Here is a 54,548-nt window from a genome sequence, read left to right as displayed (position 1 = left end):
GGTCGAGCTGCTGGCCGTCGTCGCCGACGGGCACGTCTCCATCGAGGACGTCCGCGCCCAGCCGGCCCTCTCCCTGATCGACCTGACGGAGCTGGCGGACTGGATCGAGGGACCGCTGTTCGAGTGGTGCGGCGGGGGTGTGCCCGCGGCGGTGGAAGCCCAGGTGGCCCTTCCGGCGGCCGGTGAGGCCGGCGGGCCCGAGGGGTACGGCGGAGTCGGCGGGGGCGGGGGATACGGCGCCGGTGACGCCGTCGACGGGTGCGGCCTGCCGGCTGAGCCCGGTGGCACCCCTGAGCCCGGCGGCACCCCCGAGCCCGGTGGCATCGCCGGTCTCGGCGCCGCCGTCGAACCCGCCGTGCCGGCCGAGGAGCCCGTACCCGTCGGCCCTGCCGAGGACGCCGTGAGCGCTGTGCCCGCCGAGCGCTCCGAGCCGCCTGGACCCCCCGGACCCCCCGGACCCCGTCGGGCCCGGGCCGCGTGGCCCCGTGGGGCTCAGGGGCGGTGGCTGGTCGCGCAGGAGTACCGCGCCGCCCAGGAGGACGGCTTCGACCCCGTCCTCGCGGTGATGTGCGCGACCGGGCACAGCCGTCGCAGGTCGCTGCGGCTGATCGCCCAGGCGCGGGACGCCGGGTACCTGGCGCCGCGGCACGCGCGACGGTGAGACGGTGGCCGGAGCGGGTCACAGCATCCGGCGCATCCGGTTGATCTCGCTCGTCTGCTGGGCCACCACGTCGTCCGCCATCTCCTCGATCAGCAGGTTGTTGCCCTGTGCCTTGACGTCGGTGGCCATGGTGATCGCGCCCTCGTGATGGGCGATCATCAGGGTCAGGAAGAGGTCGTCGAACGCCTTGCCGTCCGCCGCGCGCAGCTTCTCGAGCTGCGCCGCGGTGGCCATGCCGGGCATCGTGTCATGGGTGTGGGTGTCGGCGGTCTCCGACTTGCCGTGGGTCTTCAGCCAGCCCCGCATGGTCTCGATCTCCGGCTGCTGCGAGGCGGAGATGCGCAGGGCGAGGCGCTTCACGTCCCCCGACCGGGCCCGGTCCGGGACGAGCCGGGTCATCTCCAGCGCCTGGGCGTGGTGCTCGATCATCTTGCGGGCATAGGCCACGTCGGCCGAGTTCGGGGTGTCGTCCTCGGCGCGCCGGTCCGCCGCCTCCTCGGCCGAGAGGGTGCTGTTCGCCTCGCCCGGCAGGCCCGGAGCGATCACCGAAGGGCCGTCCGCCGCACCCGACTTGGCCTCCGTGTCCGAGTCGCAGGCGGCCAGCGCCAGGACGAGCGACGCGACCGCGGTGACCAGGGCTACCCGGCGGTTGAGCACAACGACCTCCAGTGACAAGGGAATTGGGGAACGGGACCGTCCACTCGGGGATCTTTGCCCTACTGATCAAAATCATTCATGACGAATGCGTTGCCGACCTTTGATCTGTGCATGATGAAGACGATACTTCGGAGCACCGTGAACCGTTCCCCCACGAACGGCAACTAGGGAGGATGCAGTGACCCTGTTGAACGATCCCCGAACGCGGCGCAGACGCATGGGTGTCGTAGCCGCCTGTACCGGACTTCTGGCCGCACTGCTCACCGCGGTACCGGCCGCCGCGACCCCCGACCCCGGGGACGCACCGGCCGCGGAGCAAGGGATCTCCCGCAGTGCTCAGGCCGAGGCCGCCGAGGCGATAGCCTCCGGCGAGATACCCGGGCAGGACGAGATCGTCCACTCCGACAACATCGAGCACCTCGTCAACATCCCCAAGGACGCCTTGCCGGGCACCAATTCGGACCTGGCGTTCCAGGGCAAGTACGCCTTCGCCGGCAACTACGACGGCTTCCGCATCTTCGACATCAGCAAGCCGAAGGCGCCGAAGACCGTCGCCCAGGTGCTCTGCCCGGGCTCGCAGAACGACATCTCGGTCTCCGGCGATCTGCTCTTCCTCTCCACCGACTCCTCGCGCAGCGACAGCAGTTGCAACAGCACCACGCAGCCCGCGACGGAGAAGTCCTCCTGGGAGGGCATGAAGGTCTTCGACATCAGCGACAAGCGCAACCCGAAGTACGTCGCCGCCGTCGAGACCGCCTGCGGTTCGCACACCCACACCCTGGTGCCCGAGCGCAAGAACGTCTACGTGTACGTCTCCTCGTACTCGCCCAGCGCCACCTACCCGGACTGCCAGCCCCCGCACGACGGCATCTCCGTCATCAAGGTGCCGCGCAAGGCGCCCGAGCGGGCGGCGGTCGTGAGCTTCCCCGTCCTCTTCCCGGGCGAGGGCCCCGACGGCGGCGGCAACCCGGGCTCGCCCACCAACCCGGGCGTGTCCAAGACCACCGGCTGCCACGACATCACCGTCCTGCCGGACAAGGACCTGGCGGCCGGTGCCTGCATGGGTGACGGCATCCTGTTCTCCATCAAGGACCCGGAGAACCCGAAGGTCATCGACCAGGTCCAGGACAACGTCAACTTCGCGTTCTGGCACTCGGCGACCTTCAACCAGAAGGCCGACAAGGTCGTCTTCACCGACGAGCTGGGCGGCGGCGGCGCGGCCACCTGCAACGCGGAGATCGGCCCGGACCGCGGCGCGGACGGCATCTACGACATCGTCGGCAAGGGCGACAAGCGCAAGCTCGTCTTCCGCAGCTACTTCAAGATCCCGCGTCACCAGGCGGACACCGAGAACTGCGTGGCCCACAACGGCTCGCTGATCCCGGTCAAGGGCAAGGACCTCATGGTCCAGGCGTGGTACCAGGGCGGCGTCTCGGTCTGGGACTTCACCAACTCCTCGAAGCCGAAGGAGATCGCGTACTTCGAGCGCGGCCCGATCTCCACCACCACGCTCGTCGGCGGGGGAGCCTGGTCGGCGTACTACTACAACGGCTACATCTACTCGAACGACATCGCCAAGGGCTTCGACGTGCTGAAGCTCAGCGACCGGCGCACGGATCCGGCGAAGCGGATCCGCCTGGACGAGCTGAACGTCCAGACCCAGCCGGACTACTTCGACTGACCCTCGCGCTTCGTCCCGGTCGACTCCGTGGCGAAGAACCGCGACAGGTCCGTGTCACATCTCCCGCCGGGCGCCTCGGCGTCCGGCGGGACCCCCAGCTCCCGGTCCAGCCCGTACCGCTCGAACAGCTCCTCGCGCATCGCGGCGACCGGCATGCCGACGGTGGGCAGCACGATCGCGAAGACGGCGCCCATCAGCACCGAGCGCAGCATCGGGTAGTCGGCGTCCACGTTCTGTGACCCGTACCGGGCCAGGGTGTCCCGCAGCAGTTCGGCCAGCCGCTGCTGTTCCGGGCAGCGCACGAACCCCTCGGCCTGGAGCAACCCCGCCATGTGCTGGCGCATCAGCACCGTGCGGTTCCCGGCCAGGCCCAGGATCGCGTCGATGGCCCGTGCCATCCGCTCCCGGCCGTCCTCCGTGCGCGGCTCGCGCTCCAGGGCCTCTTCCAGCGTGCGGTGCATCAGCCGGTGCACGGCCGACTGCACGAGCTGGCGCTTGCCCGGGAAGTAGTACGACACCAGTCCGCGGGCCGAACCCGCGCGGTCCGCGATGTCGCCGAGCGTCGTCGCCTCGTAGCCGTGCTCGCTCACCGCCTCGACGGCCGCCTGAAGCAGCCGCTCCCGGGAACGCCGTCGCAATTCTTCATTGACCGAGGCGCTGCGCGGGGACATCCTGTAACTCCTGCGTTGACTGGCTGCCAGCCAACTATACTCAACGCAACCCGGACGGCTCCGAACGGAATCGGTCCGGGCTGCCGCCTGCTCTGGGCGACGCGGGGGATCGCCCAGAGTGGGCGCGCTTTTTCCCTGATGGTGGCCTGGGGCTACCGACCTGGGGCGGGTTCCTGGCGACGTGGGTTGGATCCCTGCGTGAACCGGTCGGGCCGGCCGACGTCGGCCCGGTCCAGGGCGGCGGCCACGGCGGGCCAGCAGTCGGGATCCGGGCAGTACCCCGTCGACTGGTTGCTGATCTCCTGCACCTCCCAACCCTGCGGCCCGCGCCGGAGCGAGATTTCCCCCGCCCCGAGGACGTCACCGCCGTCGGCGCAGGCCACGTGTTCGCTGCGGCGGGGTGCCAGTCGCGGCAGCCCGTCCAGCCCGCCGTACCGGCGGGGCGCACCCCGGGTGTTCATGGTCGCCACCGCAGATGCGCGGCGATCGCCGACGTGGTCAGGAAGGCGCCCAGGAGCCAGCCGCCGAGGACGTCCGTGGGCCAGTGGACGCCCAGCCAGATGCGGGTCAGGCCGACGCCCACCACCGAGACGGCGGCCGCCGCCACCGCCGTACGCCACACTGCGGGGCCGACGCCGTGGCGGTGCAGCAGCCACAGCAGGACGCCGCACACCAGCGTGGCGGTCAGGGCATGGCCCGAAGGGTAGGCCGCGTACTGCGCGGAGTCGACGGGATCGGGCCAGACCGGGCGTTCCCGGCCGACGGAGGCCTTCAGCCCCTGCTGGACGAGGGTCCCCACCGTCAACGTCACGACCAGCCACGCCGCCGTCCACCAGTCCGCGTACCGCCACATCAGCCAGACGGCCACCGCCGCTGCCAGCAGCCGCATGGTCAGCGGATCCCAGACCCAGTCCGTCAGGACGCGGCACACCTGGGTGAACCCCGGGTCGGCGACCGCCCAGCGGTGGGTGGTGCGCGAGATGTCCTCGTCGGCGGAGAGCAGCGGGCGCCACTCGGCCCCCACCAGGACGAGCAGCAGCAGCGAACACAGGCCCAGGAGACCGGAGACGGTGAGTGCCGTGCGCAGGGCGGGGGGACGGTGGGGGGAGTCGACAGACAGGTTGGGCATGGTGTGATCCTCCCCGACTTGTGGGGGTACAGGCCAACCTGTGACGTTTGAGCCGGTCGCCGTCACCGCGCGGGGTCCGACCGGTGTGCGCTCAGCCCAGGGCCCGCAGACCCGGTACCAGGGTCACCAGCACCGGGATCACCGGCACCAGCGACGCCGCCGCCGTCAGGCGCAGCCGCCGGGCGGCAGACAGCCGGTCCGGCGGGGTGAGCAGCCGGTTCACCCGCTGGGGGACGTTCGCCTGCGGGGTGGGTGCGGGGCCGAACACCCCCCGCTCCTCGTTGAGTTCGACCAGCGCCAGCGCGGTCGTGAGCCGGCCGAAGCGGCGCGACGCCACGTCGTCCGCGGCCAGCTCCACCAGCCGGTGCATCTCGTCCTGGAACGCGGCGAACACCGGGACCTGCGGAAACCCCGTGGCCAGCGCGGACGAGGAGTGCAGCAGCCAGTCGTGCCGCGCCTGCGCGTGCCCCTGCTCGTGCGCCAGTACGGCGTCCAGTTGACGCCCTTTCAGGCGGCGCAACGCGGCTGTGGTGACGACCAGTCGAGGTGCCGCACCCGGCAGCCACCAGGCGTCGGGACGCTTGCCCTCCAGGACCACCAGCCGCCCGCCCGTCGCCTCCTCGCCCGGCAACAGCGGCGCCCGCACCAGCAGTTCGGCCTGCCGCGACCGGCGCCGGACTCTGGCCCGTACGATCTCCCTGACCAGCATCGCCCCGCTCCACAGCCCACCGCACGCCAGCGCCACCGCGGTCGCCGCCGCCCAGGGGCCGGTCGGGCCCAGCCCGTACGCCTCCACCACCGCCTGCGGAGCCGGTGCGAAGACATGGCCCCGCACCGCCTGCCAGGCCGCCGCCGCGCTGAGCGTCATCGACAGGGCGCAGCACAGCAGGACGGCGACCACCACGCACTGCCACGCCCACAGGGCCACCACCGGTTCGCGGTCCGGCCAGTCGGCCCGGGCTATCAGCCGGGGCGCGGCCACGGCGGTCAGGGCTCCGAGCAACAGCAGGACCGCGGGGACCATCATGGGCAGAACCCTATGAGCGGCGCGCCGCTCAGGGGTACGCGTTGTCCCGGCAAAGTGACGCAGACCACGCCGGTGCGGTGCCGACTGCCGCCACGGGGAGGGGAGTTGAGCGCCTGCGACGCGTGTCGTGCCTGAGCCGTCGACGGGTCACATGGTCAGCAGCATCGCCAGCATCCCGATGCCCATGGACAGCCGGCACGCCCGTGCCAGCTCGGGCCGGTCGCCCCACGCGACGCCGGACCCGGACCCGGACCCGGCCCCGGACCCGACGGTCCCCGCGGGGACCGCCACCGGCACGTGCACGGGCAGCAGGCGCGCGCCCGCCACCAGGACGTATCCGGTGAAGTACAGCAGCAGCACACCGGTCAGCAGCGGGACCCCGGCACCGGCGTGCCCATGGGCGTGGCCGGAAGCCGGCGCGGGGGAGCCGGCCATCACCGCGGCCATGTAGACCATGGCGGAGGCGCCGACCAGGTGATGCAGATGGTGCGGCCGGGTGCGGGACGCCCACAGCGCCCGCAGTGCCGCCGCGCCGAACACTCCCGCGTAGAGCGGCCAGGCCCACGCGGGCGGGGTGAACACCGCGGCGGGTATCGCCATCGCGGCCATGCCGAACCCCATGAGCGCCTCCCCGCCCGCGGCCCGGCGCTGTTCCTCGACGGCGCTGCGCATCCGCAGCAGACAGTAGGCGCCGGTCGCCGCACACAGCGCGACCAGCAGCCAGCCGGGCGAAGCCGGTCCGTGCACACGCACCTCCCCGCTCGACATCACGACGTCTCGTCATGGCGTCGCGTCATCACGTCGCGTCATCGCGTCGAGGGATGCGATGCCCACGCCACGCGGCGCGCACGCGAGCGCAAGGGTGTACACGGGGAGCATTCGACGGAGCGCACAGTTGTTTCACGAGTAAAACACATGCTAAATTGATAAGCATGCCCCGACCCCGCCTCCCCCTCGCCGACGTGCTGCGCCTCGATCGTCCCTCCGACATCTGGTTCAAGCCGGCCCTCAGCGTGGTCGTCGCCGTCGCCCTGCCGAACCTGCTCCTGCTGGCCCTCGGCCGGCTGGACCTGGCGGTGTACACGATGGCCGGGTCCCTGTGCGCCCTGTACGCCCATAACCGTCCCTACGAGGCGCGCGCCCGGGTCCTCGCCTGGGTGGTGCTCGGCATGGTCGGCGGTCTGGCCGTCGCGCTGGTCGCGGCCTCCCTCACCGACAGCGCCGTCGTCCTCGTCACCGTCGGCGCGCTGCTGGCGGCGGCGCAGAAGGTGCTGTGCGACGCGACCCGGCTCGGCCCGCCGGCCAATGTCATCCTCGCCTTCATCAGCTCCGCCTCGCTCTTCCTGCCGCAGACCCTCGGGCAGGTCCCCGGCCATGTGGCGCTCGCCCTCGGCGCGGGCGCCTGGGCCTGGCTCGTCTGCATGGCGCCGGGCCTGCTGCGGCCGCACGGCCCGGAGCGCCGCGCCACCGCCCACGCGCTCACCCTGGCGGCGGCGCACGCCGAGCAGACCCGCTCGGACTCACACACCCACTCCCACTCCCGCACCTCCGCGGCCGCCGCCGTCCACGCCGCCTGGCAGACGGTGATGTCGGCCCACGGCGACACCACGCGCCGTGCCCTCGAACGGCTCCTGATCCGTGCCGAGGTCGCGCTCGCCGCGCCCGCCGACAGCGACCCCGCCCGGCTCCGCGCCTGGGCCCGCGACCTGCGCGGCACCGCTCCGCTCCCGCGTCCCGACGATCACCTGGACGACGACGAGCTGACCGGCGCCGAAGCCGAACGGGCCGTCGGCGGGGCCCCGCTCCGGCGCCGTCTCGGCCCGCTCGCCCCCATCGCCGTACGCACCGCCCTCGGCTGCGCCCTCGCCGGGTACGCCTCCCTCGCGCTGGGCGTCGGCCGCCCGTACTGGGCCCTGGTCACCGCCGCCTCCCTCTACCAGGCGAACGTCACCCTCACCTGGAACCGCGCCGTCCAGCGGGTCGTCGGCAACCTCGCGGGCGTCCTCGTCTTCGCGGCGCTCGTCCCGCTCACCCGTGTCCACCAGGTGGCGCTCGTGCTGGTCTGCCTCGCGCTGAACTTCGGCGCGGAGGCGTTGATCAGCCGCAACTACTGGCTCGGCAGCGTCTGCGTGACCCCGATGGCACTGCTCATCACGGAGTTCGCCCAGTACCAGGACTCGGGCCGGCTGATCACGGAACGGGTCGTGGACACCCTGGTGGGCGCGGCGGTCGGTTTCGTCGCCGCGATCGCCGTCACCAACCGCCGCGCCGGGGACCGTCTCGGACACGCCCTGACGGCCGTCGAGGAGGCCCGGGACCGGGCGGCGCGCCTCCTGGCGGCACCGCACCCCGCCCCCGCCGCGCTGGAACAGGCCCGCCGCGGCCTCGCCGCCGCCCTGGTCGACCTGCGCGCCACCGCCGAGGCCGCCGCCGGTGAATGGTGGCAGCGCGCACTCCCCGAGGAGCGGGTGGTGACGGCCGAGCAGTCGGCACACCGTACGCTCGCGGCGACGGTACGACGCCAGGGACTCCACCTGGCCTACACCCACGCGCGAGCGGAGGACGTACGGCGATGACGGCGACGCAGGGACGACCGGCGGCCGGAGACGAGACGAACGGCGACCTCGCCGCGGAACCCCGGGGAGCCGGAGGAGGCTCAGCCGGCCGGAGCGACACGGTCGCCGGTGTCGTAGGGCAGTGGCGGGCCGTCCGGCCCGAGCTGGACACCGGGCCCATGGAGATCGTCGGGCGGGTGAACCGCTGCGCCGCCCTGCTGCAACAGGCCGAGTCGGCGCCGCTGCGGCGGGCGGGGCTGAGCCGGCCCGAGTTCGACCTGCTGGGCGCGCTCATGCGCACCGGACACGAACTGACCCCCGGGGAACTGGCCCGCGAGACCTTCTCCTCCGGGGCCGCGGTCACCAAACGCCTCAAGGTGCTCACCGAACGCGGGCTGGTGGAGCGCCGCGGCGACACCCGCGACCGGCGCGTCTCCCACCTCCGGCTCACGGACGCGGGCCGGGACCTGGTCGACGCCGTCATGCCCGAGCAACTGGCCTACGAGGGCGCCGTACTTTCTCCCTTGGACGACGACCGGCAGAACGAACTCGCCGATCTGCTGGGGGAGTTGCTGAGCCGCCTGGAGGGGCATCTGCGGACGAGGCAGCCCTGAGGGGCCCGTTGGCGCGAGCGAACGGGACCGGCTACCCGCCCGCGCCGTTCTTCCCGTTCTCCCCGTCCTCCTCGCACGGTTCGTACAGGCCGAAGACCGCCCCCTGCGGATCGCGCAGCACCGCGAACCGGGGGCCGTCCGCCGCCTTCGTGGGCTCCGTGAGCGCCGCCGCGCCCGCGTCCAGGGCGGTCGGTACGGAGGTGTCCAGTTCGGCCACCACGAAGTACGGCAGCCAGTGCGGCGGGACCTCCGGGGGGTACTTCTCGTCCATCCTGACCATGCCGCCGAAGTCCACGCCGCCGACGCCCCAGTGCACGTAGTCCTCCGAGGAGCGGACGGTCCAGCCGAACACCGTCGAGTAGAACGACTCCGCCGGTGCCGGATCGCGGGTCAGCAGCTCCACCCAGCCCAGCGAGCCCGGTTCGTCGAACAGCCCGGCGCCGGGGAAGGAGACCGCCTGCCAGAGCTGGAACGCGGCGCCGCCCGGATCGAGGGCGACGACGAAACGGCCCAGGTCGAACACGTCCATCGGGCCCACCAGGACGGTGCCGCCGGCCTCGGTCAGCAGCCGGGCGCTCACGTCGGCGTCCGACACCGCGAAGGAGACGTTCCAGGCGCACGGCTGGCTCTCCTGGTACAGCGGGGCCAGCGCGGCGACGGCCTCCTCGCCCAGGTGCGCCACGGTGTAGCCGCCGGCCTTCTGCCGTGGATCACGTTCCGGGCGCCAGCCGAACAGCTCCGTGTAGAACCGCTTCGCCGCGTCCAGATCGGGGGTTCCCAGCTCCACCCAGCAGGGCCGGCCGGGCACGGGCGCGTCGAGCTTCATGGCGTTCCTTCCGGTCCAGCGTCTGGTGCTCCGGAGAAAGAACCCCCTTTCAGCACGCTATGCCCCGCCCCGCCCGGCGGCATCCTCGGCGTGACCGCGTCAGATTCCCGGCCGGTACCGGATCGGATGGTCCGCCGGCACCTCCACCAGCACGATCGGGATGCCGTCCGGATCCTCGATCCACATCTCGACCAGCCCCCACGGCTCCTTCACCGGCGGCCGCACGACGGTGACCCCGGCCGCCCGCAGTTCCTCGTGGGCCGCGGTGACGTCCGCGACCTGGAGCCACAGCCGTACGGCGGGACCGGCGTCCGCCGGGGCCTGCGAACGCCCCGAGACCTCCAGGAAGCCGCCGCCGAGGAAGTAGACGACCCCGCGATCCGGGCCCGTACCGAACTCGCGGTACACGGCCAGGCCGAGCTGCTCACCGTAGAAACGCCGGGAACGCTCGGGGTCGGTGGGGCGGAGCAGGGTCCTGCTGCTCAGTACATGCACCATGCGTCCCGAGCTTAGGGCGGGCCGGGAGGGGAGTTACGCTCGTCCGTGCCCGAGCCGCGCCCGAGAATCGGAGAGCCACTCCATGGAGACCGCCGCCACCGCCGTGTCCGGACTCACCTTCCGCGATGCCACCGACGCCGATGTGGACGTCCTGGTCGCGCTCGTGGAGTCGGCGTACCGGGGGGACAGCAGCCGGGCCGGCTGGACCACGGAGGCGGACATCCTGGAGGGCCAGCGCACCGACCCCGAGGGCGTCCTGGAGGTCATCAAGTCGCCCGACAGCCGTCTGCTGGTCGTCGAGCGGGACGGCCGGACCGTCGCCTGCTGCCAGCTCGAACACCGCGGCGACCACGCCTACTTCGGCATGTTCGCCGTCAGCCCCACCCTCCAGGGCGCGGGCCTCGGCAAGGTCGTCATCGCGGAGGCCGAACGGCAGGCCCGCGCGACCTGGGGCGTCGCCGAGATGCACATGACGGTGATCGACGTACGCGAGGACCTCATCGCCTGGTACGAACGCCGCGGCTACCACCGCACGGGCCGCACCAGCCCCTTCCCCTACGGCGACGACCGCTTCGGCATCCCCCAGCGCACGGACCTCCGCTTCGAGCTGTTGGTCAAGCCGCTGGTGTAGCCGCGCCGCCACCCGCGTCCGGCGGCCGGGCGGGCGGCAGGCACCACCGTCGTCAGGGCCGCCCGCCCAGCCCCGGATAGTCCGTCGTCACCCCGTCCAGCTCCAGTGTGTGGACCAGGCGGAGTTGTTCCTGTGTGTTCACCACCCACGCGATGATCCGCAGGTCCCGCTTGCGGGCCTCCTCGACGATCTCCAGGGTGAGGCGGCGGAGGTTCAGGCAGACCGTGGCCGCGCCCGCATCGACGGCGCGGTCCACGATGTCGAGGCCGTAGCGGCTGCCGATCAGGGCCGTGCGGATGCCGGGCACCAGGCGGGACATCTCGGTGACGGCCGCGTCGTGGAAGGAGGACACCTCGACCCGGTCCGCCAGATCCCGTTCCCTGATCACCTCGGCGAGCACCCGCGCCGCCTGGATGTCCTTGATCTCGGCCTGGAGCGGCAGCGTCACCGCGTCCAGGACCTCCTCGAAGACCGGCACCCGCTCGCCGCGCCCCGCGTCCAGCGCGCGCAGTTCCGCGAGCGTGAGATCCGCGATGGTACCGCTCCCATCGGTCGTCCGATCGACATCCGGATCGTGCATGACCACCAGTGCGCCGTCTCTGCTCACATGCAGATCGAGTTCGATCGCGTCGAGGCCGGCCCGCTCGGCGGCGACGAAGGATCGCAGGGTGTTCTCGGGCTCGACACCCATGACTCCGCGGTGACCGATGGTGAGGAACTTCAAGACGGGACTCGCTTCCGTCGTCGACGGTGGGGGGAGAAGCTCGCAGCCTAACGGCCACCGGTTGGTCATGGACACGTGTAGGTCGCCGCGCCCTGGGCAGCCGGTAGCGGAAGCGCTCGCTCCTGCGATGTCCAACAGGAAAAAGTGCGGTGAAGTTGCGGGCGTGCAGGATAATTTCCCGGACCTCCACTTGCTGAAGGAAACCCCGTATGTATACGGTCTCCATACGTGAGGTTCTCCCGTGGAGGATGGGACATGACGGAAATTCTTGTGCAGGCGGCTATGGGGGACAGCGTTCCTCCGGTGACCAGGGTGGTGGAGCACCCGGCCTGGCCCGTGCTCAAGGATGCCGTGGAGCGGATCCGCCCCTGGCAGTCCAAGGACGGGTCGATCGACTTCACGGCTGACGGCGCGCCCGAGCGCGCGGACGCCGAGAAGGCCGTCCGTGCGGTGATCGAGGCCGTCGAGGAGCTGTCCCCGCTGCTCCCGCACGACGACGCCTACCACCGCGCCCTGGTCGCGGACCTGCGCACCTGGGCCGAGGGCGGCTTCGAGGTGCCGGACTTCCTGGACTCGCTGCTGGCCTTCCAGCCCGCCGCCGACCGCCGTGACGGCCTTCAGCACCTGGTCGTCTTCCCGATGTACACGCAGAACGGCAACCCCGACCGCAACCTCGAGGCCGTCGTGCTGCGCATGGTGTGGCCGGAGTGGCTCGCCGAGCTGGAGCGCACCCGCTACGACAACCCGCTGTTCTGCGGGATCACTTTCGAGGACTTCACGGCCGGGTACGACACCAACTCCGCCGTGCTCTTCCCGGAGACCATCGCCGTCCGCGAGGCGCCGGAACGTTTCTCCTGGGGTGGCATCTTCTGCGACCGCGAAGCCGCCCGCTTCCGCCGGGTCACCGACGCCGCCGTCGGCATCCTGGGCATGCAGCTCCCCGAGGACATCGCCGCCATGGTCCACGACCAGAAGCGCTGCGAGGAGGCGTTCGTCCTGTGGGACATGGTCCACGACCGCACTCACAGCCACGGCGACCTGCCGTTCGACCCCTTCATGATCAAGCAGCGCCAGCCGTTCTGGATGTACGGCCTGGAGGAGCTGCGCTGCGACCTCACCGCCTTCAAGGAGGCCGTGAAGCTGGAGGCCGACGGCGTCCCGCAGGCCCGTGACGTCCAGTACGCGGTCCTCTTCGACCGCATGTTCCGCTTCCCGCTCACCGGCGAGCGTGTGCGCAACTACGACGGTCTCGGCGGCCAGCTCCTCTTCGCCTACCTGCACAAGCACGACGTCGTCCGCTGGACCGACAACAAGCTGTTCATCGACTGGCAGCGCGCCCCGCAGGTCACCAACCAGCTCTGCGCCGAGATCGAGACGCTCTACCGCGACGGCATCGACCGCCCGAAGCTCGTCCACTGGTTCGCCGGCTACGAGCTGGTCTCCACCTACCTCTCCCCGCACCCGGGCTCCAAGTGGGCCAAGGGTCCCGACGCCCTCGACCTGTCCCTGCCGCCGCGCAAACTCGTCGATGACGTGCTTCCGGACGAGTTTCCGCTGAGCATGTTCTATGAGGCCCTGTCCAAGAAGCTCAAGAACGTGATCGCCTCCACGAAGGGCATCACGGCGGACAGCGCCGACCGGGTCGCCGCGTGAGCGACCGTACGAACACCGCTCAGCAGGAGGCAAGGATGGGGAACGGGGCTCTCAACGGTGCGGTGATCGCGGTGGCCGGCGCGGGCGGACCCGCCGGCCGGGCGGCACTGCTCAGGCTCGCCGAGGCGGGCGCCACCGTCGTCGGCGCGGACAACGACCCCGAGCGCCTGGCGGAGGCCGTCGACGCGGCCCGCTACGGCGCCGGCGGCGCCACCGTCACCGGCGAACCGGTCGACCTGCTCGACCTGGACTCCACCCGGGACTGGGCGCACCGCGTCGAGAAGGAGTACGGCCGGGTCGACGGCGTCGTCCATCTCGTCGGCGGCTGGCGGGGCAGCGAGACGTTCATCAAGACCAGCCTGGACGACTGGGACTTCCTTGAGCTGCTGCTCGTCAAGACCGTGCAGCACACGTCGCTCGCCTTCTTCGAGGCCCTCCAGCGCAGCGACCGCGGCCGGTACGTGCTGATCAGCGCCGCCGGTGCCACCAATCCCAGCGCGGGCAACGCCGCGTACGCCGCCGCCAAGGCCGCCGCCGAGGCGTGGACCCTCGCGCTCGCCGACGCCTTCCGCAAGGCCGGGGGCGCCGAGGGGCCGACCTCCGCGGCTGCGATCCTGGTGGTGAAGGCGTTGGTGCACGAGGCGATGCGCGCCGACCGGCCCAACGCGAAGTTCGCGGGCTTCACGGACGTCAAGGACCTGGCCGAGGCCATCACCGGTGTCTGGGACAAGCCCGCATCCGAAGTGAACGGACAGCGTCTGTGGCTCACCGAGAAGCCGTGAATCCTCCGAAGACCGACGCGCGTCGCCACCACGACCCGCAGGTCCGCGGTTTCGCCAGCGACAACTACGCCGGGGCCCACCCGGAGGTGATGGCCGCCCTGGCCCTGGCCAACGGCGGCCATCAGGTGGCGTACGGCGAGGACGACTACACCGAGCATCTCCAGGGGATCATCCGCAGCCACTTCGGCCCCACGGCGGAGGCGTTCCCGGTCTTCAACGGCACCGGCGCCAATGTCGTCGCGCTCCAGGCGGTCACCGACCGCTGGGGCGCGGTGATCTGCGCCGAGAGCGCCCACATCAACGTGGACGAGGGCGGCGCGCCCGAGCGCATGGGCGGGCTGAAGCTGCTCACCGTGCCGACCCCGGACGGCAAGCTCACGCCCGAGCTGATCGACCGGCAGGCGTGGGGCTTCGACGACGAGCACCGGGCGATGCCGCAGGTCGTGTCGATCACCCAGAGCACCGAGCTGGGCACCCTCTACACGCCCGACGAGATCCGCGCGATCTGCGACCACGCGCACGCGCACGGTCTGAAGGTCCATCTCGACGGCTCCCGGATAGCCAACGCGGCGGCCTCGCTGAACGTCCCGATGCGGACGTTCACCAACGCGGTCGGCGTCGACATCCTCTCGCTGGGCGGCACGAAGAACGGCGCCCTGTTCGGCGAGGCGGTCGTCGTCATCAACCAGGACGCGGTACGGCGGATGAAGCATCTGCGCAAGCTGTCCATGCAGCTCGCCTCCAAGATGCGGTTCGTCTCCGTGCAGTTGGAGGCGCTGCTCGCCAAGGACCTGTGGCTGCGCAACGCCCGGCACGCCAACGAGATGGCCCAGCGGCTCGCCGAGGGCGCCCGCGCGGTGCACGGCGTGGAGATCCTCCACCCGGTGCAGGCGAACGGCGTCTTCGCCCGCCTGCCGCACGAGGTGAGCCTGCGGCTCCAGAAGCGGTTCCGCTTCTACTTCTGGGACGAGGCGGCGGGTGACGTGCGCTGGATGTGCGCGTACGACACGACCGAGGAGGACGTGGACCTGTTCGTCGCGGCGCTGAAGGAGGAGATGGCGCGCTAGCGGGCCCTCCGCCTCTGCATAGATATGCGATCACCCGGAAATTCATTGACTATCGGGTGATCGCATTCCTATGCTCTGAGCCCATGGAGCTGATCCAGCAGAACCCCGACCTGTCCGCCTACCTGGCCGCTGACGAGGTCATAGACCATCACCACCCGGTCGTCCGCGCCACGGCCGCCCGCCTCGCCTCGAACGCCGCCGACTCGTATGCCTATGCACGGCTCGCCTTCGAGTACGTCCGCGACGTCATCCCCCATTCCCAGGACGCCGGCGATCCGCGCGTGACCTGGCGGGCCTCCGACGTCCTGGAGCAGGCCACGGGCATCTGCTACGCCAAGGCCCACGCGCTGGCCGCGCTGCTGCGGGCCGAGGACATCCCCACGGCGCTCTGCTACCAGCGCTTCGACGTCCTCCACGGCCTGATCGCCGTCCGCTTCAACGGCGCCTGGCACCGCCAGGACCCCCGAGGCAACAAGCCCGGCGTGAACGCCCAGTTCTCCCTGACGGGCGAACAACTGGCCTTCGTACCAGACCCGGACGCGGGCGAAGAGGACGACCCGGTCCTCTACGCGACCCCACCCCCGACGATCCTGAACGCCCTCAAGTCGGCTTCCGATCGAGATCAGTTGTGGAGCAACCTGCCGACGGCACTGACGTGACCTTGGCGGCCGGCGGGGGCCGGGGGCCGGGGTGGACAACGGGCCTCCGTCACGCGGCCGGCGGCGCGTGAGCCGTTCTGCCTGCCGCGCTCCATGACGGGGACGTGGTGTCCGCGCACCCTGTCCTGTGGCCCGCCGCTCGGCGCGGCACCTCTTCCTGGGACCCGTCGGCCGCGCGCACGCGACGGGGGCCGGTGCTGTGGCACCCACGTCGTCCGACGGCCCGTGGCGGCAAGGCACTGCCGGAAGCGGCGCACCGGCGCGGGAGCCCGGGCTGTCCGGTCGCGGCGGCACCCTGCCCCGGGCTCGCCGCACGGCGGTCGTCGGTGGGCCGCGGCCGGGCGGGTACCGGTGGCACGCCGATCAGCCGGCCGGTGGACCCCGGTGCGGAGGTGGAGGCGCTGTGTGCCTCCGCGGCTCTCGTGCGGGCCGGGGGCACCATCGACGGCAGTGCGCGGCGCCCTGCGCCGGTGGCGCGCCGTTTCGCGTCAGCTCGCTCCGGGTCGCGTCCTGGCGCAGATGGAGAGGAGCGGTCTGTTGGCCACTGTCCTCGGCAAGGGGCGTACGGTGCGCGCTCTCCCGGCTCTCGCCGGAAAAAAGGGAGCCTGTGCCCACACCGCCAGGTCCGCCGGATGGCAGGTTCGTCAGCGGGGGCGGGCCTGGGCCGCGCGTACCCGACCGGGTTCGGCCCCGTGTCGCTCACGTGGCCGGAGGCCGTCGGTGGCGCCCGGCCTTTCGGGCGGCGGGCCGGTCCGGCGACGCTGTCGGCCGAGGTTGCCCTCATGCAGACAGTCACCGACGGAGGCGTCGGGGGACGTGTCGCCCCGACGCGCCCCGCCCCGACGCACCCCGCGCCGGGGCGTGCGGCCTGCCATGGGCCTCGCCGGGCGGCACGGCATCGAGCCGCCGGTGGCGTCGGCCGGCCCGGTCGCCGTCCTGCCCGCCCGGCCGGGGGAGCCTCACGCCGTCAGGGCGCGCCCCCTGCAAACAACCTCAGCGTGCCTCCGCCGCCCGTACCTGTTCCGGGGTCGGGGCCGTGCCGCCGAGGTGGGCCGGCATCCACCAGGTGTCGGTGGCGTCCTTGGGGCGGACCGGGTAGGCGCGCTGGGCGGCCTCCAGGAGTTCCTGGACGCGTTCGCGGAGCTGGCGGGTCAGCGCGCCCGCGTACTTGTCGCGGGACGCTTCCAACGCCTCGCCGACCCGGATGGTGATCGGGGTGTGGCTGCGCTTGAAGTTGCGCGGGTGGCCCTTGGTCCACAGCCGCTGCGTGCCCCACACGGCCATCGGGATCAGCGGGACGCCCGCCTCCTGGGCCATGCGGGCCGCGCCCGACTTGAAGCTCTTCAGCGTGAAGGACTGCGAGATCGTCGCCTCGGGGAAGACGCCCACGATCTCGCCGGACCGCAGGGAGTCCAGCGCGTGCTGGTAGGCGGTCTCGCCCTGCTCGCGGTCGACCGGGATGTGCTTCATCCCGCGCATCAGCGGACCGGAGATGCGGTGGCGGAAGACGGACTCCTTCGCCATGAACCGAACGAGACGTTTCTGCGGGAGGGCCGCGAGACCGTTGAAGATGAAGTCGAGGTAGCTGATGTGATTGCTCACCAGCACGGCTCCACCCGAGCGCGGGATGTTCTCCGACCCCTTGCAGTCGATCTTGAGGTCCCAGGCCTTGAACAAGGTCTGGGCGAGGCCGACGACGGGACGGTAGACAAGCTCTGCCATGGGCGGGGCGAACCCTTCCTCTTGCCCGCAAGGGAATACCCCCTCGGGCAAAGTTACGCAGCCGTAGGTTTACGGCATGTCGCAGATCGTGCCCGAAGAACGGCCGGGGGGCCAGCCCTGGTGCCCCGCGGCGACGAGATCCTCGTCACGTGACCCCCCTTGATCCACCTCGGGCTTTTAAGCCGCCTTTACTCCGCGCGTACCGTCACCCGGCGTACGAGCAGGTACAACTCGCAGCCCAGGCAGTACCCGAACGCGGCATTGAGGAAGGCGGCCGCGAGCGCCGCCCCGGTCGCGGCGAGCCCCAGCCACTCCGGTCCCAGCACGAACCCGACCAGACCGACCACCGCGAAGGCGAGCCCCACCGCCTGTGCGAACCGCGGCGGCTCCGGCGCCTCGAAGACCGTCGGCGGCCCGAGCCGCGGCCGTACCGCCCTGCGGAACACCCAGCCGTACGGCGAGCGCCCCACCCCGCCCGCCGCGCCGAGCGCGAACGCCAGCGTCTGCCAGGCCAGCAGCCAGGCACTGCCCGTGACCAGGACGACCGCGAGCACTACGGTCGTCACGGCGGCCCCGAACCGGGGGCCTCTCGCATCGATGTCCATGAATCAAGCATTCCGCAGCGGAAACGATTCCTGGGGTCGGGAATCTTTGCAGTCTCATGAACGCTGGAGCGGTAGATGACCGGACTGGTGGTGTGTGTGGTGGTGCTCGCCGCCGCGAGCGCCTTCGGAGTGCTGCATCGGTGGCGGAGCGGGAGGGTCCGGGTGCGCGGGCGTGACGACGGAAAGCGGCTCGACGCCGGGAGGCTCGGCGGCGAACTGGGGGAGCGGGCCACGCTCGTGCAGTTCTCCAGCGCCTTCTGCGCGCCCTGCCGCGCCACCCGCCGGATCCTCGGCGAGGTGGCCGTGATGGTCCCCGGCGTCGCGCACATCGAGATCGACGCCGAGGAACACCTCGACCTGGTGCGCGAACTGGACATCCTCAAGACCCCCACCGTCCTGGTGCTGGACGCCGGCGGCCGGGTGGTCCGGCGGGCCACCGGCCAGCCCCGCAGGGCGGACGTCATCGCGGCGCTGGGCGAGGCGGTGTGACGGCCCGTCGGGGCACGGTGACGATGCTCCCGGATTCCGGGACGTACTTGACTGCGCCCGCCATCTATCGTCAGCCTGACCGTATGCCTGAGGAACTCCTTCTCCACGGACGGGTCCACATCGACCTGGCCCGTACCGCGAGCGCGCGCTGTCCGGGCGGTTGAGCACCCACGGACCGGCACCCCGTTTCCCGCAGAAGGACAACTCCATGACGGCCACGCCCGATCTCCGCACCGCTCAGCTCGCCTCCCCCGATCTCCTGCGCTCCGTCTTCCGGCGGCACGCGGCCGGTGTGGCCGTGATCACCGCGTCCGGCGCGGGCGGACCGGCCGGCTTCACCGCCACCTCCCTCACCTCGGTCTCCGCCGAACCCCCGATGCTCTCCTTCGGTATCGGCACGGGCGCCTCCAGTTGGCCCGCGATATCCCGCGCCGAGCATGTGGGCGTCCACCTGCTCGGCGAGCACCAGCGCGACCTCGCCGCCACGTTCGCCCGCAGCGGGGCGGACCGCTTCGGCGCCCCCACCGTGTGGCGGGAGGGACCGCACGGCGTGCCGGTCCTCGACGACGTCCTGGCCTGGCTGGTCTGCCGGGTCGTGGCCCGGGTCCCGGCCGGTGACCACCGCATCGTGCTGGCCGAAGTCGTCCTCGGCGACCCGGCGGGCGCGGGCCGTCCGCTGCTCTACCACCAAGGCCGGTTCACCGCGCTGCGGGATTGATCACTGCCCCGTGCGCCTGCGAGGACGTCGAGTTCCGATTACGCTGCGTTGCAGAGGTCACAGTTCAAAGCGCTTGCTTAGCGGGCAGGAACTGGGTGTACTGACGAGTAATATTTCGTTCGGAGCGCGGGTCGCCCCGATCGGGATCGGCCGCTTGTGGCGCCTATGCTGCCTGGAGAAAGGCAGCCGAGAACTGACGATGCAGTAGGAGAGCCGGCGTGAGCTTGAGGATCGTTGTCACTGTGAAGTACGTGCCCGACGCCACTGGCGACCGGCACTTCGCCGATGACCTGACCGTCGACCGGGACGACGTGGACGGTCTGCTCTCCGAGCTCGACGAATACGCCGTCGAGCAGGCGTTGCAGATCTCCGAGAACTCCGACGACGACGTGGAGATCACCGTTCTGACGGTGGGCCCCGAGGACGCCAAGGACGCCCTGCGCAAGGCGCTGTCCATGGGCGCCGACAAGGCGATCCACGTCGAGGACGACGACCTGCACGGCACCGACGTCATCGGCACCTCCCTGGTGCTGGCCAAGGCCATCGAGAAGGCGGGCTACGACCTGGTCATCTCCGGCATGGCCTCCACCGACGGCACCGCCGGTGTGGTCCCCGCCCTGCTGGCCGAGCGCCTGGGCGTCCCGCAGGTCACCCTGCTGTCCGAGGTCTCCGTCGAGGACGGCACGGTCAAGGGCCGCCGGGACGGCGACGCCGCCTCCGAGCAGCTCGAGGCCGCCCTGCCGGCCGTCGTGTCGGTCACCGACCAGTCGGGCGAGGCGCGTTACCCGTCCTTCAAGGGCATCATGGCCGCCAAGAAGAAGCCGGTGGAGTCCTGGGACCTGTCCGACCTCGACATCGAGGCGGAGCAGGTCGGCCTGGAGGGCTCCTGGACCGCGGTCGACGTCGCGAACGAGCGCCCGGCCCGCACCGCCGGCACGATCGTCAAGGACGAGGGCGAGGGCGGCAAGCAGCTCGCCGAGTACCTCGCGAGCCAGAAGTTCATCTAAGGCTCGACACGCCCACCGCCGCCCCTCAACTTCGTTTCGCAGGAGAGCAATCCCATGGCTGAAGTCCTCGTCTACGTCGACCACGTGGACGGTGCCGTCCGCAAGCCGACCCTCGAGCTGCTGACCCTCGCCCGCCGCATCGGCGAGCCCGTCGCCGTCGCGCTCGGCGCCGGTGCCGAGAACACCGCCGCCACGCTCGCCGAGCACGGCGCCGTGAAGGTCCTCACCCACGACGCGTCCGAGTACGCCGACTACCTCGTCGTACCGAAGGTGGACGCGCTCCAGGCCGCCGTCGAGGCCGTCTCCCCGGCCGCCGTCCTCGTGCCGTCCTCCGCGGAGGGCAAGGAGGTCGCCGCCCGCCTGGCGCTGCGCATCGGCTCCGGCATCATCACCGACGCCGTCGACCTCGAGGCCGGCGACGAGGGCCCGGTGGCCACCCAGTCGGTGTTCGCCGCGTCCTTCACCACCAAGTCCCGGGTCTCCACCGGCACTCCGGTCATCACCGTCAAGCCCAACAGCGCGGCGGTCGAGGCCGCCCCGGCCGCCGGTGCGGTCGAGGCCCTCGCGGTGACCTTCTCCGCCCAGGCCACCGGCACCAAGGTCACCGGCCGCACGGCCCGTGAGTCGACCGGCCGCCCGGAGCTGACCGAGGCCGCGATCGTCGTCTCCGGCGGCCGTGGCGTCAACGGCGCGGAGAACTTCGCGATCATCGAGGCCCTCGCCGACTCCCTCGGCGCGGCCGTCGGCGCCTCCCGCGCCGCGGTGGACGCGGGCTGGTACCCGCACACCAACCAGGTCGGCCAGACCGGCAAGTCCGTCTCGCCGCAGCTCTACATCGCCAACGGCATCTCCGGCGCCATCCAGCACCGCGCCGGCATGCAGACCTCGAAGACCATCGTGGCCGTCAACAAGGACGCCGAGGCCCCGATCTTCGACCTGGTCGACTACGGCGTCGTCGGCGACCTGTTCGACGTCGTCCCGCAGCTCACCGAGGAGATCAAGACCCGCAAGGGCTGATCGCCGCCAGGCTGTACGAGGCCCCCGTGACCGCACCGGTCACGGGGGCCTCGCTCCGTCTCGGCCCGGCCCGGTGCGGGCTCAGGGCAGGGTCAGCGACGCCAGCACCGGCAGATGGTCGCTCGGGTACTGCCCGGCCGCGGCGAACGTGTCGACCCACGACCGGTGCACGGTGACACCCGGTGTCGCCAGGATCCAGTCGATCCGGTCCCCGTCGGGTCGCAGCGGCTGGTACCCGTGGAAGGTCCCGTACGCCGGCCCTCGCCGCGCAGCCGTGTCCCAGGTGTCCACGAGTCCGCAGGCCAGCAGCGTGTCGTAGGCCGGACTGGCGTGCGCGGCGGCGTTGAAGTCGCCGGTCAGCAGGACCGGCAGACCGGGGCCGAGGCCGCGGACGCGCTCGGCGATCAGGGCGGCGGCACGCGCGCGTGCGTAGGCGCTGCGATGGTCCAGATGGGTGTTGAGGACGTGGAACTCCCGTCCCCCGTCGAGCCGGTCGCGGAAGCGGACCCGGGTGACCAGCCGGGGGAACGCGCCGCCCCAGGTCTCGGACCCGGGCACGGTCGGCGTGTCGGAAAGCCGGAACACGTCGTGCTCGACGGGTTCCAGGCGGCGGACGTCGTAGTAGACGGCGGTCGACTCCTCGTTGCCGCTGCCGGGCGTGCCGATCCAGTCGTAGTGCGCTCCGAGGTCGCCCCACACGTTCCGCAACTGCGTGAACTGGCCCTCCTGGGTGCCGATGACGTGCGGCGCCGCCCGGCGCAGCAGGGTGCGCATGACGGGACGGCGGACCGGCCAGGGGTCGCTGACGGCGGGCACCCTGAGGTTGAAGGTCATGACCCTGAGCGGTGCCGCCCGCGGCGGTGTCCTGCGCGGCGCGAGGCCCTCGTGGCGGGGCTGGGACGCCGCGGCCGTGCCGAGCAGCGGTACGGCGGCCAGGCCCGCCACCAGCGTCCTCAGCCCCGTCCGTCGCGTCGGCCCCGCGCTGCCGGTCATGTGTCCCCCTTCGCCTCGTGAGCCAGGATGGAGGTGGGCACGGCCGTGCGGAAGGGGCACGGGGTGCGGGAGTGATCACAACGATCACGGCGGTCGTCACGGGTCACGGCCCGGACAGGGGGTGTTGACCCGCCGGACGGTCCACGGCAAGCTTCGGGCAACGTGTTCAACAAATTGTTGATTCCGGGTGCGGGAACGGGCGGAACGGGAGGGCGCGGCATGGGTCAGGGCCAGAGCCGGCAGGAGAAGGTCACGACGAGCCTCGCGGACGCCGTCGGCGAGGAGATCGGCGCCTCCCTCGCCCCCGTCGACGCCGAACTCGCCCGCCGCTACCCCGGCGACCCTGGCACCCGTCAGCCCGTGCACACCGTCTACGTCCCCGGTGACGTCCTGGCCGCCGACACGGTCCGCTCCTGGGGCGACCGGGCCCTCGCCGCGCTCGACGAGCACGCGCCCGATGCCGCCTCCTTCGCCGCCGTCCTCGGCCTCTCCGACGACCTCGCCGAGCCCGTGTACACGCGCGTGCGCGCCAAGCTGGAGCGCGAGCCCGTGGAGGACCTGCGCGTCGACTTCGAGGACGGCTACGGCCCCCGCCCGGACGCCGAGGAGGACGAGACCGCCGCCCGTGCGGCCCGGCTGGTCGCCGAGGCGCACGCGCGCGGCACCGCGCCCCCGTACACGGGCATCCGCATGAAGTGCATGGAGGCCGCGGTGCGTGACCGGGGCATCCGTACCCTCGACATCTTCCTCACCGGCCTGCTGGAGCACGGCGGCCTGCCCGGCGGACTGCTGCTGACGCTGCCCAAGGTGACCTACCCCGAGCAGGTCACCGCCATGGTCCGTCTCCTCGAAGCCTTCGAGAAGGCGCGCGGGCTGGACGCCGGCCGGCTCGGCTTCGAGATCCAGATCGAGACCAGCCAGGCCATCCTGGCCACCGACGGCACCGCGACCGTCGCCCGGATGATCCAGGCAGCCGAGGGCCGGGCCACCGGACTGCACTACGGCACCTTCGACTACAGCGCCTGCCTCGGCGTCTCCGCCGCCTATCAGGCCAGCGACCACCCGGCCGCGGACCACGCCAAGGCGGTCATGCAGGTCGCCGCCGCCGGCACCGGCGTACGCGTCTCGGACGGTTCCACGAACGTCCTGCCCGTCGGCCCCACCGAGCGGGTCCACGACGCCTGGCGGCTGCACTACGGCCTCACCCGGCGCGCCCTGGCCCGCGCCTACTACCAGGGCTGGGACATGCACCCCGGCCATCTCCCGACCCGCTACGCGGCTGTCTACGCCTTCTACCGCGAGAGCTTCGCCGCGGCCGCCGAGCGCCTCGCCCGGTACGCGAACCGGGCCGGCGGCGACGTGATGGACGAACCGGCCACCGCCAAGGCGCTCAGCGGCCATCTGCTGCGCGGCCTGGACTGCGGCGCCCTCGACCTCGCCGAGGTGACCGAAGCGACCGGGCTGACCCGGACGGCCCTGGAGGGCTACACGGCACCCCGGCGAGGGGATCTGACGGCTACGGCGCGATGAGCGCCGGTCCCTGGGCGGGGTTACCGCTCGGGGAAGGTGTACGGGCGGGTGATGATCTCCATCCCGTGCCCGGCCGGGTCCAGGAAGTACAGGCCCCGGCCGCCGTGGTGATGGTTGATCTCGCCCGGCTGCCGGCCCTGCGGATCCGCGAAGTACGTGATCCCGGCCTCGGTGATCCGCTCGAAGGCGGCGTCGAACTCGTCGTCGGAGACGAGGAACGCGTAGTGCTGGGTGACGATCGACTCCGCGGGGACCGTGGCGAAGTCCAGGGTGACGCCGTTCGCGGTGTCCACGGGGACGAACGGGCCCCACTCGGTGCCGACTTCGAGCCCCAGCAGACCGGCCAGGAACTCGGCGGACTCCCGGTTGTCACGGGAGTGGACGATGGTGTGATTCAGTTCGACGGACATGTGTGGAATGCCTCCGTAAGGCAAACTCACGGGCACCTCCATGCCTCACCCGGACGGTGACCGACACGCGATGCCGTACCCGGATCCTAACCGCACCGCAGATCCTCGAGACCGGAACGCGTCACCATCTTCTCCTCCGCGAACAGGCGCGTGCCCCGGTCGCAGAGCCCCACGTCGGCCCGCGCGCGGGCCACGAACTCCTCCGGGGTCACCCCGAACAGGATCCGCAACGCCGGTGAGCCCGCGAGGAGTTCGGTGATCAGCGCCCGCTGGCCAGGATGGGTGCGCGGCGTTCCGGTGCCGTCGTGCAGGACGCCATGGCGATTCACGTACGAGAACACCTCGGGGAGCGTCTCGCCGTTCTCCAGCTCGACCCGGAACCGCGGGGCGGACAGCGCGACCCGGTCGTAGTTCGGCTCCGTGGCGTCCACGACGGCGAGTTGGGCGTCGTCCAGCCAGATGACGAACAACTCCCGCTCCCTGCCCGGGGCTTCGACGGGAGAGGCGGACAGGTACCCCAGGAGGCTCACGTGCGCGGAGACGCCGACTTCGACACCGGTGACCCGGGACTTCACCATCGGGACGGCCGAGCGCACGCCCGACACGGCCAGTTTGTACCGCAGTTGGGCCGGGCTGGCGTTGGAGCCGACGGCCAGGACCGGCGTACGGCCGGGGTGGGAGAGGCGGTCGAGGGGGAGCAGCAGATCGCCGTCGAGCAGCCCGGACTCCGCGGGCCAGGCGCCGGGATACGACAGCGGCTGGTCGCGGGGCGAACCGGCCAGTCCCAGGGCCTCCAGGGTGCGGTGCGCGTGCCGTGCGTCCATCGCGGCTCAGTCCGCCGGGGGCAGTTCGCCCGAGCCGCGCGCGATCAGCCGGGTCGGCAGCTCGATCCGCTCGGGGGTGACGGGACCGCCCTCCAACTGCCGGAACAGCCGCTCCGCCGCCGTCCGGCCCAGGGCCGCCGGGTCCTGTGCGACCACGGTCACGCCCGGCTGGAGGAGGTCGGCCAGCTCCAGGTCGTCGAAGCCCACCAGGGCGACCCGGCGGCTGCGCTCGGCGAGGACCCGGATCACCGTGACGGTCACCCGGTTGTTGCCCGAGAAGACGGCCGTGACCGGATCGGGCCCGTCCAGCATCTCCTCGGCGGCCCGGCGCACCCGCCGCGGATCGGTGACGCCCAGCGACATCCACGCGTCCTCGACCGCTATCCCGGCGTCCTCCATCGCGGTCCGGTAGCCGCGCAGCCGCTCGGCGGCGGTGTGGATGCGCGGCATGTCACCGATGAAGCCGATCCGGCGATGGCCGTGCGCGATCAGATGGGCGACCCCCTCGCGGGCACCGCCGAAGTTGTCCGACAGGACGCAGTCGGCCTCGATGCGGCCGGCCGGCCGGTCCACGAAGACCGTGGCCACGCCCGCCTTGATCTCCGGCTCCAGATAGCGGTGGTCGTCCCCGGCCGGGATCACCACCAGACCGTCCACCCGGCGGGCGCACAGCGCCAGCGCCAGTTCCTGCTCGCGCTCGGGGTCCTCGGCGCTGGAGCCGTTGATGAGCAGCGTGCCGTGCGCGCGGGCCACCTCCTCCACGGCGCGGCCCAGGGCGCCGTAGAACGGGTCGGCGAGGTCCTCCAGGACCAGGCCGACGCTGGACGTGCGTCCCTTGCGCAGGACCCGGGCGCTGTCGTTGCGCCGGAAGCCGAGCGCCTCGATGGACTCCTGGACGCGCCGCTCGGTCTCGGGGGTGACCCCCGGCTCGCCGTTCACCACGCGTGAGACCGTCTTGAGTCCCACTCCGGCACGGGCGGCGACGTCCTTCATGGTGGGACGGTTGCCGTAACGGCTGTCGGGGCGGCGGGGCGTCTCGGGCACGGTGCGGTGTCCTGTCCTGTCGTCCACGGGAGGCTCCGGCCACGCCTCTTCCACAAAATGTTGCGAGGGGATGCGCGGGTCCCTGGGGTTGTATGAGGATGTGGCGTCGAGCATAGAGCCTGGACAACGTTGTCAGAGTCGGGGGACACTGTCCAACGCCATCTCCGGCCACGCGTCCCCCAGCGCTGCACCGGCCGGGCCTTTTCCATGGTTGACGGGGAGAACCGAGACCTTGATGCAGACCGACCTCGTGGCCGCGCTCGACATCGGCGGCACCAAGATCGCCGGGGCGCTGGTGAGCGGCGACGGCACGATCCTGGTGCGCGCCCAGCGGCCGACGCCCGCGCGGGAGAACGGCGAGACCGTCATGCGGGCCGTCGAGGAGGTGCTGGCCGAGCTGACCTCGTCACCGCTGTGGCCGCGGGCCTACGCCCTCGGCATCGGCAGCGCGGGTCCGGTGGACGCCTCCCGGGGCACGGTCAGCCCGGTGAACGTGCCCGGCTGGCGCGACTATCCGCTGGTCGACCGGGTGCGGGCGGCGGCCGGGAACCTTCCGGTCGAGCTGATCGGCGACGGGGTGGCGATCACCGCGGCCGAGCACTGGCAGGGCGCCGCGCGCGGCCATGACAACGCCCTGTGCATGGTCGTCTCCACGGGGGTGGGCGGCGGTCTGGTCCTGGGGGGCCGACTGCACACGGGCCCCACGGGCAACGCCGGCCACATCGGCCACATCAGCGTCGACCTGGACGGCGATCCCTGTCCGTGCGGCGCCCGGGGCTGCGTGGAGCGCATCGCCAGCGGGCCCAACATAGCCCGGCGGGCCCTGGAGAACGGCTGGGTGCCCGGCCCCGACGGCGACACCTCCGCGGCCGCGGTCGCCGCTGCGGCCCGCACCGGCGACCCGGTCGCCCGCGCCTCCTTCGACCGCGCCGCCCAGGCCCTCGCCGCGGGCATCGCGGCCACGGCGACCCTCGTCGAGATCGACATCGCGGTGATCGGCGGCGGCGTCGGCAAGGCGGGCGAGATCCTCTTCACCCCGCTGCGCCGCTACCTCGCCGACTACGCCACCCTCTCCTTCGTCCGCCCCCTGACGGTGGCCCCGGCCCGCATGGGCACGGACGCGGGCCTCGTGGGGGCGGCCGCGGCGGCGCTGGCGGGGGTGGCGGCGGCGGGCGTGTGAGGGGGCGGGCTTTGTGAAGGAACGTTCCGGTGGGCTGGGGCGGGGTGGGGCGGCGGGGGAGGGGCTGGTCTCGCTGGCCGTGCTGAGGTCCGGGGTTACGGCGACGGTGCCGCCGCGGGCCGTGCGGTCTGGGCTTGCGACCAACCGGGCCCCTACGACGGCTGGGCCGGTCCTCGACGGCGCCTGAGGCTGTTTCGCAGCCGACGAGGCGAGGATCGCGGCGCCGTCCACCCGGTCGGGGCATGTCAGGTGGGAGGGACGGGGAATCGCGTGACCCCGGGGGCGGTCCGGCAGTTGGGGCGGGTATGAAGAAGCGCAGCATGCTCGCCATCGCCTCCCTCGCCACCGGGTTCGTCGTCGCGGCGATCACCCCCTCGCACGGCCTCGGTGCCGAGGACCTCGATCGTCTGAACGTCGGTGACGCCCTCAGCGAGCTGGACCACACCGTCGCCAGCGACAGCCTGGCCGTCGAGGACGACGCGCTCGGGCAGGGCGCCTGACGCCGCACGCCGGTACGCAGCGGACATCGGCGCCGGTGCCCCGCGGGACAGGGGCACCGGCGCCACGGCGTTCATGTGACCTCAACGCGAACTGGTTTCCGTGGCAGGGTGGAGCGGGCAAGCCACAGGGGGCCAACAGAAGAGGGGGAAACGTGACCGTCGTTTGGATCAACGGCGCGTTCGGTGCGGGAAAGACCACCACCGCACGGGAACTGATCGACCTGCTCCCGAACAGCACGCTCTTCGACCCCGAGGTCATCGGCGCGGCGCTCCCGCACCTGCTGCCGCCCAAACACCTCGCCGAGGTCGGTGACCTCCAGGACCTGCCGATCTGGCGCCGGCTCGTGATCGACACCGCCGCCGCCCTGCTCAACGAGGTCGGCGGCACCCTCGTCGTCCCCATGACCCTGCTCCGCCAGGAGTACCGGGACGAGATCTTCGGCGGTCTCGCCGCCCGCCGGATTCCGGTCCGCCATGTGCTTCTCGCCCCGGCGGAAACGATTTTGCGCGAGCGGATAGCCGACCGCGAGATACCGCCCGAACTTCCCGACGGCGAGATACGGATCCGCCAGTGGTCCTACGACCACATCGAGCCCTACCGGGCCGCGCTGGCCTCCTGGCTCACTGCCGACGCGCATCTCATCGACACCGGGCCTCTCACCCCGGGCGAGTCCGCCGCCCGGATCGTCGAGGCCGTCGGCAGCGGCGCCGCACCGGTCTGCGAGATCGTGCAGACCCCGGAGCCCACCGCCGAGACACTGGCCGCCGGGGTGCTGCTCTTCGACGAACAGGACCGCGTGCTGCTGGTCGACCCGACCTACAAGCCGGGTTGGGAGTTCCCGGGCGGGGTCGTGGAACCCGGGGAGGCTCCCGCGCGCGCGGGGATGCGCGAGGTCCAGGAGGAGACCGGGATCCGCCTGACCGACGTACCCCGGCTGCTGGTCGTCGACTGGGAACGGCCCCTGCCGCCCGGATACGGCGGACTGCGCCTCCTCTTCGACGGCGGACGCCTCGATTCCGCCGACGCGGAAGAACTGCTGCTGCCCGGCCCCGAACTGCGCGGCTGGCGCTTCGCCACCGAGGAGGAGGCGGCCGGGCTGCTCCCCCCGGTCCGCTACGAACGCCTCCGCTGGGCCCTCCGGGCACGGGAACGCGGCGCCGCGCTGTACCTGGAGGCGGGCGTACCGGTCGGCTGACCGCCGCCCACGGTGGCCAAGTGCGCTCGCACTCGCATCGACCTGCGCCTGCGCCTGCGCCTGGCTGGACGCCGACCGACCGTCGGCGACATGGGCGCCGCGCACCGGGCAGGCCACCCCTGCACCGGCCCGCACCTCATCAGTCCGTACAGACATCAGCCGTCCGCGGGTGGGCGGGGGATCGGCCGCATGCGTCGTACGGCACCCGCGCGCCGCCGCAGCAGACGCGCGCGTGCCGGTTCTGCCGGTGCGTATGCGTCCTCTGCCCGCCATCGGGTCCGCCGCCGGGGTCACCGGTTCGGCGACGCTTCGGGGGCGAGTGGTCGGTCCGGCACGGGCGGTGGTGATGGGCCGAGTGCGCCCGCTGATGACGTATGTGCTGCGGCACGGGTGCCTCCCGCCCACGCGCGCGTGCCCGTCCCACTGGCACGCACGCGTGGGCGGGGGCACCCGTGCCGACGGCTCAGCGCCACTCAAAGGGGTGCGGGGGGCCGTCCAGCCGCAGGCCAAGGTCCGCGCCCCCCCACGACGGCGTCCCCCACCTGCCGCACGTCGCGTCCATGCCCCGTCGGGTCCGCCGGGGCCCGGCCGTCCGCTCGGCGCAGCCCGAAGGGGCGCGGGCCGGGGCCGTGGTCGCCCGGTGCGCCCTGCCCGCCATGCATCCACCGCGCGTGCGCGCACGACCCGGGCCACCGGCTCGGCGCCGTTCAGGAGCGGTGTGCTGCCGCCAGGGCTCAGGTGACCCCCGGCGGCGGCCGCAGCCCCGACCCCCTCAGCTCCCCGCGTAGTTCCGCAGGAACAGTGCCTCCGCCACCGACAGGCGTTCCAGTTCCTCCGGGGAGACGCTTTCGTCCACCGCGTGGATCTGGGCCTCCGGCTCGCTCAGGCCGATGAGGAGGATCTCCGCGTTCGGATAGAGGGCGGCGAGGGTGTTGCAGAGGGGGATGGAGCCGCCCTGGCCGGCGTACTGCATCTCCTGGCCGGGGTAGGCCACCGCCATCGCGTCGGACATCGCCGCGTACGCCGGGCTGGTGGTGTCGGCGCTGAAGGGCTGGCCCTGGCCGATCTGTTCGGTGCTCACGCGCGCGCCCCACGGAATGTGGGCCTCCAGGTGGGCCTGGAGCAGCTTCGTCGCCTCGGCCGCGTCCTGGCCCGGCGGCACCCGCAGGCTGATCAGCGCGCGGGCGCTCGCCTGCACCGACGGGGTGGCGCCGACGACCGGCGGGCAGTCGATGCCGAGGACGGTGACGGCGGGCCGCGCCCAGATGCGGTCGGCGACCGTGCCGGAGCCGATCAGCTCCACGCCGTCCAGCACCTTGGCGTCCTGGCGGAACTGCTGCTCGTCGTACTGGAGTCCGTCCCAGCGGGCGTCGTCGGTGAGGCCGTCCACGGTCGTCGAGCCGTCCTCGGCGCGCAGCGAGTCCAGGACGCGGATCAGCGCGCCCAGCGCGTCGGGCGCGGCACCGCCGAACTGGCCGGAGTGCAGATTGCCCGCCAGAGTGTCGACGCTCACCCGCAGCATGGTCATGCCGCGCAGGGTGGAGGTGACGGTGGGCAGACCGACCCGGAAGTTGCCCGCGTCGCCGATGACGACGGCATCGGCGGCGAGCAGCTCGGGGTGTGCCTCGGCGTACCGCTCCAGACCGCCGGTGCCCTGCTCCTCCGAGCCCTCCACGATCACCTTGACGTGGACCGGGACGCCGCCGTTCGCCTTGAGGGCGCGCAGCGCGAGCAGGTGCATGATGACGCCGCCCTTGCAGTCGGCGCTGCCCCGCCCGTACCAGCGTCCGTCGCGCTCGGTCAGCTCGAAGGGCGGGGTCGTCCAGGCCGCGTCGTCCAGCGGGGGCTGCACGTCGTAGTGGGCGTAGAGGAGTACGGTCTTCGCGCCCTCGGGTCCGGGGAGGTGGCCGTAGACCGACTGGGTGCCGTCCGGCGTGTCGAGGACGGCGAGATCCTGGAAGCCCTCGGCGCGCAGCGCGTCCACGATCCACGCGGCCGCCGCCTCGCTCTCGCTCCTCGGGAACTGGTCGAAGTCCGCCACCGAGGAGAAGGCCACCAGTTCGGTGAGCTCCGCCTTCGCCCTGGGCATCAGCGAGGCGACGGTCTCGGCGACCGGATTCGACGACATGGGCACGCTCCTTGTGGGTGCGACGTTGTACGGGGTGACACGGGTCCGTTCGGGGGACCGTGCGAGCGTACGCGGTGCCGGGATGGGGTCGCGCACGCCGCCGATCCTGCCACAGCGGACCGTCATCGGACCGCGACGATCTCCGCCGTAGGATGCGGGGGACAGGTGCGGCAGGCGGCTTGATCGGGAGCAGTAGACCATCGTGAGCAGCGAGAACTCTTCGGCGGACGACGTGCGGCAGGTGTGGGACGTCGTCGTGGTGGGCGCGGGACCCGCGGGGGCCTCGGCCGCCTACGCGGCGGCGGTCGCGGGGCGGCGCGTCCTGTTGCTGGAGAAGGCGGAGCTGCCCCGCTACAAGACGTGCGGCGGCGGCATCATCGGTCCTTCCCGTGACGCGCTCCCGCCCGGCTTCGAACTCCCCTTCCGTGACCGGGTGCACGCGGTGACCTTCTCGAACAACGGGCGCTTCACCCGCACCCGCCGCTCCCGGCACATGCTGTTCGGGCTGATCAACCGGCCCGAGTTCGACCAGCAGCTCGTGGAGCACGCCCAGAAGGCGGGCGCCGAACTGCGGACGGGCGCCACCGTCGCGCGCGTGGAGCAGCACGGCTCGGCGGTGCCGGACCGGCGCACGGTCGCGGTCGTCCTCCAGGGCGGCGAGACCGTGCTGGCACGCGCCGTGGTCGGCGCGGACGGCAGCGCCAGCCGCATAGGAGCCCATGTCGGCGTGAAGCTCGACCAGGTGGACCTCGGCCTGGAGGCGGAGATCCCGGTGCCCGACACCGTCGCGGAGGACTGGAAGGGGCGCGTCCTCATCGACTGGGGCCCGATGCCCGGCAGTTACGGCTGGGTGTTCCCCAAGGGCGACACCCTGACGGTCGGGGTGATCTCCGCGCGCGGCGAGGGCGCCGCCACCAAGCGCTATCTGGAGGACTTCATCGGCCGGCTGGGCCTCGCCGGTTTCGAACCGAGCATCTCCTCCGGCCATCTGACGCGCTGCCGTGCCGACGACTCCCCGCTCTCCCGGGGCCGGGTGCTGGTCTGTGGTGACGCGGCGGGTCTGCTGGAGCCGTGGACCCGCGAAGGCATCTCCTTCGCCCTGCGCTCGGGCCGGCTGGCCGGCGAATGGGCGGTGCGCGTCTCCGAGGCGCACGACGCGGTGGACACCCGCCGCCAGGCGCTGAACTACGCGTTCGCCGTGAAGGCGGGCCTCGGCGTGGAGATGGCCGTCGGCAAGCGGATGCTGGCGATCTTCGAGCGCCGCCCCGGCCTCTTCCACGCGGCGCTCACCGGCGTCCGCCCGGCCTGGCGGGCGTTCGCCGACATCACGCGCGGGCGCACCACCCTGGGCGAACTGGTCCGCGCGCACCCGATGGCCCAGCGCGCGCTGAACGCGATGGACCGGCGCGAGGCGACGCCGTCGGCCGACGCGGAGGCCCCGGAGGCGGCCGCTTCCGACGGCGAGAAGGACGACGTCTGAGCGGTTCCTCGACGAGGCGCGGGCTCAGCCCTCGACCGTGATCCGGAACACCGGATGGTCGGGGGCCGCCGCCACGATCTCCTCGTCCGTGGACTTGGCCGTGACGCCCTGGAAGTACTGGTTGACCTCCCAGCCCCATTTCTCCAGGTAGGTCCGCAGGATCGGGAGCTTCTCCGCGTCGGGCAGCTCCACCGCGGTGAAGGTGCGCACCTTGCGCCCGACCCGCAGCTCCCCGCCGCCCGCGGCCCGCATGTTGCGCACCCACTGTGAGTGCCCGCGGGCCGAGACCAGGTACCGCGCGCCCTCGTAGGTGTGCGGGTTGACCGGAATGCGCTGCATCCGGCCGCTCTTGCGGCCCTTGACGGACATCTCCGCCGAGCCCGCGAGGCTCAGCCCGTGCCGGGCGAGCCAGCCGATCACGCTGTTCAGCCGGACGTTGAGCGGGCTGCCCTTGAGGTAGTAAGGCGACGACGACATGACGACCCCCGGTCGATTTCGGAGAGCGGTGCTCTCGGTTCCCTTCGAGTCTGCCCCAGACCCGTACGTCATTGCAAGAGCAGTGCTCTCTTTTCGGTTCACCGCTCTCGAACATGTGCACCGCTCTCGTTTCCGTGGAAGACTGCCCCCATGAGCCGCACCGCCCAGGGGGCCCGCGCCCGCGCCAGGATCGAAGTCACGGCCGCCATCAAGGAGGAGGCCCGCCGACAGCTCGCCGACGAGGGCGCCGCCAAGCTGTCGCTGCGCGCCGTCGCCCGTGAACTGGGCATGGTCTCCTCCGCGCTCTACCGCTACTTCCCCAGCCGCGACGACCTGCTGACCGCGCTGATCATCGACGCCTACGACTCCCTCGGCGAGCGCGCGGAGACCGCCCACGCGGCCGTCGTCGCGGGGGCCGGGGCGGGCACCGGGGCGGACGCTGCCGAACCAGCCGCACCCGCCGGGCCGGTCGAGCGCTGGGTGGCCGTCTGCGAGGCGGTCCGCGGCTGGGCGCTGGCCCATCCGCACGAGTACGCGCTCATCTACGGCTCGCCCGTGCCGGGCTACCACGCCCCCGAGTCGACCGTCCCCGCCGCGGCCCGGGTCGGCCTCCTCCTCATCGGGATCGTCCGGGACGCGCATCAGGGCCCCGGCCTCGCCGAGCTGCCGCTGCCGGCCGAACTGCGCGCCGAGGCCGAGCGGATCGCCGCCGACCTGGCCCCCGACCTGCCGCCCGCCGCGGCCGCCGCCCTGGTCGCCGCCTGGGCCGAGCTGTACGGACTGGTCGGCTTCGAGCTGTTCGGCCAGTTCCACCGGGTGGTCGAGGACCGCGAGCCCTTCTTCCGCCACGCCGTGACCCGGCTCGCCCTCGGCGTCGGGCTGCGGCCGCCCCAGGACGATCCTCACTAGTCCCCTGCTGCGTACGACAGCGGGAGTACGGCCGGTCACCCCGTCCGGCGGACGTCCGGCCCGGCCGGTGGCGTCTAGCGTGGCGCCCATGGACGAACAACAGGAGCGCAGGGGCGGCGGCCGCCCCCGACGGTGGCCGCGCCCCTGGGCGGACGACTGGGCTGACGACGAGCCCCGCACCGCGCCCTGGCCCTGGCGCTCCACCCTGCTGCTGACCGTCCTCGTGCTGGCCGGCTCCACCGTCGCGGCCCACGCCCAGCAGGGCGAGCGTGCCGCGCTCGACCCCTTCGCGCGCGTGCTGCTCGTTGTCGCCTGCGGTCTGCTGCTGTGGCGCCGCCGCCATCCGGTGGCGGTCGTGTTCAGTACGGCGGTCACGGCCGCGGTCTACCTGGGCGCCGGATACCCGTACGGGCCGGTGTTCCTCACGGTGGCCGTGGCCTGCTTCGCCGCCGTCGTCGCCGGGCACCGCCGCGCCGCGTGGACGGCGCTCGGCATCCTGTGTGCCGTCCATCTGCTCGTCGCGCACTGGCTGTACCGGTGGCTGCCGCCGGCCGGGGACGCGCCCGCCTCCTTCGCGCAGGAGATCGTCGTCACCGGCTGGGTGGTGGCGATCGTGGCGGTCGCGGAGCTGGCCCGGGCCCGGCGCGAGCAGTGGGCCAGGGACCGTGCCGAGCGCGCGCAGGCGGCCCGGCGGCGCGCCGACGAGGAACGGCTGCGGATCGCCAGGGAACTGCACGACGTCCTCGCGCACAGCCTCGCCGTCATCAACGTGCAGGCCGGTGTGGGCCTCGCCCTCCTGGACTCCGACCCGGACCAGGCCCGCACCGCCCTCACCACCATCAAGTCCGCCAGCAAGGAGGCGCTCGGCGAGGTCCGCCAGGTGCTCGACACCCTCCGCGCGCCCGGCGCCGCGCCGCGCGCCCCCGCACCCGGCCTGGACCGGCTGCCCGAGCTGGTGGAACAGGCGGCGCGGGCCGGGCTCACCGTCGAGGTGCTGGGAGAGCGGCCCCGGCTGTCGCCCGGCACCGACCTCGCCGCGTTCCGGATCGTCCAGGAGGCCCTGACCAACGTCGTCCGCCACTCCGGTTCCCGGCACGCGCGCGTGCACCTGGAGCGTGCGGGCACGGTGGTACGGCTGCGCGTCGACGACGACGGTCCGGCGACCGGCGCGGACGCGGGCGGCAGCGGCAACGGGCTGGCCGGGATGCGGGAGCGGGCCGCCGCGCTGGGTGGCACCATCGAGGCGGGACCGCGCCCCGACGGCGGCTTCCGGGTGCTCGCCGAACTCCCGGCGGAGAAGAGGGAGGACCGGTGATCCGCGTTCTGCTGGCCGACGACCAGTCGCTCGTCCGGGCGGGCTTCCGGGCGCTGCTCGACGCGCAGTCCGACATCGAGGTGGCCGGGGAGGCCGCCGACGGCGACGAGGCGGTGCGCCTGGTGCGGGCCCTGCGGCCGGACGTCGTCCTGATGGACATCCGGATGCCCGTGCTCGACGGGCTCGCCGCCACCCGCCGGATCACCGACGACGAGACGCTCGCCGAGGTGAGGGTGGTCATGCTCACCACCTTCGAACTCGACGAGTACGTCTTCGAGGCGATCCGCTCCGGTGCCTCGGGCTTCCTGGTGAAGGACACCGAACCCGACGAACTCCTGCGCGCCGTAAGGGCGGTGGTGGCCGGGGACGCGCTGCTGTCGCCCGGCGTGACGCGCCGGCTCATCGCGGAGTTCGCCGCCCGCTCCAAAGAGCCCGCCGCGGCGACTGAGTTGAACCGGCTGACCGAACGGGAGCGGGAGGTGATGGCGCTGGTCGGCATCGGCCTGTCCAACGAGGAGATCGCCCGCCGCCTGGTCGTCAGCCCGCTCACCGCCAAGACCCACGTCAGCCGCACCATGGTGAAGCTGGGCGCCCGCGACCGGGCTCAACTGGTCGTCCTCGCCTACGAGTCGGGGCTCGTCCGGCCGGGCTGGCTGGGCTGAGGAGGGCCCTGCCGGAAAGCGACGAGCACGCCGACCGCCCGGACCACGAACACCACCGGCGCGAGCACGAGTCCCGCCCGCGTCAGGAACGTCTCGACCGGGTGAGGCAGTTCGAGGAGCAGCGCCGGTCCGGCCAGCGCCCCGAAGGCCACCACCGCCACGAACGCCGCGCTGCACAGCGCGTACCCGATCTCCACAGTGATCGCGTCCCGCTCGGCCTGCGCACGGCGCGCCTGATACCCGTCCCCGCCCATAGACCCGAGTCTCACAGCCCTGCGACCGAGGCGGCAACCGCCCCTGCCCGAGCCCCGGTTCAGCGCAGGTCCGCGAGGATCGCCCGACGGGTGTCGAGGGCGGCGGCGAGGAGACGTTCGTCGATGCGCGTCTCGCCGTCGCGGGTGGAGTCGTTGACGGGGATGCGAGTGCGCCGGTCGATCAACGCCGTCACGGCCGGCAGCGCGGGCCGGGCGTCGCGGCCCATCCGGGCCAGACCCGCGAGATAGTAGGTGCCGATCGCGTAGTCCGCCAAGTGCGGTGTCATGAGGGCCAAGAGCTGGGGCAGCGCGGCCGGACCGGCGTGCCGCAGCCACAGCGGGGCGCACTCCGCCTGCGCCCGGCCGGGGCGGTGGAAGGTGAGGTTGTAGAGCTGGGCCGCCTGCCGGAAGGACAGCGGACCGGCGTCCAGCAGCGCGCCGAAGATGTCGCCTGCCCGCCGCAGCCGGACGATCCCCACCGGCTTTGCGGCGAGCAACAGCGCGGCGGACGCGGCCGTCAGCGGTGCGGGCGCGGTCATGGCGACCGGTGGTGGCGGGTACGGCAGTTCGGCGAGCAGGCTCCGATGCGTGCGCCGCGCGGCTTCGGAGAGCAGGGCGGTGGCGACGGCCTTGTCGAGGACCGAGGTGGTCTCGGTCTCCTGGCTCTGGTGGCGGACGAGCAGCGGCAGCAGTGCGACCGGCGCGGCCCGCCAGATGTGGCACGCCTCGCGGGCGAGTTCGGCGCCCACGCCCCGGGTGCCGGGGGCCGTGAGAAGGCGGGCGGCGATGTCGTACGCGTGCTGTTCGCGCGCCAGTTGGTGGAGGGCACCGGCCCAGAGGCGTCCGGCGTCCTCCAGATGGAATGCCGCCTCTTCGGCGTCCGCCAAGAGCGCCGCGTCCAGCGCGCGCCACCGCGCGGGCGGGGCCGTGCGCAGGAGGTGCAGCCGGGCGAGAAAACGGACCGACGCGAGGCGATCGTCCCCGAGGCGGGCGACGGCGGGGCCGAGCGAGGCGGCCAGGAGGGTGCGTACGACGGGATCGGGGACTGCGGCGAGGGCGGCGCGTACCTGGTCGGGTCGGCCGAAATGGCCGACGAGCCGCGCGGCCCGGTGCCGTACCCCCGCGTCCGGGTCGTCGAGCCGGGTCAGGGCGGCGTCGACCGCCCGCGTCCCCGCCAGGATATGCAGGAGGTCCAGGGCCGCGCGGCGGACGTGCGGGGCCTCGGCGTGCGCGAGGTGGAGCAGTCGCGTGGCTACGGGACCGGCGGGGTCGCCGTGTACGGCGGTGAAGAGGGCGCTGCGGGACGGGTGGCCGGGTGTCGTGGCGGAGCCGTCGGCCACGGCCTCGTCCGGCCAGGTCATCGGGTGGGGCGCAAGACGCCCTTCCGCACGGGGGAATCGATCACGCCGTCGATCATCCCACAGGGCGTGGCGGCGGGGGAGGGCCGGGACGTGACGGGGCCGCCCGTGCGCGGGGTGCGCGGCGGGCGGCCTGCGGAGGTGAGTGGGGCCCGGTCCGAACGGCCGGTGGTGCGTCCTAGTCGCGGATCGCCACCGGCTCCGCCTCTGTTGCCGAACTAGCTTCCGGCACTGGGGACTTGGCCACGACGACCGAGGTCCGTCCGTGCCGGGTGCGCAGCCCGGTGAGGGTGACCAGGAAGCCCGCCGCGGCGACGGCCGTCACGACCGCGAGGCCAGGACGGTAGCTGTCGAGGACGGCCTGCGGGGTGGGGTCGTCCGGGGCGCCCGCGGTCACCACGGCCGTCACCACGGCGAGGAAGATCGCCCCGCCCACCTGCACGGAGGTGTTGAGCAGTCCCGAGACCATGCCCTGCTCGTGGTCGGGGACGCCGTTGGTGGCCTGGATGTTGAGCGAGGGGAAGACCAGCGCGCAGGCCGCGCCGATCAGCAGCATGCTGGGCAGGATCACCGCCGCGTAGACCGGGTCGAGGTCGACCCGCAGGAACAGCGCGTATCCGACGACCATCAGGGCGAAGCCCGCCACGATCAGCCGGGGCGTGCCGAACCGGTCCACGATCGCGCCCACCTTGGTCGAGGAGACCGCCACCAGCGCGCCGGCCGGCAGGAACGCGAGGGCCGTGTGCAGGGCCGACCAGCCCAGCAGCGACTGCATGTAGAGCGTCGCGAGGAATTGGAAACCGACGTATGAACCGAAGAAGGCCATCGCGCCGAGCTGGGCGCGGACCTGGCTGCCGGAGCGCAGCACACCGAGCCGGATCAGCGGTCCGGGGGAGCGGCGTTCGACCATGACGAAGGCGGTCAGCAGGACGGCGACGGCGAGGAACGACAGCAGCGTACGGGCGGAGGCCCAGCCGGCCTCCGGGGCCTGGACGACGCTGAAGACCAGCAGCAGCATCGACGCGGTGCCGAGGACGGCGCCGGGGACGTCGTAGCCGTTGTGGTCGCGTTCGCGCTCACTGCGCGGCAGCAGCTTGAGGCCGGCCAGCAGGGCGAGCAGCGCGATCGGCGCCGGGAGCAGCATGGTCAGCCGCCAACTGGCCTCGGTCAGCAGGCCGGAGAGGACCAGGCCCATCGAGAAGCCGGTCGCGGCGCAGGTGGTGTAGATGGAGAGGGCGCGGTTGCGCAGCGGGCCCTCCGGGAACGTCGTCGTGATGATCGACAGACCGGCCGGGGCGGTGAAGGCCGCGCTCAGGCCCTTGATGAAGCGGCTGGCGATCAGCAGCGGACCGGAGTCCACGAGACCGCCGAGCAGCGAGGCCAGCGCGAAGACGCCGAGGGCGACCAGGAAGACCTGGCGGCGTCCCAGCAGGTCGGCCGCGCGGCCGCCGAGGAGCAACAGGCCGCCGTAGCCCAGGATGTAGCCGCTGACGATCCATTGCAGGGTCGAGGTGGACAGGCCGAGGTCGGAGCCGATCGACGGCAGGGCGACGCCGACCATCGACACGTCCAGCGCGTCCAGGAACATCGCGGCACAGAGCACCAGCAGGGTGCCCCACAGCCGGGAGGTCCAGCGCACCGCCGAGGAGGGCGACGCGGAGTTGGGGAGCGGAGAGGTCATGCCCGAGAGATTACATGCGCATGCATCGAATGCAAGCGCATTTAATTCCAGTGCAATAAAATGAATTCTCTGCTACGGTGCGGGCCATGACGGCGAAGAAGTCCGGGGCGGGGCAGCCCGTTGAGGCCGATCAGGGGCTCGTGGAGCAGTGGCGGGACATGCTCGCGCTGCATGCGCGCACCCACTGCGAACTCGACCGGGCTCTGGGGCGACACGGCCTGTGCGCCAGCGACTTCGAGGTCCTCGACGTGCTCGCGGAGAGCGGTGTGCCCGGCGCCGTGTGCAGCTACCGCGTCCAGGAGATCGCCGAGCGGGTCCACCTCAGCCAGAGCGCGCTGTCCCGGCTGATCGCCCGGCTGGAGAAGGACGGTCTCGTGGAGCGCGGGATGTGCGCCGAGGACCGCAGGGGCGTCCGGGTGGCGCTCACCGGGAAGGGGCGCGCGCTGCACGGCGACGTCCTGCCCGTGCAGCGCGCGGTGCTGACGCGCATGCTCGCCGGCCCGGGGGTCGGCGCCGGCTGACTGATGGTAGCCGTGCGGGGCTGACCGGCCCACCAGTCGCCCCGCACATCGGACCGCCAGTCAGTTCACGCGACGTGTGCCGAGGCCGATGAGCGCCGCCAGGCCCGCCAGGACGGCCACGCTGGTCAGGGCGGCGGACAGGGAGAACCACTCGGCCATGAAACCGATCGCCGGCGGCCCGAGCAGCATGCCGCTGTAGCCCAGGGTGGACGCGACGGCCACGCCGCTGGGCCCGGCCAGGGTGCCCGCGCGTTCGACGGCCACCGGGAAGAGATTGGCCAGCCCGAGCCCGGTGATCAGATACCCCAGCAGCGCCGCCCACAGCGCCGGAGCCAGGGAGCCGAGCAGCATCCCGGACGCCGCGACCGAGCCGCCGATCACCACCGTACGGGTGTGGCCGAACCGTTCCAGCAGCGTCGTGCCGGTGAGGCGGCCGATGGTCATGGCGAGCGCGAAACACGAGTAACCGATCGCCGCGGCACCGGCCGACGACCCCAGGTCCTGCTGGAGATGGAGCGCGCCCCAGTCGGCGAGGGCGCCCTCGCCGTAGGCCGTGCACAGGGCGATGAGGCCGAAGACGATCACGAGCCGGCGGGTGTGGGGGTTCAGCGATTCCGGGGTTCGGGTGCCCGGTGATTCCGGGGCGTGGTCGTCCGGCGGCCGGGGCGGCGCCTGCCGCAGCAGGGTGGGACCCGCCAGGGCCGTCACCAGCAGGGCGATGACGCCGAGCCCGAGCAGATGGCGCGTGGGGGACAGGGAACCCGCGACCAGTGCGCCCAGCCCGGCGCCGATCATGCCGCCCAGGCTGAACGCCGCGTGGAAGGTCGGCATGATCGGTCTGCGCAGCGCGCGGACCAGGTCGACGGCGGCGCTGTTGAACGCCACGTTGATCCCGCCGTAGGCGCTGCCGAAGACGAACAGCGCGGCGCCGAGCGCGGGTACCGAGTGGGTCAGCGGAGGCAGGGTGACGCTCAGCGCGAGCAGGACCGCGCAGGCCACGGTGACCGGATGGCTGCCGTAGCGGCGGCAGAGGCGGCCGGTCAGCGTCATCGTGACGACCGCGCCCGCGGACACCCCGAGGAGCGCGAGACCCAGGTCGCCGGCCGAGGCGCCGGTCTGCTCCTTGATCGCGGGGATGCGGACCACCCAGCCGGCGAAGACGAAGCCGTCCAGGGCGAAGAAGGCGGTCAGGGCGATGCGGAGGCGGGTGAGGTCGGTCATGGGGCCCGGCACGGCGTTGTGCGATCGGGTTTTGTTTATTTGCGGCACAAACTCAGGCTAGGTCGGAGAACGGGCGAGGACAAGGTGGGGGAGCGTGCTCGGTCGGTCACACGACCGTCATCCGGCCGGTCGCACGGGCCGTCGCACGGGTGATCGAAGGTCCGTGCGACTCGGGTCGCCGGCCTCGAACAGGCTTCAGGGCTGCCTGACTTGGTGTTTTAGAGTGGGCCGACCAGTCCTGGAGACACCAGAACCCGTGAGGTGCACGCGAACCATGCCGACTGAAACGTTTGAGTTCCAGGTAGAGGCCCGTCAACTCCTCCAGTTGATGATCCACTCGGTCTACTCGAACAAGGACGTCTTCCTGCGCGAGCTCGTCTCCAACGCGTCCGACGCGCTGGACAAGCTGCGCCTGGCCGCGCTGAAGGACGACCTCCCCGGCGCAGACGTCTCCGACCTGCACATCGAGATCGAGACCGACGACGAGGCCCGTACCCTCACCGTGCGGGACAACGGCATCGGGATGTCGTACGACGAGGTGGGCCGGCTGATCGGCACCATCGCCAACTCCGGCACCGCCCAGTTCGCCAAGGAACTGCGCGAGGCGCAGGACGAGGGCGGGGCCGAGGGGCTCATCGGCCAGTTCGGCGTCGGCTTCTACTCCGGCTTCATGGTCGCCGACGAGATGACCCTGGTGACCCGGCACGCCGGGGAGGGCCACGGCACCCGCTGGTCGTCGCGCGGGGAGGGCACGTACACGCTGGAGACGGTGGAGGACGCGCCGCAGGGCACCTCGGTCACCCTGCACCTCAAGCCGGCGGACTCCGACGACCAGCTCCACGACTACACCTCCGCCTGGACGATCAAGGACATCGTCAAGCGGTACTCCGACTTCATCACCTGGCCGATCCGGCTGCTGCCCAAGAAGACGGCGGACGGGACCGAAGGGGCCGACGAGGCCGAGCCCGAGACGCTGAACTCGATGAAGGCGCTGTGGGCCCGCTCGCGCGAGGAGGTGTCCGACGACGAGTACCACGAGCTGTACAAGCACATCAGCCACGACTGGCGCGAGCCGCTGGAGACGATCCGGCTCCAGGCGGAGGGCACCTTCGAGTACCAGGCGCTGCTGTTCGTGCCCTCGCACGCCCCGCACGACCTCTACACCCAGGGCTACAAGCGCGGTGTGCAGCTCTATGTGAAGCGCGTCTTCATCATGGACGACTGCGAGGCGCTGCTGCCGCCCTATCTGCGCTTCGTCAAGGGCGTGGTCGACGCGGCGGACCTCTCGCTGAACGTCTCCCGCGAGATCCTCCAGCAGGACCGTCACATCCGGATGATGCAGCGCCGGCTGACCAAGAAGATCCTGTCCACGGTCAAGGACATGATGACCTCGGCACCGGACCGGTACGCCACGTTCTGGCGGGAGTTCGGCTCCGTCCTGAAGGAGGGGCTGCTCTCCGACACGGACAACCGGGACGCCCTCCTCGCCGTCGCGTCGTTCGCCAGCACGCACGCCGACGGCGAGCCCACCACCCTGGCGGGCTATGTGGAGCGGATGAAGGACGGCCAGGAGGACATCTACTACCTGACCGGCGAGACCCGCGAGAGCATCGAGAACTCCCCGCACATGGAGGCGTTCCGCGCCAAGGGCATCGAGGTCCTGCTGCTCACCGACCCCGTCGACGAGGTGTGGGTCGACGTGGTGGGCGAGTTCGACGGCAAGCGCCTGCGTTCCGTCGCCAAGGGCGAGGTCGACCTCGGCACCGAGGACGACACCCGGGCCGACGAGGAGCGCGAGAAGCAGGGCGAGGAGTACGCCGCCCTGCTCGGCTGGATGAAGGAGCAACTCGGCGCGGACATCAAGGAGGTGCGCCTCTCCTCCCGCCTCACCGTCTCCCCGGCGTGCATCGTCTCGGACGCCGACGACCTCACCCCGGCGCTGGAGAACATGTACCGCGCGATGGGGCAGGAGGTGCCCGCCGCCCAGCGGATCCTGGAGCTGAACCCCGGGCATCTGCTGGTCAAGGGCCTGAACCAGGCGTACCGGGAGCGCGAGGACCGGACCGGACTCGCCGAGACCGCCGAGCTGTTGCACGGTCTTGCGGTGCTCGCCGAGGGCGGCCGGCCCAAGGAGCCCGGACGGTTCGTGAAGCTGGTCGCGGACCATCTGGAGCGCTCGCTCTGACACCGTGACGGGGACCGACGAGGACTGACGGGGACTGACGGGGACTGACGGGAACCGGGCAGGGGCGCCTCCTCCTGCCCGGGATCTTCACCTGCCGCACACCGCATGTGCTGATTGGTTGAGTTCTTCAACTAGCCCTACGATGCTGCGCAGTTGTGCCGATCCGTATCCGCCATCACGGAGGCCCCACCATGCCCCATGCCCCAGCGCGGCCCGCTCCGCCCGTCGCCGCGCCGGCCTTCGCAGGGATCACGCTGACCTTCGCCGGGATCGTGGTCTCGCTCACCCAGACCCTGGTCGTCCCGGTCGTCCCCGAACTGCCGGGACTGCTGGGCACCTCCGCCTCGGGCGCTGCCTGGGCGGTCACCGTCACCCTGGTCGCCGCCGCCGTCGCCACCCCGCTCCTGGGCCGACTCGGCGCCCTGTACGGCAGGCGCCGCACGCTGCTCGCCGCCCTCGCCCTGCTGATCGCCGGATCGGTCACCGCCGCGCTCGGCGACACTCTCGCCCCGCTCCTTGTCGGACGGGCCCTCCAGGGCCTCGCGTTCGGCGTGGTCCCGCTCGGTATCGGCATCCTGCGTGACCAACTCCCCGACGAGCGAAGGGACTTGGCGTTCGCGTTCATGAGCGCCTCCCTCGGGGCGGGCGGTGCGCTCGGGCTGGCCGTCGGCGCGCTCGGCACGGACCGCTTCGATCCGCACGCCCTGTTCTGGACGTCCGCCGCGCTCGGTGCCGTCGCCGCGGTGCTCGTCCTGGTGGCCGTACCGGAGTCGACCTCGCGCAACGGCGGCCGTTTCGACCTCGCCGGGGCGCTGGGTCTGACGACCGGCTCGGGCTGTCTGCTGCTGGGCATCTCCCAGGGTGCCGACCGGAGTTGGACCGACCCCGTCCCGCTCGGGCTGCTCGCCGTCGCGCTGGTCGTCCTGCCGCTGTGGGGACTCCTCGAACTCCGGGTCCGGGAACCGCTGGTGGATCTGCGCGCCGGTGCCCGTCGGCCGGTGCTGCTGACCAGCCTCGCTTCTCTGGCCGGCGGGTTCTCTCTGTTCGCGATGGTGTCGGTCGGCCGGTCCCCCGCGGTGGCCGGGCCGGCGATGGGCCTGGCCGTGATGGCGGCGGCCGCGTCGTCCGTCCCGCTGTCCAAGGCGAAGGGGCCCAAGGCGACGCTGATGGTCGGTGCCGTGATCGTGGCCGCCGGACACGGGCTCGGGGCGGGGGTCGTCGCGATGGACGCCGTGTGGGAAGTGGTGCTGGTGTCCTGTGCCGTCGGCGCCGGCATCGGCCTTGCCTTCGGTGCGATACCCGCGCTGATCACGGGTTCGGTGGCTCCTGCCAGGACGTCCGCCGCGCACGGCCTCGACCTCTCCATGCGGTTCGTCGGTGGGGTGGCGGCGAGCGCGGTCGCCGGGGTGGTCCTGGACCGGACGGTGCTCATGGGGGCGGGAGCCGGTGCGGCGCTGCTCGCGTTCGTCCTCGCGGCGTTCCTCCCGGGACGGCGCACTGCCGCCGCCGCTTCCGCCGCCCCCGTGAGGGAGCCGGACATCGGGGCCGCCGTGGCCGTACCCCTCGCCCGCGCCGTGGCCGAACTCATCGCGGCCGTACCGGGGTTGGCCCCCGGCGGACCTGCCGACGGGTGTCTCGCTCGCGGACGTGTCCTGGCCGCGGAGCAGGTGCCGGTGGGCGGCGCCGCCGTCACGCTGCTCTCGCCCGGCGGTCGCCAAGTGGCCCGCACGAACGCCGGGGCCGACGGCACCTACGCCGTGCCGGTGCCGGGGGAGGGCACCTATGTGCTCATCGTCTCCGCCGACGGCCATCAGCCGCAGGCGGTCACCGTCGTCGTCGGCGCCGAACCGGTGACGTACGACGTGCTCCTGAGCGGCATCACCGGGCTGGCCGGTGTGGTGCGGTCCTCGAACGGCGGGCCGGTCGACGGGGCGACGGTCGTCGTCACCGATGTCCGTGGGGACGTGCAGGTCACCGTGCGCACCGACGGCGCGGGGGAGTTCTCCTTCGCCGAACTGGTCCCCGGGCCGGTGACGCTCGTGGTCAGCTCGCCCAAGCACCGGCCGCTGGCCCTGCCCGTCGAGATCGGCGCGACCGGGATCACCCGGGTCGATCTCGAACTGCGGCCGGGTGTCCAGGTGCGGGGCACGGTCCGGGGCGCGGGCGTGCCGCTGGGCGAGGCGCGCGTGACGCTCACGGACGCGGTCGGCAACGTTGTCGCCACCGCCACGACCGGGCCCGACGGGACGTACGCCTTCGCGGACCTCGACGAGGGGCGGTACACGGTCGTCGCCACCGGCTACCCGCCCCGCGCGACGGTGCTCGACCTCGGCGGTCGGGGCGCGGGCGCAGGCACGGGCGGGGCTGTGGACGCCCCTGACATCGACCTCGCCCACGACACCGAGTAGCGCCATTGTGCAGCTCGCATGCTTGAAGTTGTTCGAAAGATGCCTCTATCGTGCATCAACAAGCACCTCCGGAAGGTGACTCCCGAAGGGGATGGGGCATGACGTACGTCGAGGACGAACTGACCGGCCAGCCCGAGTGCTGGACCCGCGCCGCCGCCGAAGCGGGCCGGTACGGCGCGGAGTTGCCGGCGCCGGGGGAGCGGGTCGCCGTCGTCGGCTGCGGCACCTCCTACTTCATGGCCCAGGCGTTCGCCGCCCTGCGCGAGGACGCGGGCCACGGCGAGACCGACGCCTTCCCCGCCTCCGCCTTCCCCCACGGGCGCGCCTACGACCGGGTCGTCGCCCTCACCCGCTCGGGCACCACCACCGAGGTGCTCGACCTGCTCGCCCGGTTGCGCGGACACACCCCGACGACCGCGCTCACCGCCGACCCGGACACCCCGGTCATGGCGGTCGCCGACCACGTCGTGGTGCTCGCCTACGCCGACGAACGCTCCGTCGTGCAGACCCGGTTCGCGACCACCGCGCTCACCTTGCTCCGCGCCCACCTCGGGCTGCACACCTGCTCGGTGGTCACCGACGCCCGCACCGCGCTCGCCGAGCCGCTGCCCCAAGGGCTCCTGGACAGCACGCAGTTCACCTTCCTCGGGCACGGCTGGACGGTCGGTCTCGCCAACGAGGCGGCGCTGAAGATGCGCGAAGCCGCCCTGGCCTGGACCGAGTCGTACCCCGCGATGGAGTACCGGCACGGTCCCGTCAGCATCAGCACCACCGGCACCGCCACCTGGATGTTCGGCCGGGCGCCCGAAGGTCTGGCCGAACAGGTGCGGGCCACCGGCGCGTTGTGGATCCCCGCCGCGCTGGACCCGCTCGCCGAACTGGTCCGCGCCCAGCGGCTGGCCGTGTCGCTGGCCGCCGCCCGCGGTCTCGACCCGGACCGGCCCCGCCATCTCACCCGCTCGGTGATCCTCTGACCGGTCCACCAGGAGCTGCCGTGCCCCTCACCACCACCGGCGAACTGGTCACCCGCGCCCGCGCGGCCCGGACCGCCGTCGCCGCCTTCAACATCATCACGCTGGAGCACGTCGAGGCCGTCGTCACCGGCGCCGAGGCCGCCCGGGTGCCCGTCGTCCTCCAAGTCAGCGAGAACGCCGTCAAGTTCCGCGGCGGACGCCTGCTGCCGCTGGCCCGCGCCGCGGCCGCCGCCGCCGAACATTCCGCCGTACCGGTCGCGTTGCACCTCGACCACGTCCAGGACGACGCGCTATTGCACCAGGCCGCCGACGCCGGGTTCAGCTCCGTGATGTACGACGCCTCCCGGCTGCCGTACGACGAGAACCTCGCCGCGACCCGCGCCGCCGTCGACCGGGCACATGCCCAAGGGCTCTGGATCGAGGCCGAGTTGGGAGAGATCGGCGGCAAGGGCGCGCACGCGCCCGGCGCCCGCACCGACCCCGCCGAGGCGTGGGCGTTCGTCGCGGACTCGGGCGTCGACGCGCTGGCCGTGGCCGTCGGCAGCGTCCACGCCATGACCACCCGTACGGCCACCCTCGATCACGCCCTGCTCGGACGCCTCGCCGCCGCCCTCGACATACCGCTCGTCCTGCACGGCTCCTCAGGCGTCCCGGACGACGAGCTGACCGCCGCCGTCACCGGCGGCATCACCAAGGTCAACATCGGCACCGCCCTCAACCAGGCCATGACCGCCGCGATCCGGGACCATCTCACCGCCCACCCCGAGGCCGTCGACTCCCGCACCTATCTGAGCGCGGCCCGCGAGGCGATGGCCCGGACCGTGGAACGCCTCGCCCGGCTGCTCAGCCCTTCCTGACGGACCTCAGCACCACGAACTTCGGGTCCCCGGCGACCACTTCGCAGTTCCCGAACAGCCGCTTCAGCTTCACGTGGTAGCCGAGATGCCGGTTCCCCACGACCCACAGCTCGCCGCCCGGCCGCAGCACCCGCCGCGCCCCCGTGAACATCCGCCACGCCGTCGCGTCGGTCGTCGCCTGGTGGGAGTGGAACGGCGGGTTGTTCAGCACGAGGTCCGCACTGTCGTCCGGCACCCCCTCCAGACCGTCCCCGACCCTGAACTCGGCATGCCCCGGTGCCTCGTTGATCCGGTAGGTCGCCTCCGCCGAGGCCACCGCCTGGAACGACTCGTCGGTGAAGAGCACCTCGGCCTCCGGGGCGGCCAGCGCCACCGCCGTACCGACGATCCCGTTGCCGCAGCCCAGATCGACCACCCGCCGGGCACCGCCGGGCGGCGGCAGATGCCGGAGGAAGAACCGGGTGCCGATGTCGAGCCGGTCCGCGCAGAACACCCCGGCGTTGTTCACCACCGGACGGCCGGCGAGCCCGCCGAGATCGGCCGGCAGGTCGTAGACGTACGGCCACGGGGTCTGCGGGCGGGGCAGCGACGGATCGGGCGTGCAGAGGATCAGCCGGGCCTTCTGCTCGGCGAGGGAGGTCCGGGTCGGGCCCAGGATCCGCTCGAACAGCCGCAGCGTCGAGGTGTGGATCTCCTTCACCATGCCGGTGCCGACCACGACCGTCCCCGCGTGCACGGCGGGTGCCAGCCGCAGCAACTGGTCCTCCAGCAGGGCGAGGCTCTTCGGCACCCGCACCAGCAGCACGTCGATGCGCTCGGGCACCGGGTCCTGGGTGGTCAGCAGCCGGACGGCACCGGGCTCCACGCCGGCCCGCGCCAGGTTCGCCCGGGTCGCCTCCTGCCCCAGCCAGGAGTCGGTGATCTGCGTCAGCGAGGAGCCGGCACTCCGGTCCGGCCCGTGCGCCGCGAGCGCCGTCACCAGCGCCCCCCACCGGTCCCCGAGCACCACGACCGCGCCGGTCTGCGGAACGTCCTGCTCCGCGAGGTGCCGGAGCAGATAGGCGTCGGAGGCGTCCCAGGCACGCAGCCGGTCGCGCGGATCCACGGGATGGCGGGTCAGCGCGACCTCGCCCCATGGCGTCGTCATGCGGTCGTCGCCCCGCGGCATCGTCATACGGTCGTTCATCGTGGGGCAAGGCTAGCCGAGCCGCAGCTCAGCCCCCGCGGGGCGGGACCGGCGTGAGGACGGCAAGCGCCTTCCCCGGCGTCGGCGCGGGAGCGGATCATGGGAGACTCGCCCTCATGAGCGGTAAGGCGGACCCCCGGCCGGCGGGGGAAGGGACCACCTCGAGGGCACGGTTGGACCGGGGGCGCGGTGCGCTCGGACCCGCGCTGGAGCTGGTGCACACCGGACGGGCGCCCACCCGCGCGGTGCTCACCGCCGAACTCGGCGTCACCCGCGCGACGGCCGGCGCGGTCGCCGCCGAACTGGAGGCGCTCGGCCTGATCCGGGTCGACGCCCGGCCCGGCGCCGCCGCCGGCTCCCAGGGCCGCCCCTCGCACCGGCTGGAGGTCGCCGAGGACGGTCCGGTCGCCCTGGCCGCCCAGGTGCACTCCGACGGGTTCCGGGCCGCGCTGGTCGGCCTCGGCGGGCGGATCGTCGCCACCACCCCGAGCTGCGAGGCCGTCGACGCCGACCCGGCGAAGGTGCTGGGCGCCGCCGTCGAGGCGGGCGCCGAGCTGCTGCGCCGCACCGGGCGCCGGTGCGTGGGCGCCGGGCTCGCCGTACCGTCCGCCGTCGCCGAACCCGAGGGCCTCGCCCTCAACCCCCTCCACCTCGACTGGCCGGTGGGCGCGCCGGTGCGGGAGATCTTCGCCGCGTGCGTCCGGGACGCCGGGATCACCGGGCCCGCGTTCGCGGGCAACGACGTCAACCTCGCCGCCCTCGCCGAACACCGGCACGGCGCCGGACGCGGCGCCCGCGACCTGCTGTGCGTGGCCACGGGACACCGGGGCGTCGGCGGCGCGCTCGTCCTCGACGGCCGTCTGCACACCGGCAGTTCGGGCCTCGCCCTGGAGGTCGGCCACCTCACCGTCAACCCCGAGGGCCGCCCCTGCCACTGCGGCAGCCGGGGCTGCCTCGACGTCGAGGCCGACCCGCTCGCCCTCCTCACCACCGCCGGACGCGACCCCGGCCCCGAGGGCTCCCTGCTCCAGCAGGCCAACGACCTGATCCGCGACGAGTACGGCGACCCCGTCGTCCGCACGGCCGCCGAGGCCCTCATCGACCGGCTCGGGCTCGGTCTGGCGGGGCTGGTGAACATCCTCAACCCCGACCGGATCATCCTCGGCGGACTGCACCGCACCCTCCTGGACGCCGACCCCGACCGGCTGCGCGCCGTCGTCGCCGACCGCAGCCTGTGGGGCCGTAGCGGCGGAGTCCCCATCCTCGCCTGCTCCCTCGACCACAACAGCCTCGCCGGGGCGGCCGAGTTGGCCTGGCAGCCGGTGCTCGACGACCCGCTGGCGGCGCTCGCCGAGGTCTGAACGGCGGCCGCAGTAGGTTGGCGTCATGACCGACACGATCACCGTGAGCGTCCTGGGCACCGGCATCATGGGCGCCGCCATGGCCCGCAACCTCGCCCGCGCCGGACACACCGTCCGCGCCTGGAACCGCACCCGCGCCAAGGCCGAACCGCTCGCCGCGGACGGCGTCGCGGTCGTCGCCACGCCCGCCGACGCGGTGCGCGACGCGGACGTGGTCCTGACCATGCTGTACGACGGCCCCGCCGCCCTGGAGGTCATGCGCGAGGCCGCGCCCGCATTGCGCAGGGGTGCCGTCTGGGCGCAGTCCACGACCGCCGGCGTCGAGGCGATCGCGGACCTGGCCGACTTCGCCGCCGAGCACGGACTGGTGTTCTTCGACGCGCCGGTGTTGGGCACCCGCGGGCCCGCCGAGGACGGCCTGCTGACGGTCCTGGCGGCCGGCCCGCCCGCGCACCGGGACGCGGTGGCGCCCGTGTTCGACGCGATCGGCGCCCGCACGGTGTGGACCGGCGAGGACGGCCGCGAGGGCAGTGCGACCCGGCTGAAGCTGGTGGCCAACAGTTGGGTCCTCGCGGCCACCGCCGCGGCCGGCGAGGTGCTCGCGCTGTCCCAGGCCCTCGGCGTCGACCCGGAGGCGTTCTTCGGGCTGATCGCCGGCGGCCCGCTGGACATGGGCTATCTGCGCGCCAAGACCGGGCTGGTGCTCGACGAGCGGCTGTCGCCCGCCCAGTTCGCCGTCACGACGGCCGCCAAGGACGCCCGGCTGATCGTCGAGGCGGGCCGCGACCACGGCGTCCGCCTCGACGTCGCGTCCGCGACCGCCGACCGCCTGGAGAGAGCGGCCGCACAGGGCCACGGCGACGAGGACATGGCCGCCGCGTATTTCGCAAGCTTCACCGACCCCGCCTGAGACGCGGGTCCCAGCACCCGGCTCCCCCCGGGAGGCACCCGCACGGCCACCGGCCGCGGGCCGACCGGAGCCTCCGAGGTGGGCCGCGACCACGGCGGCCGTCTGGACGCGGTGGCCGGGGCCGCCGGCCGTCGGGAGCGGGCGGTCGCCCCAGGACCCGGCTGCTCCCCGGGAGGTACCCACTGTCCGTGGGCCGACCGGGCCGCTTCCGCGAGAGTCCGTCGAGGTGGGCCGGGGCCACGGCGTCCGTCTCGGCGTGGTGGCCGGGGCCACCGGCCGTCCGGAGCGGGCGGTCGTCTCAAGACTCGGCTACTCCCCGGGAGGTACCCGTACTGCCGCCGGGCGTAGGACGACCCGGACCCGCTCCGTGAGAGACCGTCGAGGCAGCAAGGACGACCTCACGACCTCACCGAGGAGTTGACCGAGATGAACACCCTGGCGAACTGGGACGGCGGCGGTCCCGGACCGTGGATCCTGTTCCTCCCGCTGATCTGGGCGGCCGTCGTCGTCGGCGTCGTCACGCTGCTGCGCCGCACGGTGTGGCGCGGCCGGCGCGGCCCGTGGCGGGCGGCGGACCCGCGACCCACCGGTGACTCGCCCCTCGCCGTCCTCGGCCGGCGCTTCGCGTCCGGCGAGATCGACGAGGACGAGTACTGGCGCCGGCTGTCCGTCCTGGACGAGCAGTTCGGCCGGACGGCCGGGGGGAGCGGTACGGCGTGACGACCGCGCGCCCTGCCACCGTCCCGCCCTGCCACCGTCCCGCCCGGTCACCGTCCCGCCCGGTCAGCCCACAGGGGCCGAGTGGGCGGGCGCGGGCGCGGGGGCGTGCACGTCCACGGAGACGACCTCCGGGAACCGGGCCGCGACCTGCTCCAGGGGCGTACGGCGCGGCGGACGCGCCACCCGCTCCGGCGGGGAGATCGCGGCGGGCAGCGTGAACCAGACGACCTTGCCGGACTCGCCGTCCGGCCGCGCGCCCCAGCTCTCGCTCACCGCGGCCACCATGGCGAGCCCGCGCCCGCAGGTGGCCAGCGCCTCCTCGTCCACGGCTCCCACCACGGGGAGCCGCGGATCGTGGTCCCGCACGGAGACCGTGAGCCGGTCGAGGAGCAGCTCCATCTCCACGACGCACAGCTTGTCGGGCTGGGCGTGCCGGTGGACGTTGGTCAACAGCTCCGTGACCCCGAGCGCCGCCCGGTCTATCAACGGATCCAGATGCCAGTAGCGCAACTGCGCCGATACGATTCTGCGGACCTGGCCGATCCGCGACGGCAGGGCATGGAGCTCCACCGCGCAGTGCCTGCTTGGGTTGCTGATCACGGCTGCGACTCCCCGACTGAGGTCCGGAAGAACACGGAGTTCGGATCGGAACGAGCAGAGCTGCTGCGCAACGCGGCCGCCTGCTGTCATGGCCGGCGGGCTGGTTCGCAGCGTTATCGCCGGTAAACCCAGAGTGACGTGAGAACAGCGTGACGCAGGGGATGCCGCGGCGCAACTCGCGCCGCGTCGGAGCGGGCCTCACGCCGCCTCACCGACGGCCCGCGGCCCTCCGCACGGCCTCGATGAAACGGCTCGCCGCAGGGGGTCCGGGCTCGCCCGGAGCCGGGTCGTGGTCACCCAGCGTGAGCAGATACCGGTTGCCGTTGAGGTCCGCGAGTGCCCGGTCCTCCGGGGCGAACCAGGGCCGGGAGGCGCGGACCGCCTGCACCGGCGCGCTGTCGATCTCACTGCCGTAGCTGGTGAGCAGCTCCACCCTGCCGTCGTTGATCCGCACCTGCCCGGCCCGGGTGAGCGAGCGCAGCCGCTTCCCGATCCGCACGCCCGTCGCCGTGAACTCCGGCTCCGCCATGCCTGTCCGCCCCCTTTCGCGCGATGGTGCGCCCTTCCGGGGCGGCACCGCGTGGGTCCCCCGCGCAGGCCCTTTCGCCCGGTCCGGGAGTTTCGCCCCGCGCGGTGCAGTCTGCCCCCGCCGGGCGTCGAGCACCAGTACACATGACGGCCGACCCCGTCCCGGGGGAGCACGCGTGTGAATGCGCCCCCCACGCACCTCCCCCGCACCCCGCCCGCAGCCGCCACGCGCCCCCGGCTCCGGTCGGCCGGGCGCCTCGCTCCCCAGCCTCCCTTTGAGGCTCCCAAATATGTGTTTATGCAGGTGAGAAGCGGTGCCGAAGGTGCCTATGATCGAGGTGCCGACCGTGCGACACGCCGTTCGCGCGCTGTGCGAAGGAGCCCCGCCGTGACCACCCCCCGCACCACCCGGACCGGTGCCACCCTCGACGTCGACCACAGCGACGCCGACTACCGCGACTGGCTGAAAGAGGCCGTCCGCAGGGTGCAGGCCGACGCCAACCGCTCGGCCGACACCCACCTGCTGCGCTTCCCCCTCCCGGACGCGTGGGGCATCGACCTGTACCTCAAGGACGAGTCGACCCATCCGACCGGCAGCCTCAAGCACCGCCTGGCCCGCTCCCTCTTCCTCTACGGCCTCTGCAACGGCTGGATCCGCCCCGACCGCCCGGTGATCGAGGCGTCCAGCGGCTCGACGGCCGTCTCCGAGGCGTACTTCGCCAAGCTGATCGGCGTGCCCTTCATCGCCGTCATGCCGCGCACCACGAGCCCCGAGAAGATCCGGCTCATCGAATTCCACGGCGGACGCTGCCACTTCGTCGACGACTCCCGCACCATGTACGAGGAGTCCGCCCGGCTCGCCGCGGACACCGGCGGTCACTACATGGACCAGTTCACCTATGCCGAGCGGGCCACGGACTGGCGCGGCAACAACAACATCGCGGAGTCCATCTTCCGCCAGTTGGAGCGGGAGCGGTTCCCGGAGCCCGCCTGGATCGTCGCCACGGCCGGCACCGGCGGCACCTCGGCGACCCTCGCGCGCTACGTCCACTACACCCAGCGCGACACCCGCATCTGTGTCGCCGACCCCGAGAACTCCTGTTTCTTCGAGGGCTGGACCACCGGCGCCCCGGACGTCACCTGCGACTGCGGCTCCCGTATCGAGGGCATCGGACGGCCCCGCATGGAGCCCAGCTTCGTGCCGGGCGCCGTGGACCGGATGATGAAGGTCCCCGACGCGGCCAGTGTCGCCGCCGTCCGCGCGCTGGAAGGGGCCATCGGCCGCAAGGCGGGCGGCTCGACCGGCACCGGGCTGTGGAGCGCCCTCAAGATCGTCGCCGAGATGGTCGCCGACGGCCGCCGGGGCAGTGTCGTCACCCTGCTGTGCGACCCCGGGGACCGCTACCTCGACAAGTACTACTCCGACGCCTGGCTGGCCGAACAGGGCCTGGACATCGGCCCGTACAGCGAGGCCATCGACTCCCTGCTGGCGACGGGCGTCTGGCCCGAATAGCAGCGACCGTCACGGCACGGTGGTGACGCGACCGTCACGGCACAGCGGTCAGCCGCCGGTCCAGTTTCGCCACCGCGCCCCGGAAGGAGCGTCCGAGGCCGGGCCCGGCCAGCCGCAGCCCGGCGCGGAACACCGCCGGGCCGTCCGCCGCGAACGTCCACCGCACCCGGGTCCCGGCACCGGCCGGCGTGAGCCGCCACTCCTCCACCAGGGCCCGGATCGCGGGCGCG

55 protein-coding genes (2 of these 55 only partly in view) are annotated in these 54,548 nt (G+C 72.7%); 30 read left to right on the top strand and 25 right to left on the bottom strand.

Features of this window, described 5'->3' with window-relative positions; translation table 11 throughout:
* Positions 1 to 661 carry the 3' portion of a DUF6214 family protein gene (locus tag AFM16_RS04335; protein ID WP_306293466.1) on the top strand. Its footprint begins 143 nt before the window's first position, so 661 of the gene's 804 nt are visible here — the last part of the coding sequence; its start codon lies beyond the left edge, outside the window; its stop codon occupies positions 659 to 661.
* Between the two features lie 18 nt (positions 662 to 679).
* Here AFM16_RS04335 and AFM16_RS04330 read toward each other — a convergent pair whose 3' ends face one another.
* Positions 680 to 1,318, bottom strand: coding sequence for a DUF305 domain-containing protein (locus AFM16_RS04330; protein ID WP_078632480.1), 639 nt, complete (start codon positions 1,316 to 1,318; stop codon positions 680 to 682).
* Positions 1,319 to 1,535: 217 nt separating this feature from the next.
* On the opposite strand from AFM16_RS04330, the gene AFM16_RS04325 reads away from it, so the two are divergent.
* Positions 1,536 to 2,999, top strand: a complete 1,464-nt coding sequence (locus tag AFM16_RS04325; RefSeq protein WP_370628011.1) for an LVIVD repeat-containing protein — start codon at positions 1,536 to 1,538, stop codon at positions 2,997 to 2,999.
* Here AFM16_RS04325 and AFM16_RS04320 read toward each other — a convergent pair.
* From AFM16_RS04320 to AFM16_RS04300, 5 genes are all read right to left on the bottom strand, one after another.
* Positions 2,987 to 3,670: a TetR/AcrR family transcriptional regulator gene (locus AFM16_RS04320; protein ID WP_030786923.1), complete on the bottom strand. Its 684-nt coding sequence runs from the start codon at positions 3,668 to 3,670 to the stop codon at positions 2,987 to 2,989. The two genes, AFM16_RS04325 and AFM16_RS04320, sit on opposite strands and share 13 nt — an antisense overlap.
* 152 nt (positions 3,671 to 3,822) lie before the next feature.
* Positions 3,823 to 4,131: a hypothetical protein gene (locus AFM16_RS04315; RefSeq protein WP_078632476.1), complete on the bottom strand. Its 309-nt coding sequence runs from the start codon at positions 4,129 to 4,131 to the stop codon at positions 3,823 to 3,825.
* Entirely contained in the window at positions 4,128 to 4,799 is a 672-nt protein-coding gene (locus AFM16_RS04310; protein ID WP_078632474.1) for a phosphatase PAP2 family protein, read from the bottom strand. The genes AFM16_RS04315 and AFM16_RS04310 overlap by 4 nt, the downstream gene beginning before the upstream one ends.
* A 91-nt stretch (positions 4,800 to 4,890) precedes the next feature.
* Entirely contained in the window at positions 4,891 to 5,826 is a 936-nt protein-coding gene (locus AFM16_RS04305; RefSeq protein ID WP_030786927.1) for a M56 family metallopeptidase, read from the bottom strand.
* A gap of 147 nt (positions 5,827 to 5,973) precedes the next feature.
* Positions 5,974 to 6,573, bottom strand: coding sequence for a DUF5134 domain-containing protein (locus AFM16_RS04300; RefSeq protein ID WP_030786929.1), 600 nt, complete (start codon positions 6,571 to 6,573; stop codon positions 5,974 to 5,976).
* A 185-nt stretch (positions 6,574 to 6,758) separates the two neighbouring features.
* Here AFM16_RS04300 and AFM16_RS04295 point away from each other — a divergent pair, with 185 nt between their 5' ends.
* Together AFM16_RS04295 and AFM16_RS04290 are read left to right on the top strand one after the other, a co-directional pair.
* Positions 6,759 to 8,402, top strand: coding sequence for an FUSC family protein (locus AFM16_RS04295; protein WP_078632472.1), 1,644 nt, complete (start codon positions 6,759 to 6,761; stop codon positions 8,400 to 8,402).
* Positions 8,399 to 8,995 (top strand): MarR family winged helix-turn-helix transcriptional regulator, encoded by a 597-nt coding sequence (locus AFM16_RS04290; RefSeq protein WP_030786937.1) that lies wholly within the window; start codon positions 8,399 to 8,401, stop codon positions 8,993 to 8,995. The genes AFM16_RS04295 and AFM16_RS04290 overlap by 4 nt, the downstream gene beginning before the upstream one ends.
* 31 nt (positions 8,996 to 9,026) lie before the next feature.
* Here the strand turns inward: AFM16_RS04290 and AFM16_RS04285 are convergent, their stop codons facing one another.
* Positions 9,027 to 9,821, bottom strand: coding sequence for a VOC family protein (locus tag AFM16_RS04285; RefSeq protein WP_030786939.1), 795 nt, complete (start codon positions 9,819 to 9,821; stop codon positions 9,027 to 9,029).
* A gap of 99 nt (positions 9,822 to 9,920) precedes the next feature.
* Positions 9,921 to 10,319, bottom strand: a complete 399-nt coding sequence (locus tag AFM16_RS04280) for a VOC family protein (protein ID WP_030786941.1) — start codon at positions 10,317 to 10,319, stop codon at positions 9,921 to 9,923.
* 82 nt (positions 10,320 to 10,401) lie between these two features.
* Here AFM16_RS04280 and AFM16_RS04275 point away from each other — a divergent pair, with 82 nt between their 5' ends.
* Positions 10,402 to 10,950: a GNAT family N-acetyltransferase gene (locus tag AFM16_RS04275; RefSeq protein WP_030786944.1), complete on the top strand. Its 549-nt coding sequence runs from the start codon at positions 10,402 to 10,404 to the stop codon at positions 10,948 to 10,950.
* A gap of 52 nt (positions 10,951 to 11,002) precedes the next feature.
* On the opposite strand, the gene AFM16_RS04270 is transcribed toward AFM16_RS04275, so the two are convergent.
* Positions 11,003 to 11,674: a glycerophosphodiester phosphodiesterase gene (locus tag AFM16_RS04270; RefSeq protein WP_030786947.1), complete on the bottom strand. Its 672-nt coding sequence runs from the start codon at positions 11,672 to 11,674 to the stop codon at positions 11,003 to 11,005.
* Positions 11,675 to 11,929: 255 nt separating this feature from the next.
* Between AFM16_RS04270 and AFM16_RS04265 the strand changes: the two genes are divergently transcribed.
* The 4 genes from AFM16_RS04265 (at position 11,930) to AFM16_RS04250 (ending at position 15,835) form a co-directional block, all read left to right on the top strand.
* Positions 11,930 to 13,327 carry a DUF6421 family protein gene (locus tag AFM16_RS04265; protein WP_030786950.1) on the top strand — a complete coding sequence of 466 codons (1,398 nt, stop codon included), beginning with the start codon at positions 11,930 to 11,932 and terminating at the stop codon, positions 13,325 to 13,327.
* Between the two features lie 35 nt (positions 13,328 to 13,362).
* Positions 13,363 to 14,109: an SDR family NAD(P)-dependent oxidoreductase gene (locus AFM16_RS04260; RefSeq protein ID WP_030786961.1), complete on the top strand. Its 747-nt coding sequence runs from the start codon at positions 13,363 to 13,365 to the stop codon at positions 14,107 to 14,109.
* The gene (locus AFM16_RS04255) at positions 14,106 to 15,176 is read left to right on the top strand and encodes a threonine aldolase family protein (RefSeq protein WP_030786964.1); all 1,071 of its coding nucleotides are present in this window, start codon (positions 14,106 to 14,108) and stop codon (positions 15,174 to 15,176) included. Before AFM16_RS04260 ends, AFM16_RS04255 begins: the two co-directional genes overlap by 4 nt.
* Before the next feature lie 83 nt (positions 15,177 to 15,259).
* The gene (locus tag AFM16_RS04250; protein ID WP_030786967.1) at positions 15,260 to 15,835 is read left to right on the top strand and encodes a transglutaminase domain-containing protein; all 576 of its coding nucleotides are present in this window, start codon (positions 15,260 to 15,262) and stop codon (positions 15,833 to 15,835) included.
* A gap of 993 nt (positions 15,836 to 16,828) precedes the next feature.
* Here the strand turns inward: AFM16_RS04250 and AFM16_RS04245 are convergent.
* Positions 16,829 to 17,557: a lysophospholipid acyltransferase family protein gene (locus AFM16_RS04245; RefSeq protein WP_030786969.1), complete on the bottom strand. Its 729-nt coding sequence runs from the start codon at positions 17,555 to 17,557 to the stop codon at positions 16,829 to 16,831.
* Between the two features lie 188 nt (positions 17,558 to 17,745).
* A complete protein-coding gene (locus AFM16_RS04240) occupies positions 17,746 to 18,162 on the bottom strand; it encodes a DUF4395 domain-containing protein (RefSeq protein ID WP_030786971.1) in 417 nt (138 codons plus the stop codon).
* A 75-nt stretch (positions 18,163 to 18,237) separates the two neighbouring features.
* On the opposite strand from AFM16_RS04240, the gene AFM16_RS04235 reads away from it, so the two are divergent.
* The 4 genes from AFM16_RS04235 to AFM16_RS04220 all read left to right on the top strand — a co-directional run bounded on the left by AFM16_RS04235 (position 18,238) and on the right by AFM16_RS04220 (position 21,393).
* Positions 18,238 to 18,651 carry a TlpA family protein disulfide reductase gene (locus AFM16_RS04235; RefSeq protein WP_078632470.1) on the top strand — a complete coding sequence of 138 codons (414 nt, stop codon included), beginning with the start codon at positions 18,238 to 18,240 and terminating at the stop codon, positions 18,649 to 18,651.
* Between the two features lie 208 nt (positions 18,652 to 18,859).
* A complete protein-coding gene (locus tag AFM16_RS04230; protein WP_030786975.1) occupies positions 18,860 to 19,369 on the top strand; it encodes a flavin reductase family protein in 510 nt (169 codons plus the stop codon).
* Between the two features lie 218 nt (positions 19,370 to 19,587).
* Entirely contained in the window at positions 19,588 to 20,376 is a 789-nt protein-coding gene (locus AFM16_RS04225; RefSeq protein ID WP_030786977.1) for an electron transfer flavoprotein subunit beta/FixA family protein, read from the top strand.
* 54 nt (positions 20,377 to 20,430) lie between these two features.
* On the top strand, positions 20,431 to 21,393 hold the full coding sequence (locus AFM16_RS04220; protein ID WP_030786980.1) for an electron transfer flavoprotein subunit alpha/FixB family protein: 963 nt from the start codon (positions 20,431 to 20,433) through the stop codon (positions 21,391 to 21,393).
* Positions 21,394 to 21,474: 81 nt separating this feature from the next.
* Here AFM16_RS04220 and AFM16_RS04215 read toward each other — a convergent pair whose 3' ends face one another.
* Complete coding sequence (locus tag AFM16_RS04215) at positions 21,475 to 22,386, bottom strand: endonuclease/exonuclease/phosphatase family protein (protein ID WP_030786983.1); 912 nt, start codon at positions 22,384 to 22,386, stop codon at positions 21,475 to 21,477.
* Positions 22,387 to 22,605: 219 nt separating this feature from the next.
* Between AFM16_RS04215 and AFM16_RS04210 the strand changes: the two genes are divergently transcribed.
* The gene (locus AFM16_RS04210; RefSeq protein WP_078632468.1) at positions 22,606 to 23,916 is read left to right on the top strand and encodes a DUF6986 family protein; all 1,311 of its coding nucleotides are present in this window, start codon (positions 22,606 to 22,608) and stop codon (positions 23,914 to 23,916) included.
* 20 nt (positions 23,917 to 23,936) lie between these two features.
* Here AFM16_RS04210 and AFM16_RS04205 read toward each other — a convergent pair whose 3' ends face one another.
* From AFM16_RS04205 to AFM16_RS04195, 3 genes are all read right to left on the bottom strand, one after another.
* Entirely contained in the window at positions 23,937 to 24,326 is a 390-nt protein-coding gene (locus AFM16_RS04205; protein WP_030786993.1) for a VOC family protein, read from the bottom strand.
* 86 nt (positions 24,327 to 24,412) lie between these two features.
* On the bottom strand, positions 24,413 to 25,150 hold the full coding sequence (locus AFM16_RS04200) for a hypothetical protein (protein ID WP_078632466.1): 738 nt from the start codon (positions 25,148 to 25,150) through the stop codon (positions 24,413 to 24,415).
* 6 nt (positions 25,151 to 25,156) lie between these two features.
* Positions 25,157 to 26,221 carry a LacI family DNA-binding transcriptional regulator gene (locus AFM16_RS04195; RefSeq protein WP_245177630.1) on the bottom strand — a complete coding sequence of 355 codons (1,065 nt, stop codon included), beginning with the start codon at positions 26,219 to 26,221 and terminating at the stop codon, positions 25,157 to 25,159.
* Positions 26,222 to 26,429: 208 nt separating this feature from the next.
* Between AFM16_RS04195 and AFM16_RS04190 the strand changes: the two genes are divergently transcribed.
* The 3 genes from AFM16_RS04190 (at position 26,430) to AFM16_RS04180 (ending at position 29,070) form a co-directional block, all read left to right on the top strand.
* A complete protein-coding gene (locus AFM16_RS04190) occupies positions 26,430 to 27,374 on the top strand; it encodes an ROK family protein (RefSeq protein WP_030787001.1) in 945 nt (314 codons plus the stop codon).
* Positions 27,375 to 27,679: 305 nt separating this feature from the next.
* Entirely contained in the window at positions 27,680 to 27,874 is a 195-nt protein-coding gene (locus AFM16_RS04185) for a hypothetical protein (protein ID WP_030787004.1), read from the top strand.
* 152 nt (positions 27,875 to 28,026) lie between these two features.
* Entirely contained in the window at positions 28,027 to 29,070 is a 1,044-nt protein-coding gene (locus AFM16_RS04180; RefSeq protein ID WP_078632465.1) for an NUDIX hydrolase, read from the top strand.
* Positions 29,071 to 29,842: 772 nt separating this feature from the next.
* On the opposite strand, the gene AFM16_RS04175 is transcribed toward AFM16_RS04180, so the two are convergent.
* Positions 29,843 to 31,198, bottom strand: coding sequence for a dipeptidase (locus tag AFM16_RS04175; RefSeq protein WP_078632463.1), 1,356 nt, complete (start codon positions 31,196 to 31,198; stop codon positions 29,843 to 29,845).
* A gap of 202 nt (positions 31,199 to 31,400) precedes the next feature.
* Between AFM16_RS04175 and AFM16_RS04170 the strand changes: the two genes are divergently transcribed.
* Complete coding sequence (locus AFM16_RS04170; protein ID WP_030787012.1) at positions 31,401 to 32,678, top strand: geranylgeranyl reductase family protein; 1,278 nt, start codon at positions 31,401 to 31,403, stop codon at positions 32,676 to 32,678.
* Between the two features lie 24 nt (positions 32,679 to 32,702).
* Here AFM16_RS04170 and AFM16_RS04165 read toward each other — a convergent pair whose 3' ends face one another.
* Positions 32,703 to 33,155 (bottom strand): nitroreductase family deazaflavin-dependent oxidoreductase, encoded by a 453-nt coding sequence (locus AFM16_RS04165; RefSeq protein WP_030787015.1) that lies wholly within the window; start codon positions 33,153 to 33,155, stop codon positions 32,703 to 32,705.
* Between the two features lie 150 nt (positions 33,156 to 33,305).
* On the opposite strand from AFM16_RS04165, the gene AFM16_RS04160 reads away from it, so the two are divergent.
* From AFM16_RS04160 to AFM16_RS04150, 3 genes are all read left to right on the top strand, one after another.
* On the top strand, positions 33,306 to 34,064 hold the full coding sequence (locus AFM16_RS04160) for a TetR/AcrR family transcriptional regulator (protein WP_078632461.1): 759 nt from the start codon (positions 33,306 to 33,308) through the stop codon (positions 34,062 to 34,064).
* Positions 34,065 to 34,152: 88 nt separating this feature from the next.
* On the top strand, positions 34,153 to 35,379 hold the full coding sequence (locus tag AFM16_RS04155) for a sensor histidine kinase (protein WP_107419017.1): 1,227 nt from the start codon (positions 34,153 to 34,155) through the stop codon (positions 35,377 to 35,379).
* Positions 35,376 to 36,041 (top strand): response regulator transcription factor, encoded by a 666-nt coding sequence (locus AFM16_RS04150; RefSeq protein ID WP_078632458.1) that lies wholly within the window; start codon positions 35,376 to 35,378, stop codon positions 36,039 to 36,041. The genes AFM16_RS04155 and AFM16_RS04150 overlap by 4 nt, the downstream gene beginning before the upstream one ends.
* On the opposite strand, the gene AFM16_RS04145 is transcribed toward AFM16_RS04150, so the two are convergent.
* The 3 genes from AFM16_RS04145 to AFM16_RS04135 all read right to left on the bottom strand — a co-directional run bounded on the left by AFM16_RS04145 (position 36,002) and on the right by AFM16_RS04135 (position 39,334).
* A complete protein-coding gene (locus tag AFM16_RS04145; protein WP_078632457.1) occupies positions 36,002 to 36,295 on the bottom strand; it encodes a DUF6332 family protein in 294 nt (97 codons plus the stop codon). The genes AFM16_RS04150 and AFM16_RS04145 overlap by 40 nt on opposite strands.
* A 59-nt stretch (positions 36,296 to 36,354) precedes the next feature.
* Positions 36,355 to 37,656, bottom strand: a complete 1,302-nt coding sequence (locus AFM16_RS04140) for a HEAT repeat domain-containing protein (protein ID WP_078632456.1) — start codon at positions 37,654 to 37,656, stop codon at positions 36,355 to 36,357.
* A gap of 175 nt (positions 37,657 to 37,831) precedes the next feature.
* A complete protein-coding gene (locus tag AFM16_RS04135) occupies positions 37,832 to 39,334 on the bottom strand; it encodes an MFS transporter (protein WP_078632455.1) in 1,503 nt (500 codons plus the stop codon).
* An 86-nt stretch (positions 39,335 to 39,420) separates the two neighbouring features.
* Here AFM16_RS04135 and AFM16_RS04130 point away from each other — a divergent pair, with 86 nt between their 5' ends.
* On the top strand, positions 39,421 to 39,855 hold the full coding sequence (locus AFM16_RS04130) for a MarR family winged helix-turn-helix transcriptional regulator (RefSeq protein WP_078632454.1): 435 nt from the start codon (positions 39,421 to 39,423) through the stop codon (positions 39,853 to 39,855).
* A 60-nt stretch (positions 39,856 to 39,915) separates the two neighbouring features.
* Here AFM16_RS04130 and AFM16_RS04125 read toward each other — a convergent pair whose 3' ends face one another.
* A complete protein-coding gene (locus AFM16_RS04125) occupies positions 39,916 to 41,076 on the bottom strand; it encodes an MFS transporter (protein WP_370628010.1) in 1,161 nt (386 codons plus the stop codon).
* Between the two features lie 274 nt (positions 41,077 to 41,350).
* Here AFM16_RS04125 and htpG point away from each other — a divergent pair, with 274 nt between their 5' ends.
* The 4 genes from htpG (at position 41,351) to AFM16_RS04105 (ending at position 47,500) form a co-directional block, all read left to right on the top strand.
* Positions 41,351 to 43,261 carry a molecular chaperone HtpG gene (htpG, locus tag AFM16_RS04120; protein WP_078632440.1) on the top strand — a complete coding sequence of 637 codons (1,911 nt, stop codon included), beginning with the start codon at positions 41,351 to 41,353 and terminating at the stop codon, positions 43,259 to 43,261.
* A gap of 191 nt (positions 43,262 to 43,452) precedes the next feature.
* A complete protein-coding gene (locus tag AFM16_RS04115; protein ID WP_078632438.1) occupies positions 43,453 to 45,669 on the top strand; it encodes an MFS transporter in 2,217 nt (738 codons plus the stop codon).
* A 98-nt stretch (positions 45,670 to 45,767) separates the two neighbouring features.
* Positions 45,768 to 46,643 carry an SIS domain-containing protein gene (locus AFM16_RS04110; RefSeq protein WP_078632436.1) on the top strand — a complete coding sequence of 292 codons (876 nt, stop codon included), beginning with the start codon at positions 45,768 to 45,770 and terminating at the stop codon, positions 46,641 to 46,643.
* A gap of 20 nt (positions 46,644 to 46,663) precedes the next feature.
* Entirely contained in the window at positions 46,664 to 47,500 is an 837-nt protein-coding gene (locus AFM16_RS04105) for a class II fructose-bisphosphate aldolase (RefSeq protein WP_078632434.1), read from the top strand.
* Here AFM16_RS04105 and AFM16_RS04100 read toward each other — a convergent pair.
* Positions 47,487 to 48,647, bottom strand: a complete 1,161-nt coding sequence (locus tag AFM16_RS04100) for a methyltransferase (protein ID WP_078636826.1) — start codon at positions 48,645 to 48,647, stop codon at positions 47,487 to 47,489. The genes AFM16_RS04105 and AFM16_RS04100 overlap by 14 nt on opposite strands.
* 155 nt (positions 48,648 to 48,802) lie before the next feature.
* On the opposite strand from AFM16_RS04100, the gene AFM16_RS04095 reads away from it, so the two are divergent.
* From AFM16_RS04095 to AFM16_RS04085, 3 genes are all read left to right on the top strand, one after another.
* A complete protein-coding gene (locus tag AFM16_RS04095; RefSeq protein WP_030787056.1) occupies positions 48,803 to 50,047 on the top strand; it encodes an ROK family protein in 1,245 nt (414 codons plus the stop codon).
* Between the two features lie 25 nt (positions 50,048 to 50,072).
* Complete coding sequence (locus AFM16_RS04090; RefSeq protein WP_078632432.1) at positions 50,073 to 50,957, top strand: NAD(P)-dependent oxidoreductase; 885 nt, start codon at positions 50,073 to 50,075, stop codon at positions 50,955 to 50,957.
* A 426-nt stretch (positions 50,958 to 51,383) separates the two neighbouring features.
* A complete protein-coding gene (locus AFM16_RS04085) occupies positions 51,384 to 51,677 on the top strand; it encodes an SHOCT domain-containing protein (protein WP_078632430.1) in 294 nt (97 codons plus the stop codon).
* A gap of 63 nt (positions 51,678 to 51,740) precedes the next feature.
* On the opposite strand, the gene AFM16_RS04080 is transcribed toward AFM16_RS04085, so the two are convergent.
* Positions 51,741 to 52,277 carry an ATP-binding protein gene (locus tag AFM16_RS04080; protein ID WP_179123249.1) on the bottom strand — a complete coding sequence of 179 codons (537 nt, stop codon included), beginning with the start codon at positions 52,275 to 52,277 and terminating at the stop codon, positions 51,741 to 51,743.
* 208 nt (positions 52,278 to 52,485) lie between these two features.
* Positions 52,486 to 52,806, bottom strand: coding sequence for a hypothetical protein (locus AFM16_RS04075; protein WP_030787065.1), 321 nt, complete (start codon positions 52,804 to 52,806; stop codon positions 52,486 to 52,488).
* 387 nt (positions 52,807 to 53,193) lie between these two features.
* On the opposite strand from AFM16_RS04075, the gene cds1 reads away from it, so the two are divergent.
* Positions 53,194 to 54,318 (top strand): L-cysteine desulfhydrase Cds1, encoded by a 1,125-nt coding sequence (cds1, locus tag AFM16_RS04070; RefSeq protein WP_078632429.1) that lies wholly within the window; start codon positions 53,194 to 53,196, stop codon positions 54,316 to 54,318.
* 34 nt (positions 54,319 to 54,352) lie between these two features.
* On the opposite strand, the gene AFM16_RS04065 is transcribed toward cds1, so the two are convergent.
* Positions 54,353 to 54,548, bottom strand: partial view of an SRPBCC family protein gene (locus AFM16_RS04065; RefSeq protein ID WP_078632428.1) — the 3' end only. Its footprint extends 281 nt past the window's final position; only the last 196 of its 477 coding nucleotides appear in the window; the start codon falls outside the window, past its right edge; the stop codon is at positions 54,353 to 54,355.

This window comes from Streptomyces antibioticus (assembly GCF_002019855.1).
Taxonomy (GTDB): domain Bacteria; phylum Actinomycetota; class Actinomycetes; order Streptomycetales; family Streptomycetaceae; genus Streptomyces; species Streptomyces antibioticus_B.
The sequence above is the reverse complement of the archived record's forward strand: the minus strand, read 5'-3'. Positions and strand labels throughout refer to the sequence as shown.

What these genes read in the sequence shown, in the direction of transcription:
- AFM16_RS04325 (WP_370628011.1), top strand. Translation starts at nt 1,536, where the DNA reads ATGGGTGTCGTAGCCGCCTGTACCGGACTTCTGGCCGCACTGCTCACC.
- AFM16_RS04320 (WP_030786923.1), bottom strand. Translation starts at nt 3,670, where the DNA reads ATGTCCCCGCGCAGCGCCTCGGTCAATGAAGAATTGCGACGGCGTTCC.
- AFM16_RS04315 (WP_078632476.1), bottom strand. Translation starts at nt 4,131, where the DNA reads ATGAACACCCGGGGTGCGCCCCGCCGGTACGGCGGGCTGGACGGGCTG.
- AFM16_RS04310 (WP_078632474.1), bottom strand. Translation starts at nt 4,799, where the DNA reads ATGCCCAACCTGTCTGTCGACTCCCCCCACCGTCCCCCCGCCCTGCGC.
- AFM16_RS04305 (WP_030786927.1), bottom strand. Translation starts at nt 5,826, where the DNA reads ATGATGGTCCCCGCGGTCCTGCTGTTGCTCGGAGCCCTGACCGCCGTG.
- AFM16_RS04295 (WP_078632472.1), top strand. Translation starts at nt 6,759, where the DNA reads ATGCCCCGACCCCGCCTCCCCCTCGCCGACGTGCTGCGCCTCGATCGT.
- AFM16_RS04290 (WP_030786937.1), top strand. Translation starts at nt 8,399, where the DNA reads ATGACGGCGACGCAGGGACGACCGGCGGCCGGAGACGAGACGAACGGC.
- AFM16_RS04285 (WP_030786939.1), bottom strand. Translation starts at nt 9,821, where the DNA reads ATGAAGCTCGACGCGCCCGTGCCCGGCCGGCCCTGCTGGGTGGAGCTG.
- AFM16_RS04280 (WP_030786941.1), bottom strand. Translation starts at nt 10,319, where the DNA reads ATGGTGCATGTACTGAGCAGCAGGACCCTGCTCCGCCCCACCGACCCC.
- AFM16_RS04275 (WP_030786944.1), top strand. Translation starts at nt 10,402, where the DNA reads ATGGAGACCGCCGCCACCGCCGTGTCCGGACTCACCTTCCGCGATGCC.
- AFM16_RS04265 (WP_030786950.1), top strand. Translation starts at nt 11,930, where the DNA reads ATGACGGAAATTCTTGTGCAGGCGGCTATGGGGGACAGCGTTCCTCCG.
- AFM16_RS04260 (WP_030786961.1), top strand. Translation starts at nt 13,363, where the DNA reads ATGGGGAACGGGGCTCTCAACGGTGCGGTGATCGCGGTGGCCGGCGCG.
- AFM16_RS04250 (WP_030786967.1), top strand. Translation starts at nt 15,260, where the DNA reads ATGGAGCTGATCCAGCAGAACCCCGACCTGTCCGCCTACCTGGCCGCT.
- AFM16_RS04245 (WP_030786969.1), bottom strand. Translation starts at nt 17,557, where the DNA reads ATGGCAGAGCTTGTCTACCGTCCCGTCGTCGGCCTCGCCCAGACCTTG.
- AFM16_RS04240 (WP_030786971.1), bottom strand. Translation starts at nt 18,162, where the DNA reads ATGGACATCGATGCGAGAGGCCCCCGGTTCGGGGCCGCCGTGACGACC.
- AFM16_RS04235 (WP_078632470.1), top strand. Translation starts at nt 18,238, where the DNA reads ATGACCGGACTGGTGGTGTGTGTGGTGGTGCTCGCCGCCGCGAGCGCC.
- AFM16_RS04230 (WP_030786975.1), top strand. Translation starts at nt 18,860, where the DNA reads ATGACGGCCACGCCCGATCTCCGCACCGCTCAGCTCGCCTCCCCCGAT.
- AFM16_RS04220 (WP_030786980.1), top strand. Translation starts at nt 20,431, where the DNA reads ATGGCTGAAGTCCTCGTCTACGTCGACCACGTGGACGGTGCCGTCCGC.
- AFM16_RS04215 (WP_030786983.1), bottom strand. Translation starts at nt 22,386, where the DNA reads ATGACCGGCAGCGCGGGGCCGACGCGACGGACGGGGCTGAGGACGCTG.
- AFM16_RS04210 (WP_078632468.1), top strand. Translation starts at nt 22,606, where the DNA reads ATGGGTCAGGGCCAGAGCCGGCAGGAGAAGGTCACGACGAGCCTCGCG.
- AFM16_RS04205 (WP_030786993.1), bottom strand. Translation starts at nt 24,326, where the DNA reads ATGTCCGTCGAACTGAATCACACCATCGTCCACTCCCGTGACAACCGG.
- AFM16_RS04200 (WP_078632466.1), bottom strand. Translation starts at nt 25,150, where the DNA reads ATGGACGCACGGCACGCGCACCGCACCCTGGAGGCCCTGGGACTGGCC.
- AFM16_RS04190 (WP_030787001.1), top strand. Translation starts at nt 26,430, where the DNA reads ATGCAGACCGACCTCGTGGCCGCGCTCGACATCGGCGGCACCAAGATC.
- AFM16_RS04185 (WP_030787004.1), top strand. Translation starts at nt 27,680, where the DNA reads ATGAAGAAGCGCAGCATGCTCGCCATCGCCTCCCTCGCCACCGGGTTC.
- AFM16_RS04175 (WP_078632463.1), bottom strand. Translation starts at nt 31,198, where the DNA reads ATGTCGTCGAATCCGGTCGCCGAGACCGTCGCCTCGCTGATGCCCAGG.
- AFM16_RS04165 (WP_030787015.1), bottom strand. Translation starts at nt 33,155, where the DNA reads ATGTCGTCGTCGCCTTACTACCTCAAGGGCAGCCCGCTCAACGTCCGG.
- AFM16_RS04160 (WP_078632461.1), top strand. Translation starts at nt 33,306, where the DNA reads ATGAGCCGCACCGCCCAGGGGGCCCGCGCCCGCGCCAGGATCGAAGTC.
- AFM16_RS04155 (WP_107419017.1), top strand. Translation starts at nt 34,153, where the DNA reads ATGGACGAACAACAGGAGCGCAGGGGCGGCGGCCGCCCCCGACGGTGG.
- AFM16_RS04145 (WP_078632457.1), bottom strand. Translation starts at nt 36,295, where the DNA reads ATGGGCGGGGACGGGTATCAGGCGCGCCGTGCGCAGGCCGAGCGGGAC.
- AFM16_RS04140 (WP_078632456.1), bottom strand. Translation starts at nt 37,656, where the DNA reads ATGACCTGGCCGGACGAGGCCGTGGCCGACGGCTCCGCCACGACACCC.
- AFM16_RS04135 (WP_078632455.1), bottom strand. Translation starts at nt 39,334, where the DNA reads ATGACCTCTCCGCTCCCCAACTCCGCGTCGCCCTCCTCGGCGGTGCGC.
- AFM16_RS04130 (WP_078632454.1), top strand. Translation starts at nt 39,421, where the DNA reads ATGACGGCGAAGAAGTCCGGGGCGGGGCAGCCCGTTGAGGCCGATCAG.
- AFM16_RS04125 (WP_370628010.1), bottom strand. Translation starts at nt 41,076, where the DNA reads ATGACCGACCTCACCCGCCTCCGCATCGCCCTGACCGCCTTCTTCGCC.
- htpG (WP_078632440.1), top strand. Translation starts at nt 41,351, where the DNA reads ATGCCGACTGAAACGTTTGAGTTCCAGGTAGAGGCCCGTCAACTCCTC.
- AFM16_RS04115 (WP_078632438.1), top strand. Translation starts at nt 43,453, where the DNA reads ATGCCCCATGCCCCAGCGCGGCCCGCTCCGCCCGTCGCCGCGCCGGCC.
- AFM16_RS04110 (WP_078632436.1), top strand. Translation starts at nt 45,768, where the DNA reads ATGACGTACGTCGAGGACGAACTGACCGGCCAGCCCGAGTGCTGGACC.
- AFM16_RS04100 (WP_078636826.1), bottom strand. Translation starts at nt 48,647, where the DNA reads ATGACGACGCCATGGGGCGAGGTCGCGCTGACCCGCCATCCCGTGGAT.
- AFM16_RS04095 (WP_030787056.1), top strand. Translation starts at nt 48,803, where the DNA reads ATGAGCGGTAAGGCGGACCCCCGGCCGGCGGGGGAAGGGACCACCTCG.
- AFM16_RS04090 (WP_078632432.1), top strand. Translation starts at nt 50,073, where the DNA reads ATGACCGACACGATCACCGTGAGCGTCCTGGGCACCGGCATCATGGGC.
- AFM16_RS04085 (WP_078632430.1), top strand. Translation starts at nt 51,384, where the DNA reads ATGAACACCCTGGCGAACTGGGACGGCGGCGGTCCCGGACCGTGGATC.
- AFM16_RS04075 (WP_030787065.1), bottom strand. Translation starts at nt 52,806, where the DNA reads ATGGCGGAGCCGGAGTTCACGGCGACGGGCGTGCGGATCGGGAAGCGG.